The sequence below is a fragment of the Kitasatospora sp. NPDC034533 genome (assembly GCF_055575155.1).
The window spans coordinates 9508-66088 of the sequence record NZ_JBVITE010000052.1; the positions used below are offsets into that span (position 1 = coordinate 9508).

Consider the following 56581-nt stretch of genomic DNA (forward strand, 5'->3'; position numbering starts at 1 on the left):
CACACCACCCCCCCAACCACGGAGAATGAGGTGGCGGATTTGGCCCACCCCCTCCCCCCCCCCCCCCCCCCCCCTCGGCCCGCGTACGTGCGGGGAACTACGCCCGCGCGTCGGTGGCCAGGGCCTGCGCCACCGGGAGGTTGGGCTGTGGGTGGGTCAGCAGGTGGACGCCCGCCGCCAGCGCGCCGCCGACCAGCGGGGCGAGCAGGAACAGCCACAGCTGGGAGAGCGCGTCGCCGCCCGCGAACAGGGCCGGGCCGAGGCTGCGCGCCGGGTTGACCGAGGTGCCGGTGAGCGGGATGCCGACCAGGTGGATGACCGCCAGGGAGATGCCGATCGGCAGGCCGTCGAAGCCGACCGCCGCCAGCCGGTGGGTGACCGCCAGCACGACGTACACCAGCAGGAAGGTGAGGAGGACCTCGGTCAGGAACGCGCCGCCGGCGTTGATGTGCACCTGGGAGCGGTCGCCCCAGCCGTTGGTCCCGAGCTTGCCGTGGGTCTCCAGCCCCGGTATCTGCTTGGCCAGCAGCAGGACGAGCCCCGCGCCGGCGATGCCGCCGAGGAACTGGGCGATCCAGTACGACACCGCGGTGCGCCCGTCGATCCGGCGGGCCAGCAGGAAACCGAGCGTCACCGCCGGGTTCACGTGGCAGCCGGAGATCGGCCCGAGCGCGTAAGCGAGCGCGAGCAGCACGAAGCCGAACGCCAGCGCGATGCCCACCGGGCCGATCTGGTCGCCCGCGAGCACCGCGGCACCCACCGCCAGCAGGACCAGCAGCAGCGTCCCGAGGAACTCGCCGATCACCGCCCGCCTGTCCGTTCCACCCATACGCCTGGTCCTCCTGACCGTCAGGGCAGGCGGTCCGGCGCCGCCCGCGTCCGGCCAACCCTCGTCGACCGATCGGGCGATCGCATGTCGGCCGGACGGCCTAGCGCCGTGTTTACGGCGCGTCCGCCTGCCGAATTACTCCGAACGGATGAAACCGTACGAAAATGGCGAGCCCAATGCAAAACGTAGGCAAAACGGTCAGATGGGGGCAGGGTGGGCGGCGGGCGGCTATCGGACCGTCAGCACGATCTTGCCGCGCAGGTGCCCGTCCTCGCTGACCCGCTGCGCCTCGGCCGCCTCCGACAGCGGGAACACCCGGTGCAGCGGCAGCCGCAGGGTGCCCGCCTCGTGCAGGGCGAGCGCGGCCGCGTAGGCGCGCTGGTGGTGCGGCTCCACGCCCTCGACTCCGCCGTTGAACCGGACGCCGTGCTCCTGCGCGCCGACCGCGTCGGCGATGGTGAGCACCCGGTCCGCGCTGCCCGTCAGCTCGATCGACAGCGGCAGCACTCCGCCCCGGCCGGCCGCGTCCAGTGCCCGGTCCACCCCGCCCGGGGCGGCGGCCCTCACCCGCTCGGCCAGGCCCTCGCCGTACGCCACCGGGATCGCGCCGAGCTCCCGCAGGTAGGCGTGGTTGGGCTCGCTCGCGGTGCCGACCACCGTGATCCCGCGCTCCCGGGCGAACTGGAGCAGCAGGGTGCCCACCCCGCCGGCCGCGCCGTGCACCAGCAGCGTCTCGCCGGGCCGCACGCCCAGGACGTCGAGGACCCGCTCGGAGGTCTCGGCCGCCGCCGGGATCGCGGCGGCCTCCTCCCAGCCCAGCCCGGCGGGCTTGTGGGCCAGCTCGGCCGCGTTCACCAGCGCGTGTTCGGCGTAGGCGCCCCCCATCGTGTGCCCGAACACCTCGTCGCCGGGCGCGAAGCCGCTCACGCCGGCGCCCACGCTCTCGACCACGCCGGACAGCTCCACGCCCGGCACGTACGGGAAGTCGATGCGGAACATTCCGGCCAGCTCGCCGGTCCGCAGCCTGCGGTCCAGCGGGTTGACGCCCACCGCGCGGACCGCGACCCGCACCTGGCCGGGGCCGGGGGCGGGCAGGTCGATGTCGACCGGGTGCAGCACGTCCGCGCCGCCGAACTCGGAGAATGCGATCGCCTTGGTCATGGAAGGTCCTTCGGTCTCAGGGGAGTTGGTTGCCTCCGACGCCTTCCATCCTGTGACCGGGGCGGCTGGCGTCCCGCCGGTCCTTCGGACGGTTCGACCTGGCCGAACGGCCAGGCGGGGCCGGCGGCAGCCGAACTAGGCTGGTCCGCATGGACGGCGTGGACGGTATGGACCGCACAGACAGCGTGGGCGGCATGAGCGGCATGAGCGGCGCGGCGGCGGGCGGCGCGGCAGAGACGGTCGGCACGGCGGCGGGCGGCGCGGCGGCGGTCGACACGGCGGCGAGCGCCCCGGACGAGACCTGGCGGCGGCACTGGGGCCGCCCCGAGGACGCGCTCGCGCGGGCCGTCGAGGTACTGCGCGCGCCCAGGCCCGACATCATGCCGCGGCTGTCGGAAGTGCTCGCCACCCTCGTCCCGCACACCGCGCTCACGCAGCTCAGCGGCATCTGCACGTTCAGCCCCAAGCACGGCTACGGCCCGCCCGAGCTGACCTCCGCGATCAGCGCGCTGGAGCTGTCCCGGCTGGCCGAACGCACCGTCGGCACCACCTCCACCGGCCGCCCCTGGCAGGGCGAGGCCGAACTCGCCGGACGCTCCCGGCCGGTGGTGGTCGCCGCGACCACCCCGGGCACCGGAAGCGGAGCCGTCCTCGTCCTCGTCCGGTCGAGCACCGCTCCGGTGGCGCCCGGGGCACTCGCCGTCCTGCAACAGCTGTGGGACCTGATGGCCGCCCACTCCGACCACCGCGCCACCGACGCCGCCCCCGCCCAGACGGCCGCCTCCCGGGCCTCCGCCAACGCCCGCGCCCGCGCCATCGCCGAGTTCACCGGCACCCACAGCGCCGCGCTCACGGCGATCCTGGCGCCGCTGCGCTCGGCCGACCTGGACGACGCGACCGCCCGCCGGAGCGCCACCGAGCTGGCCGTCACCGCGCTGCTCGACCTGCGCAAGGGCGCCGAGCTGGACCGCACGCTCAGCGAGAAGCCCGCCGCCGACGCCTTCGCCCGGCTGGTGCGCGAACTGCGCCCGCTGCTGCGGCACACCCGGGTCCACCTCGACGCCGCGCCCCCGGCGGAGGCCGACCGGTCCGTCCCGGACGACGCCGCGCACACCGCCCGCGACGCCGTCCGGGTGGCCGTGCTGCTGATGCTGGAGCAGGAGAAGCCGGCCCGGCTGCACGTGAGCTGGCAGTTCACGCCGGACGGACTGCTGCGCGCCGTGGTGCGCGGCGACGGCCTCGGCCTGCTCACCACCGACGCCCTCACCGTCCACCGCACCGTCGACCGCATCACCACCCTCGGCGGGCGCCACCACGTCGAGGCCGTCCCGGGCTGGGGCACCACGGTGACCGTCGACCTCCCCCTGGCCCTGCCCGAGCCCGCGCTCGCCACCGATCCGTTGGACGGCCTCCAGCCGCGCGAGCTGGAGGTCCTCGACCAGCTGGCGCGGGGCCGCCGCAACCGGGACATCGCGGCGACGCTGCACATCAGCGAGTCCACGGTGAAGTTCCACGTCGCCAACATCCTCGCCAAACTCGGCGTCTCCTCACGCGGCGAGGCCGCCGCCCTCGCCCACCACGCCGGACTGCCGCGCGGCCCGGTGGGGCTGCACGCGGCGTCCTGAGCACCGAACTCCCCCTGAGAGAGGCCGACATGACCGACCCCACCACCTGGGATCCGACCGCCCCCGGCGTCCTGCGGCTGCCCTCCGGCCGCCTGCTGCGCGGCCGCGGCATCCGCCGGCCGCTGCCGCCCGGCCCCCGACCCGACTTCGGCCTCTACCTGTTGGGCCGCCGGCCGCGCGTGGACTGGCCGAGCCGCTGGGTGCGCTGGCCCGACTTCCGCCTCCCCGCCGACCGCGCGGACGCGGCCGACGCCTTCCGCGAGGGCTGGGAGCGCTCCGCCACCGAACGCGTCGAACTCGCCTGCGCCGGCGGCCACGGCCGCACCGGCACCGCCCTCGCCTGCATCGCCGTGCTGGACGGCGTCCCGGCGGCGCAGGCGGTGGCGTACGTGCGCGAGCACTACGACCGGCACGCCGTCGAGACGCCGTGGCAGCGCAAGTTCGTGGAGCGGCTGGCCTAGCGCGGCCGCCCAGGCCCCGCTCGTCCGGCGCGATGCCCACCCGCAGCCGCGCCCGGCGAAGCGCCCGGAGACTCGCCCGGAGACGGCCCCGGCCGCTCAGTCCTCCGCCGACACCAGGGCCAGGACCGTCGCCAGGGCGGCGGCGATCAGCCAGGCCAGCGCCGGCAGGCCCATGGTGAGCGCCTGCGGCCAGCGCCAGACCAGCAGCTGCGCACCGAAGCCCCAGGTGAGGAGGAAGAGCGGGACCAGGATCACCGCCTGGATCCTCCACGTCTCCAGGAACGCCCTGGCCTGGCCACCGGCCAGGCCACCGGCCAGCAGCGCCGTGCCCGCCACGACCAGCAGTCCGATCCAGAACATCAGGGCCCACGGGGTGGTCGGCGGGTCCGTTCGGTGCCCCTGGTGGATGATCTCGGCCACCCGCCCCCGCCAGAGGCGCAGTTCCACGGTGGAGCCGACGCCCACCGCGTCGTAGAACGACTTGTCGACCGTGTAGGTGCCACTCGGCGCGTTCTCCCGGAGAACGGTGAGGCGGTACGAGGTCGTGTCACTGCTGTCGGCGACCCACTTCTTCGTCACCCGGCCGCTCTCGGGCCGCAGGCAGTCCGCCCGTGCCGACCCGTCGGCCGGGGCTCCGCAGACGGGTGCGTCGAGGTAGGCCCCGCCCTCCTCGTAGGCGTCGTGGTAGCGGACGAAGCCGAACACCACGATCGCCAGCCCCAGTACGGCGATCAGGCCGCGCAGCAGCACCTCACCCGCCGCCGGTCCGCGCCGCGGGCGCCGGTCCTGCGGGCCGTCCGCCTTCCCCATGGGCCCCTCCTCCCCTGCCGGACCATGCCATTGTGCCCCGGGACCCTCCGGCCCGAAGGTGTCCCCGTCACGGTGACTCCCCGGCCTGCTCGAAACCCACGCCACCCGACGCCGCGCCGCCCTGATCCGACACGATCCACAAGATGCGCCCCGGGCCACTCGGCTGGAGCCATCTCGCCCCTCAGAGGCCCCAGGCCCGCGCCGCCGCCCACGTCTCCAGGGGCCGCCAGTCGATCCCGGGGTGCTCGGCGTGCGGCACGGCGGCGACCAGCAGACATCGACGGGAGACCGGACCGACGGGAGACCGGACCGGCGGAAGGCCGGAGGCCGCCCGGCCTACGTCTTGCGCAGGTCGGGCGCCGGGGCCCCGATGAGCAGCCGCCGGACCGCGTCCCAGGCCGCGCGCAGGGCGGCGGCGCAGGCGCGGGTGTCGGAGCCGAGCAGGCGCAGCCAGGCGCCGCTGTCCTGCGGCAGCACGCTCACCCCGTGCAGCAGGCCGGAGAACGGGCCGTCGGGGCCGGCCAGCGCCTCGTGCAGGGCGTCCGCGATCCGGGCGGCCGGGGCGAGGGGGCTGAGGACGTACAGGCTGGACATCACGTCGTGGCCGGCCAGCACCGCCGGCCCGGTGACTCCTCGGCCGCCGCCCGCCGAGGGCTCCAGCCGTACGGTGTCCAGTGCCACCAACCCACCGTCGGGGCGTCGCACTTCGAGGTCGGAGGCGAACACCCGGTAGGCGTTGCGCTCGCCCCGGGCCAGCCGGCCGGCCAGCACGGTCTCCCCGGCCAGCACCGTCGCGGCGGGGTCCACGGTGAGGACGGTCCGCTGGTAGAGCCGGGAGTCGACGAAGGGGATCACCGGCTCGGGCAGGTACTCGACGTAGGCATCCGGGCCGGCCGTCAGGTTGACCAGCTGCGTCGCGTAGTCGTGCTCCATCCGGTAGACCTTGGTGGCCGCCTGGGTGGTGAGGTGGACCGCCGCGCCGGCGCCGCAGTGCAGGTCGGTGCGGAGCCGGTCGGCCTGGAGGATGCCGCCGCCGGTGGACATCAGGAAGGTGACGGCGAGGTCCGGGCGGGCCGGGTCGAAGTACAGCGGGCGCATGATCTGGAGCGGCGACTTCTGGTAGTGGCCGGTGAGTTCGGTCCGCCCGCCGACCTGCTCGAAGGCCAGTTCCAGCAGCCCGACCTTGCCGGGGCGCCCGACCGCGAGGGTGTCGGGCGTCCCGGCGTACCGCCGGACCTGGTACGGGACGCGGGCCGGCTCGTAGTGCCGTGGGTCGAGCCGGGGCACGACCTCCTCCGCCGAGACGGTCACGCGGGGACCCTGCGGAAGGTCTCCAGGAAGGTGGCGATCTCCTCCAGCCCCTCCCCCGTGAGGCAGTTGGTGAGCACCACCGGACCGCCCTCGCGCACCCGGTGGGCGTCGGACTCCATCACCCCGAGGTCGGCGCGGACGTACTGGGCGATGTCGATCTTGTTGATGACCAGCAGGTCCGACTCGGTGATGCCCGGGCCGCGCTTGCGCGGCATCTTCTCGCCCTCGGCGGTGTCGAGGACGAAGAGGAACAGGTCCACCAGCACCGGGCTGAAGGTGAGCGTCAGGTTGTCACCGCCGGACTCGAACAGCAGGGTGTCGACGTCCGGGAAGCGCTCCAGCATCTCGGCGCCGGCCGCGAGGTTCATCGTCGGGTCGTCCCGGACGGCGGTGTGCGGGCAGGCGCCGGTCTCCACGCCGACCACCCGCTCCGGGTCCAGCACCCCCGCCAGGGTGCGGCGCACGTGCTGGGCGTCCTCCTGGGTGTAGATGTCGTTGGTGATCACCGCCGGGCGGTGGCCCCGGGCGATGAGCACCGGGACCAGCGCCTCGATCAGCGCCGTCTTGCCGGAGCCCACCGGGCCACCGATGCCCACACGGAGCACGTTCTCGGTCAACTCTCCTCCTCTGGTCCTTCGTTGGGTGAGAAAACTCTGGGGATTCAGCTCATGAACAGCCGGGCCTCGGCCCGTTCGTGGCGCCCGGACATCGCGTCCGCGACCGGAACGCAGCCGCCGAGGTCGGCCAGCTCCCGCTCCAGGGCGGCGGACACCACCTCACGGATCACCGGCGCGGCCTCCCGCAGCACCACCTGCGCCTTGCGGTGGTCGGTCAGCCGCAGCCGCAGGGCAGCGCCGACGAAGCTGGTGCAGAACGCGAACAGGTCGCTGGTGACGGCCTGTTCGGCCGGGACTCCGGCCGAGGCGTACGCCACCCCGGCCACCACCGCCTGGCAGCCGGGGGCCCGCTTCTCCGCGACCAGCCCTGCGTACCGCTCCAGCTCCTCGCCGCCCACCGACTCCCGGGCGATGTCCAGGAGTTGGCGACCGGTCCGGGTGGCGGCCAGGCGCAGCTCGCGGTTGAGCTTGGTGGCGTGGAGCCGCTGGTCGGTCTCGGCCAGGAGCTCCGAGTCACCGGCCAGGGCCGCCCGGTGGGCGAGCACCAGCGCCGTGGCGTCGGACGGTCCGACGCTGTGCCGCAGCAGGTCGGCGAGCAGTCCGGGCAGGGTCTCCGGGCTGACGGCCTTGGCCTGGGCGTAGCCCTCCAGGCCGTGCGAGAGGGTGTAGAAGCCGCTGGGGAAGGCCGAGTCGGTCAGCTGGAGGCAGACCAGCAGGGCGTCCAGCCCGCCGCCCGGCACGCCGTCCGGCACAGCCTCCGGAGCATCGCCACGGCCACAGCCACCGATACGGCCGGTGCCCCGGCCACCGCCCACGCCGCCGTCAGGACCGCCGCTCACGCGAGGTAGAACAGGTGGTTGAGCGGCAGTTCGCGGGCGGGCTCGATGGTGGCGGGCTCGCCGTCCAGGGTGACCCGGTACGTCTCCGGGTCGACCGCGATCTTCGGCAGCGCGTCGTTGCGCACCATGTGCTGCTTGCCGACCGAGCGGCACCGCCGCACCGGCAACACCCTGCTCTCCAGGCCGAGTTGGGCGGGGACGCCGAGGTCGACCGCCGCCTGGGACATGAAGGACACCCGGGTGGCCTGCCTGGCCCGGCCGTACTGGCCGAACATCGGGCGGTAGTAGACCGGCTGCGGGGTGGGCAGCGAGGCGTTCGGGTCGCCCATCAGCGCCCAGCTGATCACGCCGCCCTTGATGACCATCTTCGGCTTGGCGGCGAAGGAGTTGATCGGCCAGAGCACGATGTCGGCGAGCTTTCCGGGCTCCAGCGAGCCGATGTGGTCGGCGGTGCCGGAGGCGACGGCGGGGTTGATGGTGAGCTTGGCGAGGTAGCGCAGGACCCTGACGTTGTCGTTGCGCTCGCTGTCCCCGGCCAGCTTGCCGCGCTGGTCCTTGCAGTGGTGGGCGGTCTGGAAGGCGCGGGCGAAGGACTCGCCGATCCGGCCCATCGCCTGCGAGTCGGAGGAGAAGATCGAGATGACGCCCTCGTCGTGCAGCACGGTCTCGGCGGCGATCGTCTCGGCGCGGACCCGGGAGTCGGCGAAGGAGACGTCCTCGGGGATGTCGTGGCTGAGGTGGTGGCAGACCATCACCATGTCCAGCAGCTCGTCCACCGAGTTGACGGTGTAGGGCAGCGTGGGGTTGGTGGAGGACGGCAGCACGTTGGGCTCGCCGGCGATCCGCATGATGTCGGGGGCGTGGCCGCCGCCCGCGCCCTCGGTGTGGAAGGTGTGGATCGTGCGGCCGTCGATCGCGGACAGGGTGTCCTCGAAGTAGCCGGACTCGTTGAGGGTGTCGGTGTGGATGGCCACCTGGACGTCGTACTCGTCGGCGACGCTCAGCGCGGTGTCGATCGCGGCCGGGGTGCTGCCCCAGTCCTCGTGCACCTTGAGCCCGCACACGCCCGCCTCGACCTGCTCGCGCAGCGCGCCGGGCAGCGAGCCGTTGCCCTTGCCCAGCAGGCCGACGTTGACCGGCAGGTCCTCGACCGCCTGGTACATCCGGTGGATGTTCCACGGGCCGGGGGTGCACGTGGTGCCGTTGGTGCCGTCGGACGGGCCGGTGCCGCCGCCGATCAGGGTGGTGATGCCGTTGCTCAGCGCCTCCGGCACCTGCTGCGGGGCGATGAAGTGGATGTGGGTGTCGATGCCGCCGGCGGTGGCGATCAGGTGCTCGCCGGAGACCACCTCGGTGCCGGGGCCGATCACCAGCAACGGGTGCACGCCGCTCTGGGTGTGCGGGTTGCCGGCCTTGCCGACGGCGACGATGAAGCCGTCCTTGACGCCGATGTCGCCCTTGACCACGCCGAGCACCGCGTCCATCACCACCACGTTGGTGATGACCAGGTCGAGCGCGCCCTGGACGGAGGTCGCGGCCGGGTCCTGGGCCATGCCGTCGCGGATGCCCTTGCCGCCGCCGTAGACGGCCTCGTCGCCGTAGTGGCCCTGGTTGAAGTCCTGCTCGACCTCGACCACGAGGTTGGTGTCGGCGAGGTGGAAACGGTCGCCGACGGTGGGGCCGAAGAGGTCGGTGTACTGCTTGCGGGAGAGGATGGCCATCAGCGGTCGCCTTCCTGGTGGGTCGCCGAGCCGGTCCCCGGCTGGACCTTGTGGTCGAGGTTGGTGCCCTTGAAGCCGCGGGCGATGGCCCGGTCGATGGCGCGGGCGCGGGTGTCCGGGGCGGTGATGCCGCCGTCCACGAGGTTGGCGAAGCCGACCAGGCGGCGGTGGCCGCCGAACTCGGCGAGCGTGACGTCCTTGCTGTCGCCGGGCTCGAACCGGACGGCGGTCCCGGCCGGGATGTCCAGGTGCTTGCCGAAGGCCGCGTTGCGGTCGAAGTCGAGGGCGCGATTGGCCTCGAAGAAGTGGTAGTGCGAGCCGACCTGGATCGCGCGGTCGCCGGTGTTGCTGACCGTGACGGTGGCCTTGGCGCGGCCGGCGTTGATCTCCACCGGGTCGTCGCCGTACAGGTATGCGGCGCCACCAGACATGGCTGGCCTTCCTCTCTGCCGGATCAGTGGGGGGTGTGTGCGGGTTGGTGCGCGTGGGGTACGTGGGCGTGCGGGGCGTGCCCGTTGCCGTGGTGGTGCGGCTCACCCGGACCGTGGCCGTGGTGGTGCGGCTCATCCGGCCCGTTGCCGTGGTGGTGCGGCTCACCCGGACCGTGGCTGTGCGCGTAACCGTGCCCGTGCTCGGCGTCGAGGCCGGCCAGGATGCCGTCCTCCCCGTGCCCGAGCAGGTGCAGTGCCGCCGCCGTCCGGGCCGCGACCACCCCGGCGACGGCCGACCGCCGCAGCAGCGGACCGCCGTCCCGTACGCCGGGCAGCGCGCCGCGCAGGGCCGGCCCGAAGGAGGCCGGGACGGCCGTCACCTCCCGGGCGCCGAGCAGTCGACAGCGTTCGGCGCCCTCGGCCGGGTCGGGGTCGCCGCCGTCGAAGGCGACCTCCACCCAGCGGTGCCGGCCGTACTGGCGGGCGAGGCGGGCGATCCGGAACAGTTCGGCGTCCTCGAAGGGGCCGGCCACCGGGGCGGTGACCAGCACCGCGCCCTCGGGGGCGGTGCCGGCGGCGGCGCGCAGCCAGCCGATCAGGTGGTCGGCGGTGCCGAAGGGGGCGGTCAGGGCGAGCCGTCCACGGCCCTCCCCGGCGGCCAGCCAGCGCAGTGCGCGGGCGGTGTCGGCGACCAGTTTCGGGTCACGGCCGAGGGTCATCGGTACGACGCACACCGGTCCGTCGCCCGCCGCGGCGAGGGCCGACCGTACGGCCTCGGTGAGCGGGCGGCCGGCAGGGGCGGCGGCGTGCACGATGGGCCCGGCCCGGCCGGCGTGCCCGGCAGGACCGGCGGCACCGGCAGACACGGCGGCACCGGGCGCGACCAGCGCGGCCAGGTCCCGTCCACCGTCGCTCTCGTGCCCGCCGACCAGCACCACGGTGGCGGCCTGAGGCTGGGCCATCGCTCAGGCACCCACCGGGTCGTGGCAGGAGACCAGCTTGGTCCCGTCCACGAACGCCGCCTCCACCTGGAGCAGCGGGAGCATCTCGCGAACGCCCGGCATGACGTCCTCGCCGCTGACGACCTGCTTGCCGATCTCCATGCACTCGGCGACGGTGCGGCCGTCCCGGGCCCCCTCCATGATCGCCTCGCTGATCAGTGCGCAGGCTTCGCTGTAGTTCAGCTTGACGCCGCGGTCGCGGCGTTTGCGGGCCAGGTCGGCCACGACGTAGATGTACAGCTTGTCCATCTCACGCGGCGAGAGATTCACGGGAATCACTCTTCCTTTCCGGGAATCCGGTGTTCCGAGAAATGCAGAAAACGTCCACAAGGCGCTGGACTGACAAGGAAGTTGGATGGCATTCAGATCCGGCGCAGGCGCGGCACGGCCGGCACCGCCGCCAGGAACAGCATCGTGGTCAGCACGAACGGCCAGGTGAAGGCGTGGCCGCCGAAGGGCGCGCAGACCGCGCCGAGCGCCGGGGTCAGCACGGTCGCACCGGCCGCCCCGACCAGGGCGTACGCCGCGCTCCAGCCGTCGGGTGCCAGGAACACCCCGCACAGCGCGAGCGCCACCAGCACCCCGCTGTAGCCGAGCAGCCCCTGCCCGACCGACTCGCCGGGTGCGCCGAACGCCCAGGCCGCGGCCAGCGCGGCGGCGCTGCCCGCGCAGGCCATCAGGCCGGCCAGGCGGCTCGCCGCGAACAGCCCGGCCAGGAACAGCAGGCCGACGTACCACTGCGACATGAAGAAGATCTGACCGATGTTCGCGAAGAACCCGTGCCAGAGCTGGTCCCAGCTCAGACCGGTCGGGCCGGGCGCCGGAACGGGCAGGGCGGCGGGCGCGTCCGCGCCGTGCCACAGCCGTCGCAGGCCCGGGGCGGCCGCTGTCACGGCCGTCGCGACCAGGCAGAACGGCGCGGTCAGCGCGGGCAGTCCGCGGCCGGCCAGCAGGGCGCCGAGCCCCGCCGTGACCACCACGGCGACCGCGGCCCCGAGGACCGCCATGGCGACCGTCGCCGGGTGCCCGGCGCCCAGGAAGACGGCACAACTCAGCGCCACCAGGCACCCGTTGTACCCGTGCAGCCCGGCCCCGACGGCCTCCCGGTCGAGCCCGAGCCCGTACGCGACGGCGGTGGAGACGGCACTGCCGAACAGTCCGTAGAGGCCGTACTGCCAGCCGGCGGCGAACAGTGCGACCACGAAGAAGAGTCCGCAGACGACGGACGGCATGAAATCCACCTGCGCGACGCCCCGGAGGACTTCCGCGACCACCCTGCCGGATATCGGACGAGCCGCCACCGAGGCGCTCTCCCCACCGATTTGCTGACCCATGCTGCGCACCAATTTTCCGGTACGGCCGGCCTGCCGAAAGTCGGCCCCCGGCGATTCCTCCGGAACCGTACTCCTCCGAAATGCGAAGTCCAGGGGGCGCGGAGGGTTACGCCAAATCCACGAAGGGTGACCGACAGGGCGCTGAGCTGCAACAATCTGTTGAACCGACTGCCGGTCAAGTTCGTTGCAGGGAGAAATCCTTTGCGAAGTTTTACTGAGCGTTGGCACGGGCCGCGCCGGGGCCCGTGCTCACCGCACAGGAGTCACTCAGCCGGCACTCAGGTGCCGGGTCAGGAACCGCTCGGACGACTCCAGTTCGGCCTCCGGCACCTCCAGATGGCCGCCGGGGTTGGCGTGCAGGGTCTTCTGCCGCGAACCCAGCGCGCCGAACAGCGCGAGCGCGCCCTCGCGCGGCACCAGCTGGTCGTCCCACTGCACCAGGAACTCCACCGGCACGCCGACCCGCTCCGCCGCCTCCGTCTGCGGCCCGTGCCCCGTCAGGCCGAACACCGCGACGACGATGCGCGGTTCGGCCGCCACCAGCGGGATGCCGATCACGCTGCCCAGCGACAGCCCCCAGTACCCGACCGGTCCGAGGCCCTCCCCTCCCCCGGCCCGGGCCTCCTCGCCCAGCGCGTCCAGCACCGCCACCCACTCCGGCACCGCCCGCTCCGCGAGCGCCGCCGTGTGCCGCGCCACCCACGCGCTGACCGGCCGGCCCGCCGCGATCAACTCCCCGATCTCGGTGGCGAACCGCTCGTCCTGCGCGCTGCGCCTCCGATCCCCGTGCCCCGGCGCGTCCAGCGCCACGGCCGCGAAGCCGTGCTCCCGGACGCACCGCCCGGCCCGTTCCACCACCCCGGGCCCCAGCTTGTGCCCGCCGCCCCCGTGCCCCAACAGCACCAACGGCCGCCCGCCGAGCGGCAGCCCCTCCGGCTGCCAGAGCACACCGGGCACGCCGTCGAGGGTGAAGCGGCGCTGCGCCACGCCGTCCGCGCTGGATTCCGAGGTGAAGTGCACTCCGCCATCATGGCTCCCAACACGCGTTCGAGTCCCGGCTTTTCCGCCTTGCGGCGGAATCGGCCGCCCGGCACTGTTCGGCCCGCCCCGGCCGCCGGTCAGCGCTCTCGGCCGCCGCCGGGCTCCGGACGGGGGGCGGAGGTGCTCACGAAGGAAGCGAAGAGCGGTCGGGACGAGAGGTCTCCGCCGCCGGCGCCCCGCCTCAGCCCAGCAGCAGCTCCGCCGCCACCGCCGCGCCGTCCGTGCGGACCCCGGCCGCGAAGGCGGCGGCGCGCTCGCGGGTGCCGGGGGCGAGGGCGCGGCTCAGGGCGGCGGTGAGGGTCTCGGTGGTCGGGGTCGGGCCGTCGTGGGCGGCGCCGATGCCCGAGTCCGCGACCCGCGAGGCCCAGTAGGGCTGGTCGACCATCTGCGGGACCAGCACCTGGGGCGTGCCGGCCCGGGCGGCCGTGGTGGTGGTGCCCGCGCCGCCGTGGTGGACGACGGCGGCGACCTTCGGGAACAGCGCCTGCTGGTTGACCTCGTCGACGGTGAAGCAGTCCCCGGCCCCGTCCACCCCGGCCAGCCGGGCCCAGCCGCGCCCGAGCAGCACTCGGCGGCCCTGGGCCCGGACGGCCTCCACGGCCACCCGGGCGGCGCCCGCCGCGTCGTGCAGCGGCATGCTGCCGAAGCCGACGTACACCGGCGCCTCGCCGGCCGCCAGGAAGGCCGACAGCCGGGCGGGCAGCGGGCGTTCGTCGGGGAGGATCCAGGCGCCGGTCTGCACCACCTCGGGCCACCCCGGCTCGGCCGGGCTCGGCCACGGCCCGAGCATCGGGTCGGTGGCCAGCCACGGCCGGCCGGTGAGGACGTGGTCCCGGACGTTGTCGACCTCCGGCAGCCCGACCGCCGCCCGGTGACGGTTGACCGCCTCGCCGAACAGGGCGTTCATCGTGCCGACGTCGAGCGCCCACAGCTCCCGGGGATCGGTCACCTCCGGCGGGCGCGGCAGCATCGGGTACTCGAACGGCCGGTGGTGCGGGGCGGGCAGCACGGTCGGCTGGAGCGCGGCGTACACGAAGCGGGCGCCCACGCGCTCCGCCGCCGCCTGCGCGCCGGCCGCCGCCGGGAACAGGCCGGTGGCGACCACCGCGCCGCCCGGTTCGGCCGCCTCCAGCACCGCCGCGTGGAACTGCCCGACCAGCGCGGCGGCGCGCCGGGGCAGGTCGGAGGGCTCCGGGCGCGGCCCGGTGACCAGTTCGCGAACCGACCGCCCGACCGGCACCGGTTCCACCCCGGCCTCGCGCAGCCGCGCCGAGAACTCCTCGTCCGGCGGCGCGCACACCCGAACCTCGGCGCCCAGCGCCTCCAGCCGCAGCGCCAGCGCGGCCATCGGCTCGACGTCCCCGCGCGACCCGTACGTCGCCAGCACCACTCGCACGTCGTGACTCCCCGTCCCGTTGCGTTCCTGAGCCCGGTGATTCTGCGGCATCGCCGGGGCCTTGCGGCAAGGCCCCCCGTGCGCTATAGGTTGAGAGTGGCGAGGAGTGGGCGCACCTCCGTGAACGCCATTGCCGCGCAGCGGACTTCCCGGCCGCGTCCGGCACCGAAGGTCGACTGACGATCTGTCAGACTCGCCGCATGCACGCGATCATCGAGTCCATGGCCGAGCAACTCACCCGGGTCCCGGGCGTGGTGGGGGTGATGCTCGGCGGGAGCCGGGCCCGGGGCGAGGAGCGGCCCGGCTCGGACTGGGACCTCGGGGTGTACTACCGGGGAGCCCTCGACCTCGACGCGCTGGGCGCGCTCGCCGGGCCGGAGGTGGCGGTGGCCGGCCCGGGCGGCTGGGGTCCGTGGGTGAACGGCGGGGCGTGGCTGCGGATCGACGGGGTCGCGGTGGACTGGATCCTGCGGGACCTCGACCGGGTCGAGCAGGTGTGGGCGGACTGCCGCGAGGGCCGCTACGAGGTGGGGACGCAGGCCGGGCACCCGCTCGGCTTCTGGTCGCCCTGCTACCCGGGCGAGGTCGCGCTCGGGCGGCCACTGGCCGACCCCACCGGCGAGTTGACGACGCTCAAGCGGCGGACGGCCGACTACCCGGAGCCGCTGCGCGAGGCCCTCACCGCCGCCACCTGGGAGGCCGCCTTCCTGCTGGAGACCGCCGCGAAGAGCGCCGCCCGCGCGGACTCCCTGCACGTCTCGCTCTGCCTGTCCCGGGCCGTCGGCATCCTGATCCAGGCCCTGTACGCCCACCACCGCCGGTGGTGCCTCAACGAGAAGGGCGCCCTCGCCGTCGCCGAGCGACTTCCCGACACCCCGGCGGAGTTCGGACCGACGGCCCGCTCACTCCTGGCCGCCCCGGGCGGCACCGCCGCGGAACTCGAAGCCACCCTCGCCCGCGCCCGGGAGCTGACCCGGCGGACCGTGGCGGCGCTGGGCCGCTGAGCCTGCGGACCGCCCCCGGACGGAGCGGAACGCACGACCGTCCGTCAGCCCCGGTACCAGGCGACGGTGTGCGCGTGGCCGGGAGCCGACACCACGTCGAGGGCCGCCGCCCTCAACTCCTGCTCCCACTCCCGCCGCACCGCGGACGGCCACACGTCGAAGCAGCCCGGGCAGCAGGCCTGGTCGGCCGCCGCCAGGAGCCGCCGTTCCTGCTCGGTCACGTCATGGAGGAAGGAGCGGTGGAGGATGTCGAACGCCTCCCCGGGGGTGATCTCCCCCGACGTCAGCCCGGCCGCCGCGTGGTGCAGCACGGCGCGTTCGACGAAGGCCTCGTCCGGCACCGGCAGGCCCAGGTCGGCCAGCGCCTGCCGGAGCAGTTCCGCCAGCTCGGCCGAGCTCTCGCCGCGACCCGACCGCCCCGCGAGGTCGCACAGGGCCGGCGAATCCCCGCCGATGCCCGCTGCCAGCAGGTTCGCGGCGGCCATCGGCAGGTCCTCGGGCATGACCAGACCGGCGGCGTACTGCCAGCCCAGGGTGAAGGCGTCGTCCATCGCACCATCCTCACCCGGCCGCCGGAGCCGGGGCCAGCGAATATGCCGGCCGGAGCCGGGCGGGACCGGCACCGCCGCCCCCGCCCGCACCGCCGCCCCGCCCGCGCCGATCCCGTGAGCTCGGACCCCGTAAGCTCGGACCCCATGCAGGGGGACGCAGCAGACCGGATGCCGAGGCCGCGCCGCGCCGTGGGGTTCCTGCTCGGCGTCCCGAGCGCCGCCCTCGCCGCCCTGTACCTGCTCCTCACGACCGCCGCCCTCGGCCCGTTCCTCCTCCGGCCGCGCCACCGCCCCTACGCCACACGGCGGTTGATGCCCGGGGCGCACCGGCTGGCCGCCCTCGAACGGGCCCGGCGCCGGTTGTTCTTCGGCGACCACTTCCCCCGCCACTACCGGGCCGAGGACGCCAGGCTGCTGCGCTACCTGGTGGCACGCGCCGGCGGCGGGCTGGTCGCCGGGGCGGTGCTGGCGCTGCTGGTCTTCGGCGCGGGGCTGGCCGTGCTGCTGGCCGGCGGGGTGCTGCGCGGCTCGCTCGGCTGGGCGCAGCTGGCGACCCAGGTGCCGCTCGGCGGGGTGCTGCTCTTCCTGGCCGTGCAGGGCCTGTTCTCGCTGGCCGCCCTGGACGCCCGGCTCGCCCGCGAGTGCTTCGGCCCCTCCGAGGCCGAGCTGCTGCGCCGCCGGATCACCGAACTCGCCGACAGCCGGGCCGCGGTGGTGCGGGCGGTGGACAGTGAGCGGCGCCGGATCGAGCGGGACCTGCACGACGGCGTCCAGCAGCGGGTGGTGGCGCTGGCGATGCTGCTCGGCCGGTCGCGGCGCGGACTGGAGCGCCACGGGGACCCGGAGCGTACGGCGGAACTGCTGCGCCAGGCGCACCGGGAGGCGCAGGGGCTGCTGACCGAACTGCGCGAGGTGGCCTGGCGGGCGTACCCGTCGGCGCTGGACGCCCTGGGGCTGGAGGAGGCCCTGGGCGGGGTGGCGGAGCGCTGCGCGATCCCGCTGCGGCTCCACTACGACGTGGCCGGCCCGCTGCCCGGCCCGGTCCGGACCGCGGCCTACTTCGTGGTGTCGGAGTGCGTCACCAACGCCGCCAAGCACTCCGGCGCCTCGGCGGTCTCGGCCCGGGTGGTCCGGACCGCGGCGCTGCTCACCGTCCGGGTGGCGGACGACGGCCGCGGCGGCGCGGACCCGGCGGGCAGCGGCCTGACCGGTCTGCGCGGGCGGGTCGCCGCGCTGGACGGCACCCTCCACGTCCACAGCCCCGCCGGGGGCCCGACCGTCATCACCGCGGAGCTGCCGTGCGCGTGACCCTCGCCGAGGACTCGACCCTGCTGCGGGAGGGGCTGGTCCGCCTGCTCACCGAGGAGGGCCACCAGGTGCCGGCCGCGGTCGGTGACGCGGCGGCACTGCTCACGGAGGTCGCGCGGCAGCCGCCGGACGTCGTGGTGGTGGACATCCGGATGCCGCCGACCCACACCGACGAGGGGCTCAGGGCTGCGGTGGAGATCCGCGAGCGGTGGCCGGACACCGGGGTCCTGGTGCTCTCCCAGCACGTCGAGCGCGGTTACGCCGCCCGGCTGCTGGAGACGGGTGCGGAGCGGGTGGGCTATCTGCTGAAGGACCGGGTGGCCGAGGTCGACGACTTCCTGGACGCACTGGTGCGGATCGCGGCGGGCGGCGCGGTGATCGACCCGGAGGTGGTCCGGCAGCTGGTGGTCCGCACCACCCGCGCCGATCCGCTGGCCCGGCTGACCCCGCGCGAGCGCAGCGTCCTAAAGGCGCTCGCCGAGGGCTGGACCAACACCGCCGTCGCGCAGCGGCTGCACATCTCGCTGAGCGCGGTGGAGAAGAACCTCAACGCCGTCTTCGACAAGCTGGACCTGCCCCGCACCGCCGACCACAACCGCCGCGTCCTGGCCGTCCTGCGCTACCTCGGCGGGTAGCCGGCCGCCGGACGGCGGCGCGCGTTCAGGGCTTCCCCGGCTCCCGGGCCCGGAGCGCCGTGACCGGGCGGACGGCCGAGGCCGCCCCCGGGCCCCCGCCCGGAGCCGCCGCCGAGCCCGCGCCCCGCGCGCCGTCCGGGCCCGGGTCCGGTCCGGCGGCGTCCGGCGGGTGCAGCGTGAGGACCTGCCCGGCCAGCGGCAGCAGGGCCCGGTCGTGGGTGATCAGCACCGTGGTGCGCCCCGCCATCAGGCGGCGCAGCGCGGGGACGAGCTGTTCGACGGTGTGCGGGTCCAGGCCGCTGGTGGGTTCGTCCAGGACGAGGACGGGGGTGTCCCGCAGGAAGGCGCGGGCGATGGCGACGCGCCGGCTCTGGCCGCCGGAGAGCTGGAAGCCGTCGGCGCCGATCTCCGTGCGGTAGCCGTCCGGGAGCGCGGTGACGAAGTCGTGGGCTCCGGCGCTGCGGGCGGCGCGTTCGATGTCGGCGGGCGGCGCGTCCGGGCGGCCGTAGGCGATGTTGTCGGCGATGGAGCCGTGGAACAGCGGGGCCTCCTGGGGCAGCAGCGTGACCGCCCGGCGCAGCGAGACCAGGGTCAGGTCGCGCAGGTCCTGCCCGTCGAGGCGGACGCTGCCGGCCTGCGGGTCGAGGAAGCGGACCAGGAGCTTGGCGAGGGTGGACTTGCCGCTGCCGCTGGGCCCGACGACGGCCAGGCTCTCGCCGGGGCCCAGGTCGAAGTCCAGGCCCGTCAGGACGGGCGGGCCGGGCAGTCCGGTGGCGCCGGGGTAGCCGGCCCGGACGTCCCGGAGGGTGACCCGGCCCCGGACCGGGCCGGTGTCCCGGGCGGTGGGGCGCTCGCGCACCGGGCTGGTGAGGTCGTGGAGCTCCAGGACGCGCTCGCCCGAGGCGCAGGCCGTACCGGCGAGCGGGACGAGGGCGGCGAGCTGCTCGACGGGCTCGAACAGCTGGGCCATGAAGGCGGCGAAGGCGAGCAGGCCGCCGAGGCTGAGGTGCCCGTGGACGACCTCCAGCGCGCCGACGCCCACCACGGCGAGCCCGGCCAGCAGCTGGAGCACGCCGACGAACGGCTGGTAGAGGTCGGCGACCCGGGCGGCGGCGAGTTCGGCGGCGAGCAGGGCCCGGCCCTCCCGGTGGACCCGTTCGACCTCGCGCTCCTCCTGGCCGCAGGTCCGGGTGACCGCCGCGTTGCGCAGGCTCTCCTCCAGCAGTGCGGTCACCCCTCCGGCCCGGCGCTGGACCTGCCGTTCCCGGCGCCGGATGCGGCGCCCGAACAGGCTGGTGGACAGGACGAACAGCGGGGCGGCCAGCAGGGCGGCCACGGTGAGCGGCCAGCTCAGGTAGAACGCCGCGCCGGTGAACAGCAGCAGGCTGACGGAGGCCACCGCGCCCTCGACCAGCCCGGTGGCGACCATCTGCTCGATCGCGGCGATGTCGGTGGTCAGTCGTGCGACCAAGTCGCCCCGCCAGCGGGTCTCCAGGGTGTCGGGCGGCAGGGTGTGCAGATGGGCGAGGGTGTCGGTGCGCAGCCGCAGCATGACGCGCTCGGCCGTCCTGGTGCTGGTGTAGGTGCCGGCGTAGGTGAACAGCGCGGCGGTGGCGGAGGCGCCGAGCATCAGGCCGGCCAGCGGCCAGAAGTCGGCGAAGCGCCGGGGCACCAGGACGTCGTCGATCAGGTCCTTGAACAGCCAGACGGAGACGACCTCGCCGAAGGCGCCGAGGACGAGCAGCAGCCCGCTCACCGGCAGCCAGCGCGCGTCGGGGCGCACCCACGGCCAGAACCGGTGGTACAGCTCCCGCAGCGGGATGAGGGGTGAGTCCGTCACCGGACCCTGGTCGTCGGTCTCGTCCGCCCCCCGGTCGGCCTTGGGCGCCACATCGCGCATGGACACGGTCCGTTGCTCTAGGAAGCAGCGTGGCTTCGTGGTGGGGCGCGCCGTCGTCGCGACGGCGGCGGCTTCGTTCCCAGGGTGAGGGGCCGGCGGTGGCGCCGCCGGCCCCTTGTGATGGTGCTAATCAGAACTGCCGTGCAGCAGCCCCGCCGAACTCACCGTCACCACATACCGAAGCGACGACGGTGGTGCCCACGGCGGTTGCGACGACGACGGCGGCGATCTCTGTCTTCACGACGACCGAAGTAACTCATCACGGCTTCTCTCTCTCGTCTCGGCGGCACTCCTGTGCGCCCGAGACCGGCGCTGACGGCGCGGTCACGGGGACCTGGAGGCCGTTGCCCGTGGTCCGACCGTTCCGGCCACCGGGTCGGCGACGCGGGGAACGGTTCGTTCCACTCCTCCAGTATCCGCCCGCCGTCGATGTCCGCAGCCCGAGAGCGATCGGCCTTGCGGTTACGGCGCCACGACGGTAGACGGCGTACCGCCCGTGACGGTGAGCAACTCCCGGTACGTCATCGGTACGACGGTGTGCGGGTGACCGGCCGCGGCCCAGAGCACCTCGTAGGCCTCCAGGGCGGTGTCGACGACGGTGCGCAGCCGGCTCGGGTGGCCGGTCGGGGCGACGCCGCCGATGGCCTGGCCGGTGGCCTCGCGGACCTGGGCGGCGCTCGCGCGCTCGATCGGGCCGGTGCCCAACTGCCGTGCCAGGTAAGCGGTGTCGACCCGGTGGGCACCGCTGGTCATGACCAGCAGCGGGGCGCCGTCGCAGTGGAACACGAGGCTGTTCGCGATGGCGCCGACCTCGCAGCCGAGCGCGGCGGCGGCCTCGGCCGCGGTGCGGGCGGAGTCGGGCAGGACGCGGATCTCGCCGGGTACGCCGGCCGCCGCCAGGGCTTCGGCGACGGCCTGGCTGCGGGCGGGGAGGGAGGATGTCATCGGCCCATCATGCCTTCCGCGCCGGGGAGACCGGGGAGCCGGGGGAGGCGGGGGAACCGGGGGACGCCGTGGAGGCGGGGGACGCCGGGGAGGCCTGCGGTGCCCCGGCGGCGCGCGCGACGGCGCTCAGCACCGCCCGGACGCCCGCGGTGAGCACCGAGGCGTCCCGGCCGACTCCCCACACCACCCGGTCAGGCGATCCGCCGGGCCCGCCCGAGCCGTCCGGACCGTCGGATTCACCCGAACCGCCCACCCGGGCCTCCACGTAGGCGACCGCGTCCCGCCCGGGGCCGACCGCGTGCTCGCTGAAGGAGAGGATCTGCGCCCCCACCGCGTCGGCCACCGCGTCCAGCGGCCCGGCGCCGGTGCCCCGGCGGCCGTCGACCTCGGCCCAGTCCTCGCCGACCCGCCACTTCCGGTCGGCCCCCGCGTCCAGGTACTCGGCCCGGAACAGCCCGTACAGCTCCTGCGCGCTCACCTCCCGCCCGCTGTCGTCGGTGGCCTCCTGCACCACCCGGGCGAACTCGATCTGGAGGCGCCGGGGCAGTTCCAGCCCCTCCCCGGTGTGCAGCAGATGGGCGATCCCGCCCTTGCCCGACTGGCTGTTGACCCGGATCACCGCCTCGTAGTCCCGCCCCAGGTCGGCGGGGTCGATCGGCAGGTAGGGCACCGACCAGGGTGCCTGCCGCTGCGGGACGCCCAGGGCGGCGGCCGTCTCGGCGTGGTGGGCGAGGCCCTTGCGGATGGCGTCCTGGTGGGTGCCGGAGAAGGCGGTGTGCACCAGGTCGCCCGCGTACGGGTGCCGCTCGTGGACGGGCAGCCGGTTGCAGTGCTCGACGGTGCGCCGGATCTCGTCGATGTCGGAGAGGTCGAGCATCGGGTCGACACCCTGGGTGTGCAGGTTGAGCGCCAGGGTCACCAGGTCGACGTTGCCGGTCCGTTCGCCGTTGCCGAACAGGCAGCCCTCGACGCGCTGGGCGCCGGCCAGGACGGCCAGTTCGGCGCAGGCGACGCCGGTGCCCCGGTCGTTGTGGGGGTGGACGGAGAGGATCACCGCGTCGCGCCGCTCCAGGTGGCGGTCCGTGTACTCGATCTGGTCGGCGTACACGTTGGGGGTGGCGATCTCGACGGTGGCCGGCAGGTTGTGGACGACGGGCCGCTCCGGCGCGGCGTCCCAGAGCCGGGTCAGGCCGTTGCAGACCTCCAGGACGTAGTCCGGCTCGGTCAGGTTGAACACCTCGGGCGAGAACTGGAAGCGCAGGCCCTCCCGGTCCTCCCCCAGCCTGGCCATCAGCGTCGCGGCCTCGGTGATCAGCGCCCGCAGCTGGGCGCGCTCCTTGCCGAGGACGACCTGCCGCCACTGCGGCGCGGTCGCGGTGTACAGGTGGACGACCACCCGGGGCAGGCCGGCGACGGATTCGAAGGTGCGCCGGATCAGGTCCTCCCGGGCCGCCGTGAAGACGACCACGGTGACGTCCTCGGGCACCGCGCCGGGGGTGGTGGCCAGGCGGCGGACGAAGTCGAAGTCGGTCCGGCTGGCGGAGGGGTAGCCGACCTCGATCTCCTTGAAGCCCATGGCCAGGAACAGGTCGAACATCCGCTGCTTGCGCACCGGGTCCATCGGTTCGGCCAGCGCCTGGTTGCCGTCGCGCAGGTCGACGGGCACCCACAGCGGGGCCCGCTCGATCCGCCGGCCGGGCCAGCGGCGCAGCAGGGCGGGCACGTGGACCCGCTCGTGGGCGGGGCGGTAGCGGTGGGAGGGCATGGTGCCGCCGCGCTGGGGGTTCCAGGCGGGGGCGGCGGCCGGGACGGGTCCGGCGGGGGCGTGCAGGGTCGGGAAGCGCATGGCGGGTTTCCTCGGGCAGGTACCGGAGACCGGCAGGACGGCGCCCCGCAGCGGGGTGCCGGTCAGGTCACGCCCCGCTGCGGCCACCAAGAAGAAGGCCCCCCGGGGTGGGCGTCCACGGCTGCATGCCGGGTAGACTAGCCACGACCCGAGTCCTCAGACAACCTGACAGGTGAAACCGATGGCCGCGCTCCGCCCCTCCCCCCTCGCCGAACAGGCCGCCGCGCGACTGGAGGAGCAGATCCGGGCCGGCCAGTGGCCGGTGGGCGGGAAACTGCCGGGCGAGGTGGCGCTGGCCAAGGAGCTGGGCGTCGGCCGCTCGACCGTCCGGGAGGCGCTGCGCACCCTCGCGGCGGCCGGGATGGTGCAGAGCCGCCAGGGCTCCGGGGTGCTCGTCACCGCCGACCGGCCCACCGGGGACTGGGCCGCCCGGCTGCGCCGCGCCGAGCTGGCGCACGTCTACGAGGTGCGCACGGTGGTCGAGGTGCAGGCGGCCCGGCTGGCGGCCACCCGCCGCACGGAGGCGGACCTCGCCGCGCTCGACGCCGCGCTGGCGGCGCGCCGGGCGGCGGGCGGGGCCGACGACGCCGCCTTCGTGGAGGCCGACCTCGCCTTGCACACCGCCGTGGTGGCCGCGGCCCACAATCCCGTCCTGGATGACCTCTTCGCCCAGTTCGCCCCGGTTCTGCGGGAGCAACTGGCTACCCTGGTCGGGCTGTTCGGCCTGCGCGCGGAGGATCCGGACCACGGCTACGACTCCCACGCCGACCTCGTCCGGGCCCTGCGCGCCGGTGATCCGGAGGAGGCCGGGCGGGTGCTGGCGGCGGAACTGGAGGCCACCCGGTCCCGGCTGCTGGCGCACTGACGGCCGGTCGGCGGCCCGCGCGCGGCTCCCGGTGGGGGCGTCACACACTTTTCACACCCTGGTCATCCTTCGGCCGCGCGCCTCATTGACACTGTGTCACGCGAGCCCCGGAGCACCTGCTCCGCATACGTACGGTCAACAATTGAATGACATTGTGCCCACCGCGTGTACAAGCACGGCCCAGGTGGTGAACGGGTTTTCACTCCCATCAAACGATATGACTAGTATCGCTTCGTCAAAAAGCCCGTGACCCCGGACGGCCCGCCCCTCACCGGCCGGCCGCCAGCCCCAAGGAGTCAGCTCTGCGCGCGCGTGCGAATCGGCGGCCCCCGACGCCGAAGGGCCCCCGCAGGCGTCCACGCCTGTCCCTGCGGACGGCGCTGCTCGTCCTGGCCGTCGTCCCCAGCATCGCCCTGGTCGCCCTCTGGGCCGTGACCAGCGGTGAGACCATCGCCGACTTCCAGCGGCAGGCCGACCAGGCCACCGTCGCCCAGAAGGCCGGCCAGCCCTCCAACATCGTCTACTACAACCTCCAGGAGGAACGCCGGCTCAGCGCCGAGGCGCTCGCCCGGCCCGGCTCCGACACCGACCGGCTGCGCCACCAGCGGCAGCTGACCGACGACGCCGTCCGGCAGTTCCAGACCCTCTCCGGCGCGACCGCCGACAACGCCCCCGCCGAGGTCCGCGCCGCCGTCGCCGAAGCCCGCCAGGCCATGGGCAAGCTCGCCGAGCAGCGCGCCGCCGTCGACCGCGCCACCACCGACCAGCAGAGCGTCTACGCCTACTACACCGACCTGATCAGCGTCGACCTGCGGCTGTTCACCGCGCTCAGCCACGTCGACACCGGCGAGGTCACCTGGCTGTCCAAGACCCTGGTCAACTCCTTCTGGGCCAAGGAGATGCTCTCCCGCGAGGACGCCATCCTGGCCCGCGGCTGGCCCAGCGGCCGGCTGTCCATCGCCGACTACCAGCAGGTCCAGCAGCTGATCGGCGCCCAGGACCACCTGCTCGACGTCCAGGTCATCCCGTACATCCCGGACTCCGAGGCCCAGGCCTGGCGCGACCTGGTCAACAGCCCGTCCTGGCAGGGCAAGACCGCCGTCGAGCAGGCCCTGCTCAAGCCCACCGCCGCCGACGCCAACGGCACCGTCAAGATCCCCGCGACCCAGGACCAGTGGCGCCAGGCCCTCGACGGGCTCAACCCGCCGCTGGTCAAGGCGATCGAGGAGCGCACCAACGGCACCATCGAGGTCGGCAAGGGCGCCATCCTCGGCATGCTCACCCGCGTGGTGCTGACCACCGTCATCGGCCTGATCACCGTCGTGGCGGTCGCCATCGCCTCCTGGCGCCTGAGCCGCTCGCTGCGCCGCCGCATCAAGGACCTGCACACCCAGGCCGAGGAGATGCGCCGCACCCTGCCCGAGGTGGTCGACCGCCTCGGCCGCGGCGAGCAGGTGGACGTCGAGGCGGAGGCCCAGTCCATCGAGTCCGGCCCGGCCGACCACCGCACCGACGAGCTGGCCCGCCTCGGCCAGGCGCTCAACCTGGCCCGCTCCGCCGCCCTGGAGGCCGCCGTCGGCCAGGCCGAGCAGCACCGCGGCTTCGAGCGGCTGCTCCAGCGCATCGCCCGCCGCACCCAGCTGCTGATCGGCCGCCAGCTGCGCAAGCTGGACGAGCTGGAGCGCAAGCACGACGACCCGGAGGTCCTGGAGGGCCTCTTCGACCTCGACCACCTCACCGCCCGGCTGCGCCGCTACGAGGAGAACCTCGTCATCATGGCCGGCGGCCAGCCCCAGCGGCGCTGGCGCAAGCCCGTCCCGCTGCTGGACGTGCTGCGCGCGGCCCAGGGCGAGGTGCAGGACTACCGCCGGATCTCGATCGACATCGAGGGCCACCCGTGGCTCTCCGAGCGGGCCGTCGGCCCGGTCGCGCACGTGCTCGCCGAGCTGATGGAGAACGCCACCACCTTCTCCAAGCCGCCCGCACCGGTCGAGGTGCGCGCCGCCATGGTCGGCCGCGGGCTCGCGATCGAGATCGAGGACCGGGGCCTGGGCATGGACCCGGAGCAGTACGACCAGGCCAACGAACTGATGAGCCGCCCGCCGCGCACCGACGTGCTGGCCCGGGCCGACGACATCCGCCTCGGCTTCCACGTGGTCGCCCGGCTGGCCTCGCTGCACGGGCTGAAGATCGAGTTCCGCCCGTCCGCCTTCGGCGGCACCCGGGTGGTCGTGCTCGTCCCCGACGAGCTGGTCATCGAGGGCGACACCGGGCTGCCGGACGGCGCCGGCGGCATCGCCGCCGAGCCGATCCCGCTGGTGCGCCGCTCGCGCCGGGCGGTGCGCTCGGCCTCCGACGAGGCTCCCGCCCAGGTGCCGGCCGGGCCGCCGGTCGCACCGGTGGAGTCCTTCCCGCACGGCGGCTTCGCCCCCCGGACGGCTCCGGTGCCGCTGCCGGCGCCCGCCGCCGGGGCGGAGGCACAGGCCGGCCTCCACGGGACGGCGCTGCCGGAGCAGCCGTTCCGGCCGGCGGTCGACCAGCCGTCGGCACCGGCCGCTCCGCTCGCACCGGCCGCGCCGCCCGGGCCGTTCACGCCGTTCGCGGCGGAGCGCTCCGAGCAGTCGTACCGGCCGGAGCAGCCCCTCCCGGCGGAGCAGCCGGACCAGCACGACCAGCCGCACCGCTCCGGACAGCCCGGACAGCCCGGACAGCCCGCCTCGCAGGTGCCGCCCTTCCGGCCGGAGCAGCCGATCGAGCACACCTCCCCGGCCGACCCGACGCCCGCGCACGACGCCCCCGCCTACCCGGACATCGCCTACGCGCGGGTCACCGAGGCCGAGGCCCCGTACGCCGACGAGCAGTACCGCCCGGCCGACCACTACCGGCTGGCCCAGCGGCGCCGCGAGTACCCGACCTCGGTGCCGTACAGCCCGGCCGAGAACGGCCAGCCCCCGCTGCCGCAGCGCGTCCGGCAGGCGAGCCTGGCGGCCGAGCTGCGGGTGCCGCCGGCCCAGCCGCAGTGGGTCGGGCGCCCCGCCGGGGACGCCGGGCCCGCGGGCCCGTTCCAGCGCACCGAGCGCACGGGCCGGCGCTCCGGCGCGGCGATCGGCGCCTTCCAGCGCCAGTCCCGCGCCGCCCGGGCCCAGGACAGCGGCGAACACCCGCTGCCCGCACCCACCACCCCGGCGGCCCCCTCCGCCGTACCCGCCGGTCCCCCGGCCACCGCCCCGTCCCCCTGGGCCCTCCCGGCCGCGGACTCCCGAACCACACGAACGGATGAGCAGTCATGAACCGCACGATCGCCACCCACCAGGACCTGGACTGGCTGCTGGACGGACTCGTCGACTCGGTGCCCGGGACCAGGAACGCCGTCCTGCTCTCCGACGACGGCCTCGTGGTCAGCCACTCCCGCACCATCGAGCGGGCCGACGCCGAGCGCCTGGCGGCCGTCGCCACCGGCCAGCAGAGCCTGGCCCGAGGCGTCGGACAGCTCTTCGACGGCGGCCCGGTGCACCAGGTGATCGTCGAACTCGCCGAGTGCTGGCTGTTCGTCATCGCCGCCGCCCAGGGCACCCACCTGGCCGTGGTCGCCTCCCAGGAGGCGGACGCCGAGGTGATGTCCGTCGCGATGCACACCCTGGTGCAGCAGGTCGGCCAGAAGCTCAGCACCCCGGTCCGGAGCGACGGCACCGCCGCCCCCGCCGCCCCGGCGTCCTTCGACGCCTTCGCCGCCCGGAACCGGGGCTGACGCAGGTGGACCCGTACGGGAACGACGCCTGGGGGGACGGCTCCGAGGAGGACCGGCCGGCCGGTCCGCGGCCCGTCCCCGCCGCCGGCCCGCAGTCCGGCTGGGACGACGGCTGGCGGCGCGGCGCGGTGCCGCACTGGAGCGACCTGGCCGAGGACGAGGCGGAGGACGAGACGGGCACCATGGTGCGCCCGTACACCATCACCCGCGGCCGGACCGCGCCCGAACGCGACGACCTGACCCTCATCACCGTGCTCACCACGGACGAGGAGAAGGCCGACGCGGCCCTGGCGCGGGGCAGCCGCGCCGGTGTGCGCGGCCTCCAGCCCGAGCACCGGCTGATCCTCGAACACTGCCGCCGCCCGGCAGCCGTCGCCGAGGTTTCGGCGGGCCTGGACCTCCCGGTCTCGGTCACCAAGATCCTGCTGGGCGACCTGGTCGCCCAGGGCCTGCTGAAGGCCCGGGCACCGCTGTCGGTGGCCCGGGCCGCCGGGGGCATGGACCTCGGCCTGCTCACGGCCGTACGCGAAGGACTCCGGAGACTCTGAACATGGCAACACCCCACTCCGCCACCGACGACCCCGCCGCCGCTCCGGCCGCCGTCAAGATCCTGATCGCGGGCGGCTTCGGCGTCGGCAAGACCACCCTGGTCGGCTCGGTCAGCGAGGTCACCCCGCTGCGCACCGAGGAGTACCTGACCCGGGCCAGTGTCGGCGTCGACGACCTGGCCGGCGTCGACCAGAAGACCACGACCACCGTCGCGCTCGACTTCGGCCGGATCACGATCAGCCCCGAGCTGGTCGTCTACCTGTTCGGCACGCCCGGCCAGGAGCGCTTCTGGTTCATGTGGAACGACCTGGTCAACGGCGCCCTCGGCGGCATCGTCATCGCCGACACCCGGCGGCTGGACACCAGCTTCGCCTCCATCGACTTCTTCGAGAGCCGGGGCATCCCGTTCGTGGTCGCGATCAACTGCTTCCACAACACCAACACCCGTACCCCCGAGGAGATCCGGGCCGCGCTCGACCTCGACCCGCAGGTGCCGATGCTGCTCGGGGACGTGCGCGAGCGCGCCTTCGGGCGGGACCTGCTGCTGGCCCTGGTCGACCACCTGATGGACCTCGCCGCTGCCCCCGTCGGCTGAACCCGCCCCGGCCCACCGCGAACCGCCCCGAACCGCCCGAACTTCCTTCCGGAGCACCCCACATGACCACTCCCCTGCGCGTCCTCGTCCACGGCGGCGGCATCGGCGGCCTCACCCTCGCCACCGCCCTCGCCGGGCGCGGCCACCAGGTCGACGTCGCCGAGCTGCGCGAGCAGCTGGAGGCCCTCGGCGTCGGCATCATCCAGCCGTCCAACGCCCTGCACGTGATGCGCGAGATCGGCGTCCTGGACGACTGCCTGTCCGTCGGCTTCGAGTGGGAGGTGCTGACCATCTGCGACCCGGCCGGCGCCACCCTCGCCAGCATCCCCCAGCCCCGGATGGGCGACGCCCCCTCCAACAACGGCATCCCGCGCCCGGCGCTCGCCCGGGTGCTGGCCGACGCCGCCGTCAAGGCCGGCGCCACCCTCCGGTTCGGCACCACCATCGCCACCCTGACCGAGGACGCCGACGGCGTCGAGGCCGCCCTGACCGACGGGCACACCGGCCGCTACGACCTGGTCGTCGGCTTCGACGGCATCGGCTCGCCGCTGCGCCGCCGGCTGTACGGCGAGAAGTACGCCCCCGAGTACACCGGCTTCGCCAACTGGCGCGTCACGCTGCCGCGTTCGCCCGAGGTGCGGGGCGTGGTGATGTCCACCGGCAACCTCAGGGCGAAGGCGCTGCTCACCCCGATCAGCGCGGAACTGATGTACCTGGGCGCGGTCTTCGCCGAGGCCGAGGACTTCCGCCCGGACCCGGAGCGCGCCCACGAGCAGCTGCGCGAGCGGCTGGCCGGCTTCGGCGGCCCGATCGCCGAGGCGCTGGCGCAGGTCACCGACCCGGCCGCGGTGGTCTACTCGCGGATCTCCCAGGTCACCGTCGAGGAGCCCTGGCACGTCGGCCGGATCGTCCTCGCGGGCGACGCCGCCCACGCCTCCACCCCGCACCTGGCGCAGGGCGCCGCGATGGCCGTCGAGGACGCCCTGGTGCTCGCCCAGAGCCTCGACGCGGCCGACACCGTCCCGGCGGCCCTGGCCGCCTGGGAGGAGCGCCGCCGCCCGCGCGCGATGTGGGTCCAGGCGCTGTCCCGGGCGATCCTCAAGCAGGAGACGGGCACGGCGACCACGCCGGAGGAGGACGAGCTGCTGAAGGTCGGCGTCCCCGGCGCCGCGCACGTCCTGGTGCGGCCGTACTGACGGCTCGGAGCTGACGGTCCATCGATCCCTGACGGGCACTCCGATCGTGGAACACGGGCTCGGCGAGGCGGTGTTGTGACGCCCCGCCGGGCCCGTCGCGCGTCCGGGGCTCAGCCCGCCGGTCGCAGCGGGGCCGCCGGGGCCGCCGGCGCCCACGGGGTGATCTGGTCGCGCCGGTCCCACACCACCCGGGAGATCCGGGCGAGCAGCCGGGCCGCCGGGTCGGTGCGGTCCGTGCCGTCGGCCAGCGGGCCGGTGTAACAGACGGCGATCAGGTAGGGCGGGCAGTCCGCCGCCTGGACCAGACCGACGCTGTGCCGGGCGCCGGGGATCCAGCCGTTCTTGAAGGCGATCCGGGTGTCGGGCGGGAGGCCGGCGGCCAAGTCCACCCGGAAGTCGTTCAGTTCGAGCAGGGCGAGCAGCTCCGGTTCGCCCGCCAGCGAGCGCAGCAGCCGGACCAGGTCGTGGGCGCTCACCCGGTTGTGCACGCCCCGGGCGCGCGCCGCGTGGTCCTCGATCCCCCGCGGGGTGGAGCTACGGGTGGCTCCCGCGCGGCGCCACACGTCGGCGACGGCCTGCCGGGTGGTGCGGGCCAGGCAGAGGTTGGTGGCGAGGTTGGACGAGTGGGTGATCATCCGCTCGGCGAGCAGGCGCAGCGGCACGTGGGTGCCGAGCAGTTCCCAGGGCAGCGGATCGCTGTCCCAGTCCGGATCGTTGCCGAACTCACCCCCCACGACGGACTCGAAGCGGTTCACCACCGGCACCTCGGCGTCGAGGTCGGCGCCGCTTCGGCAGAGCGCGGCGAGCACCGCGACCTTCATCGTGCTCGCGGCATCGTGCAGGACGTCGGGATTGCGGGCGAACACCGGCTTCGAGTCGCCCGCCCAGGGGGCCACCACCACGGAGAGCATGGAGGAAGGGTAACCCCCCGCGCACGAACGTCGCCTTCGTCTCTTAATCGTGCAAATGCGACGTCAATTGATGAATCGTCCACCGATCGCCCCCCGGAAAAACGAGGTCCCACGGACCGCGAACGACCTGTACTCTCTGAACGCACGTTCGAACTGTGTTGATTCCGTTCGACTAATCACACAATTGTGGGGGATTCGGTGCACAATCGCCGACTTGTGGTTCTCGCCGCCTTCGTGGCGGCCGGTGTTGGTCTCGCCACCTCCGGGACGGCCCAGGCCGCCGGACCGGCCTCGAAGCCGGCCTCGCCCTCCGCCGCCAACGCGGCCGGACTGGAGGCGATCAAGAAGCTGCCCGCCAAGACCTACAGCAGCGCCGCCGACCGTACCGTCGTCACGGCGAAGCCCGGCCAGCGGGCCAACGCGGCGGCGCCCGCCCAGGGCGCTCCGGCCGCGCCCCTCGCGGCGACCATCGGGGTCGGCCTGAACGCCTCGCTCTCCAGCGCGCACGGCATCGACCTCGAAACCCTGGTCACCCCCAGCGACACCTCCACCGTCGCCGTCACGATCGCCTGGGGCGACGGGACGTCGGACACCTTCAACGCCTACGTCGCGGGCGGCGGGACCGACAAGCGCACCACCAAGCACAAGTACACCAACGTCGGCCGGTACAACGTCACGGTCACCGCGACGGACTCCGCGCACTCCGTCCAGGCCACCAACACCGTCGCGCTGGAGACCCTCGGCTCCGAGTTCACCCCGCACACCCCCACCCGCCTGCTGGACACCCGGTCGGGCATCGGCGCCCCGCTGGCCAAGGTCCCCGCCCGCGGCACGGTGGCCCTGAAGGTCGACGGCGCCGCCCAGATCCCCGTCGGGGTCGACGCGGTGGTGCTCAACGTCACCGTCACCAACGCCACGGCGGACGGCCACATCTCGGTGCAGCCCACGAAGTCCCAGGCCGAGACGGCCGCGACGTCGAACCTGAACTTCGTCGCCGGCCAGACCGTCCCGAACCTGGTGGTGGCCAGCGTCGGCGGCGACGGGTACGTCTACCTGTTCAACTCCAGCTTCCAGTCGGTCGACCTGCTCGCCGACGTCACCGGCTACTTCGCCGCCAAGACCGCCAGCGGCTACAAGTCGGTGACGCAGACCCGCGTCGTCGACACCCGCTCGGCCATCGGGGCGCCGCTGGGCCAGGTCCCCGGGCTGAGCAGCTTCGACGTCCAGCTGGCCGGCCGCAACGGCGTGCCGGCCGGGGTCACCGCCGTGGCGGTCAACCTGACGGCCACCGGTCCGCAGGACGCCGGCCACCTGATCGCCTACCCGACCGGGCAGGCGGTGCCGACCACCTCCAACCTGAACTTCACCGGCGGCCAGACCGTCGCCAACGCGGCGATCGTCCCGGTCAGCGCCGACGGCAAGATCACCATCCGCAACGGCAGCTGGAAGCCGACCGACGTGGTGCTCGACATCGTCGGCTACTACACCCCCGCCAGCCGCTCCGCCCTGGTGCCGATCGGTCAGCCGGTCCGGCTCCTCGACACCCGGCTGCCCGACGGGAGCGGCAAGCCCGAGCCGCTCACGGCCCGCAACTACATCGCGCTCGGCCTGGAGGGCGACACCACCACCCCGCAGGTCGACGGCTGGGTGCTGAACACCACCGTCACCAACACCGCGGGGCCGGGCTTCCTGTCGGTCAACCCCGACCCGAACTTCTGGTCCAACTACCAGAACGGGACGGCCGTCACCCCGGACCGTCCGATCTCCTCGACGCTGAACTGGACGGCCGGCCAGACCGTCCCGAACCTCGCGCAGACCTCGGGCGGCAAGGGCGGCATCGTCGACTTCTGGAACCAGGGCTGGCAGAACGTCGACCTCCTCGTCGACCTCCAGGGCTTCTACCAGTCGAACTGACCCGACGGACGGTCCGGGCCTGACGGGCCGAGCCTGACGGGCCCGGGCCGGGGCGGTGTTCCGTACTCCCGTACGGAGCGCCGCCCCGGCCGCTGCGCTCCCGGCCGCGCTCAGCCGCCGGCCAGTTCCAGCGCCCGCCGCAGGTTGTGCTCGGCGATGCCCGCCATCGCAGCCCGCGCCGGGAAGTCCCCGTCGAGCAGCCGCAGCGGCCCGGCGGTCAACGACAGCCGCTGCGCCAGGGTGTAGAGGGCGAGCCGGTCCTCGTCCAGTCCGTCCACCGCCAGCGGACGGTAGTCGGCCTCGCTCAGGCGGATCCGCAGGAAGACGTGCTCCCACTCGACGTCGAAGTACATCGCGCCCTCCAGGTCGATCAGCACCGGGCGGCCGGCCGCGTCCACCAGCACGTGGTCGGGCCCCAGTTCGCCGTGCACCACCACGTGCTCCGCGCGCGGGCGCACCGCCGCCGCCAGGTCCAGCAGCCGCCGCGCCAGCCGCTCCCGGGCGTCCGCGATCCGGGCGTCGCGCGCCGCCGCCTGCGCGAGGTCGCGCAGCGCGCGGTCCAGGACGACGCCCTCGCAGGAGACCCCGTGCGAGGCCCCGCCGCCGTCGATGACCGCCACTTTTCCGTACCCGGGCGCCCGGTGGCCGCGCATCGCCGCGAGCGCCTCCCCCAGCCGGGCCAGCACCGGGGCGCCGGCGCGCGGATCGCGGGCGAGCAGTTCTTCCAGGTTCTCGCCGGGCACGTCCTCGACGACCACCAGGTCCGCCAGGCCCGCGTGCCCGTCCTCGTCCTCCCGTCCGTCCTCGTGCCCGAGGTACCGGATCGCCGGGACGCGGACGCCGAGCGCGGACAGCCGGGCGTGCGCGGCCTCGAACAGGCCGGCCCCGAGCCCGGGGGAGAACGGGTCGGCGAGGTCGTCGTCCCCTTCGGCCGTGGGCCAGTGGTTCTCGGCGGCGGCCCACCGGTAGGCGATCGCCGACGCCCCGTCGTCCATCACCAGGCGGTACACGCCCTTCTTGCTGCCGCCCGCCAGCCGTTCGACGCCCGCCAGCCGCCGTCCGCCGCCGAACGCGGCCCGTGCCGCACCCGCCAACCGTTCCCGCACCGCCGTCCCCACCTCTCCTCGCCCCGCTTCTCCTCGCCACCGCCAGGCGCTACCGCCGCAGGTGGCGGCTCACGTCACCGACCAGGGTGATCCGCACCCGCCGCTCCACGAACCGCCACCGGCCGTCCGCCCCGCGTGCGAAGCGGTCGTGGTACCGGCCGGCCGCGACGGCCTGCAACGGCAGCTCGGGCAGCGCCTGGAACACGGTGACGTACGAGCGGGCCGCCGCCGTCCCCGCCCGCTCGTCGACCTCGACCGCCACGTTGCCGGTGAGGTGCTGGGTCCGCGGCGTGCCGTCGGCGTACACGACCAGCGTCTCCCGGAACATCGCCTCGATCGCCTCGGCACCGCTCACCGGCCCGCCGCTGCCGACGAAGGTGGCGTCGGCGAGCAGCGCGCCCAGCCCCGCGAAGTCGCCGTCGTCCACGAGTTCGGCGTAGCGCGCGATCAGGTTCTCGATCTCGCGGTGGCTCGGCATCCGGCCGGTCGGTGCGGACACGTTCTCCCCCAGGGACGGACGGGCAGTCACCCCTCGACCCTCCCACGCTCCGGCCGGCGGCCGGGAGGAGGGGGTCAGGCCGCCTCGGCCAGCCGGGATATCTCCGCGGCGACGGCCTCCGGTTCGGCGGCGACGGTGACGCGGGCGACGCCGTCCAGCCCCGGGTGGGCGCCGACCCGGACCGAGTGCCGGGCGTTGCGCAGCAGGTCGAGGTCGTTGATGTCGTTGCCGAAGGCGTCGTAGGTGTCGATCCCAAGCGAGCTCAGCGCCTCCCACTTGTTGGTGGTGCCCGGCGCGAAGTCGATGATCGCCTCGTCGAGGTGGTGGTTGACGGCCATCCCGAGCGCCCGGCAGGACTCGGCCAGGCCCGTCAGGTCGGTGGCGTCGACCACCAGGAACTTGACCACGGCGGGGAGTTCGGCGAGCGCCACCCGGCGGGCCAGGCCGCCCTGGTCGACCCGGCCGCGGATCGGGTGGTCGGCCGGCCCGGTGTACGCGTAGTCCCACGGCCCGTCGGCGAGGTAGCCGGCCCGGAACCGCTCGACCTCGGTCAGCAGCCTGCCGAGTTCGCCGGCCTCGAACGCGGCCCGGGCCCGCACCTGGCCGTCGACCGAGACCAGGCTGCCGTTGCCGCCGATCAGCGTGGCGGCGGGGAAGGCCCCGTCGAGGACCGGCAGCAGGTCGCGGACCGGCCGGGCGGAGGCGAAGACCAGCCGGTGTCCCGCCCGCTCGCAGGCCTCCAGGGCGGCGAGGATCCGTTCGTCGATCGTCCGCCCGTCGAAGCAGAGCGTGCCGTCGATGTCGAAGACCGTGGTGGGATCGCTGGAAGTCGTCATCGTGTGATCGTATCCGGCGGCTTTCCGGCGCGGTGGCGGCGGGCGACGCCCTGGTCGGCGCGGCGCCGGGTACGACGGCGGCCGGCCCGCGGTCACGGCCCGCGGCCGTCGCGGCATCCCACCGGGCGCCACGGGGGCGGCGTCAGCCCAGCCGCGCCGCCGGCAGCATCGCCCCGTCCAGCGGGCCGGTTCCTCCTCCGCCGGACAGCACGGCGAGGTAGCGCGAGCGCGCCATCGGCACCGCCCCCAGGCTGCGCACGTGCGGGCCGTCCCACTGCGCGTCGAGCAGCCGCCCGCCCGCCGCGCCGAACCTCGCCCCGAGGTCGGCGACGGCGACCCGGGCGGCGTCCGGTCGGCGGTGGAACATCGAGTCCAGGCTCAGCACCGGACCGACGGCGACCCCGAACACCCCGCCGATCAGCTCCTCCCCCTCCCACACCTCCCCGCTGTGCGCCGCCCCCCGTTCGTGCAGCCGCACCAGCGCCTCCGCCAACTCCTCCGTCAGCCAGACCGGTTGGCGTTCCTCGGCGCAGGCCGTGACCACCCGCTCGAAGGCCTGGTCGGCGCTCGTCCGCCAGCCGGCCCGGTTGCGCAGCCGCCGCGCCAGCCGGCTCCCGATCCGCACGGCGTCGGGCGCGATCACCGGCCGGGGGTCGGGCGACCACCAGGCCAGCGCGTACGGGTCCGGCCCGCCGGGCAGCAGGGCCACGCGGCCCTGCTCGACGTCACCCCCGTACACGGCCTCGTTGTACGCGCTCGCGTAGACGTCCGCCGCCGGAAGCGGGAACAGCCCGCGCCGGTACGCGGTGAGCAGTTCGTCCGCCCCGAGGCTCCCGCCGAAGGCCACCGGGCCGTCCCCGGGCGCGCGCCGGAGGTCGAGCGCGTCCAGGGCGGCGGCGAGGGCCGTCACGGCGACACCGCCCGCAGGAACCCCTCCCGCTCCAGACCGTCCAGGTAGTGGTCGATCAACTCGGCGCTCACCGGCGGGAGTTCGATGCCGCTCCCGGCGAGCGCCGCGTCCGCGTCCGTCCGGTCGAAGAGCGGGAACGTCGGCCGGAAGTACATCTCGCTGATCGACAGCTCCGACCCCGGCGCCCGGTCCACGAACAGCGGGACGAAGGGCGCCACGGGGTGCGTCGGGTGCCCGGCGGCGAACCGGACCAGCCCCCGCACCCAGTCCCGGTACGGCAGTTCGGCGATCCGGTGGCCGCGCGCCCGCAGCCGCCCCGCCAGGTCGGTGAGCACCGCCGGCCGCGGGGAGGTGAGGTGGTAGGCCTCACCGGCGGCGGGCGCGTGGGCGGCGATGTGGGCGACGGCGCGGGCGAACCGGTCGGCGGGGACGAAGTCGAGCAGCAGCTCGACGTCCGGGCTGGTCCCGCTGTCGGCCAGGTAGGCGATCAGCGCGCACAGTTCGGTGCCGGTGTTCATCACTCCGCTCTCCAGGTCCCCGGTGACGTCGTTGGTGCGCAGCACGGTGACCGGCAGCCCGGCGGCGGCCGCGTTGTGCAGCAGCTGCTCGGCGACCCACTTGCTCTCGACGTAGCCGACGCCGAGCCGTTCCGGGTGGGCGAGCGGGGTCCGCTCGGTGACCTTCGGGACGCCCGCCGCGCCGAAGCCGGCCAGCACGGCGAGGGTGGAGAGGTAGTGCACCGGGATGCCCCGGCTGTGCCCGGCGAGCCGGACGACCTCCCGGGTGCCGCCGACGTTGGCCTCCCGCAGCTGGTGGTACGGGTAGAGGAAGTTGACCTGCCCGCCGAGGTGGAAGACGGCGTCCAGTCGTCCGGCCAGCCAGTCGAACCGGGGGTCCGGCAGGCCGAGTCGGGACCGGGTGAGGTCGCCGACCAGCGGCACCACCCGCGGGTCGGCGAGGTCGTGCCGCAGGAAGCGCTGCTGCGCGGCCCGCAGCCGTTCCAGCGCGTGTTCCTCGTCCGGCGCGCGGACCAGGCAGTGGATCCGCGCCCGGGTGGTGGCGAGCAGCGCGTGCAGCAGGTGGGCGCCGCAGAAGCCGGTGGCGCCGGTCAGCAGGATCTCGGCGGGGTCGGCCCGGGAGGGCGCCGGGTTCCAGGACTGCCGGAGGTCCTCGGTGAGCCGGGCCTGCGCGAACCAGTCGACGGCGCCGTCCCCGCCGTCCGGCGCCCCGCCGTCCGGCGCCTCACCGCCGGTGGCCGCCGTACCGGCCTGCGGGCGCGCGGTGCGCAGTGCCCGGGCGAAGGCCCGCAGCGCGGGTTCGCGCAGCAGCGCGCGGGTGAGGGCGCGCACCTGCCCGACGTCGACGCCGAACATGATCCGGGCCCGCGCCAGCATCTCCATCGCGAGCAGCGAGGTGCCGCCGAGGGCGAAGAAGTCGTCGTCGGGGCCGACCCGTTCGACTTCCAGCAGCTCGGCCCACAGGTGTCCGACGGCCTCCTCGACCGCCTCCGGCCCCGTCCCCTCCTCACTCTTCCGCACCGCTTCCGCTTCCGCCGGCCGCACCGGGGCGTGCGGCAGCCGCCGCCGGTCGATCTTCCCCGCCGCGGTGAGCGGCATGGCCTCCAACGGCACCAACTCGGCCGGCACCAGGTACTCGGGCAGCCGCTCGGCCAGGAACGCCCGGAACCCCGCGGCCCCGCCGGCCGCCCCGGCGGCGAGGGTGTAGTACGCGGTGAGGGTCCGGCTGCCGTCCGCCGCCCGCCCGTCGGCCGCCACCCGTGCCTGCCGGACGTCCGGGTGCGCGGCCAGGACGGCTTCGACCTCGGCCGGGTCCACCCGGTGTCCGCGCACCTGCACCTGGTCGTCGAAGCGGCCGAGGATCTCCAGCTGTCCGTCCGCCCGCCAGCGCCCGGCGTCGCCGGTGCGGTACATCCGTTCGCCGGGCAGCGTCGCGTACGGGTCGGGCAGGAAGGACTCGGCGGTGAGGCCCGCCTGGCGCCAGTAGCCGCGGGCGAGGCCGGGCCCGCCGAGGTGGATCTGCCCCTTCTCGCCGGGCCGGACGGGGCGCAGCCGCGCGTCCAGCACGTGCACCCGTACTCCGGGCAGCGGCCGCCCGATCGGCACCGGCGCGGCGGGGGCGCCGGGTGTGGCGGGGGCGCCGAGTGTGGCGGAGGCGCCCGGCGCGGCGGAGGCGCCCGGCGCGGCGCCGAGCAGTTCGGCGGTGACCTCGCAGAGCGTGGAGGTGACGGTCGCCTCGGTGACCCCGTACGCGTTGAGCAGCCGGGCACCGGGCAGCCGGTCCAGGCAGCGGCGGCAGTCGTCGGCGTGCACGGCGTCCCCGCCGACCACCACCAGCCGCGGCCCCCGCGGGCCGGGCCCACCGGGCGGGAGCAGGTCGAACAGGTGGTGCGCGTAGGCGGGGGTGAGATCGGCGACGGCCAGGTCCAGCGCGGACAGGCGGCCGGCCAGTTCGGTGGGCGCCCAGGTGCCGCCCGCGCTCCGGCCGCCGCCGAACACCACGGTCGCGCCGGCGAGCAGCGCCCCGAAGACCTGTTCCAGCGCGGTGTCGGAGCCCAACGCGGCCAGTTGCAGCACGCGTTCGCCCGGGCGCAGCCGGTAGGCGTGGACGATCCGGTCGAGGGTGAACAGCAGCGCACGGTGGGTGACCGCGACGCCCTTGGGGCGGCCGGTCGTACCGGAGGTGTAGATGAGGTACGCGAGGTCGTCGGGGGCGGCGCCGTCGTCGAGCCGGAAGCCGCCGGGCCGGGTGTCCGGTGCCGGCGCGTGCGCACCGTCCGGCCGCAACACCTCCACCCCCACGGCCCCGTGGAAGGCGTCCCCGTCCGCGAGCACCACCCGGGCCCCGCTGTCCTCGACCAGCCGGGCCAGCCGTCGCGGCGGGTGGCCCGGGTCCAGCGGCAGGAAGGCGCCGCCCGCCTTGAGCACGGCCAGCCAGGCGGTCACCAGTGCCGGACCCCGCTCCAGGCAGACCGGCACCACGTGCTCCGGCCCGGTCCCACGGGCCCGCAGTCCGGCGGCCAACCGGTCGCTGCGCAGGTCGAGTTCGCGGAAGTCCAGGGTGGCGTCGGCCGCGACGACGGCGACCGCGTCCGGGTCGTGCGCCGCCCGCGCGCGGAACAGGCCGTGCACCGTGTCGGCGAACCCGGCCGCCTCCCGCGGCACGGGGGTGCCTCCGGCGATGCCCAGCCCGGCCGGGCGCCACTCGCGCTCCACCCAGGCCCGGCAGTCGGCCCGCGCGGCCGGCCCGTACACCTGCCGCCAGCCGGCCGGAACGGTCAAGTCCCCCGGCCAGATCGCGTACTGACCGTGGCCGTTGCGGACCACGGCGTGACGGCCGGAGCCCGCATCCGTGCGTGCGCCCTGTGCGCTGTCTGCTGCGTCGTCCACCGGCTTGACCTCGTGCTGTGGCGGCAGAATGCTTGGGAGTGCGACATTTCCGACTATACGCACTCATGCCCCAGGGAGGACGTCCGGTCACCCGACGACCGGACGCCTAACCGTTGCGCGAAAGCACTCACCCGCCCCACCCGGGCCGGCCCACCGGCCCTGCCCGTCCCGCCCTCACCCGAACTCCCCTGCCCGACCGGCGGGGTGGTGTCGTGGAGGAGGTAGCCTCGTTGACTCGCCGGCGACAACGCCTGATGGCCTGTTACCTGCTCTGGATGGTGCTGTTCACCGGCATCTACTACGCGAACCCGAGCCAGCGGATCATCTGGTGGACGGGCGTCGGCCTCGGCGGCGTCGCCGCCGTCGTGGCCGGCGTCCACCTCAACCGCCCCGCGCACGCGCGGTTCTGGTACGTGCTGGCGCTCGCCAACCTCAGCTTCACGGCGGGCGAGGTGGTGCAGGCCGTCCAGTTGGACATCCTGCGCCTGCCCAATCCGTTCCCCTCCGTCGCGGACGGCTTCTACCTGGCCGAGTACGTGCTGTACGCGGTCGGCCTGCTGGGCTTCATCCGCTGGCGCACGGCCCGTCAGGACCGCGCCGGACTGCTCGACGCGCTCATCCCCACCATCGGGGTCGGCCTGCTCGCCTGGATCTACCTGATCCTCCCGTACGCCCGCAACCCGGACCTCGGCTGGTTCCAGAAGGCCGTCTCGATCTCCTACCCGCTCGGCGACGTCGTCGTCCTGGCCCTGCTGCTGCGGCTGCTGACCCCGCGCGGCGGCAGCTCCCGCTCGCTGCGGCTGCTCGCCGTCGGCGCCCTCGGCCTGCTGGTCTCCGACGTGCTGTACGGGCTGATCCAGCTGCACGGCACCTGGCACATCGGCACGCCCGTCGAACTCGGCTGGGCCGCGTTCTACACCGCCTGGGGCGCGGCGGCCCTGCACCCGTCGATGGTCGAGCTGACCCGGCCGGTGCCCACCCAGCAGCCGGACCTGAGCACCTCCCGGCTGGCGCTGCTCACCCTCGCCTCGCTGATCGCCCCGGCGATCCTGATCATCGAGGCGCTGGCCGGCAACACCAGCAACGCGGGTGTGATCGGCGCCTTCTCCGCCCTGCTGTACCTGCTGGTGCTGGCCCGGCTGGCGGTGGTCGTCTCCGCCCGCCGGCAGGCCGTCGCCCGGGAGCGGACGCTGCGCGAGGCGGGCGCCCGGCTGACCGCGGCCGTCACGGTGGAGCAGGTCGCGGACGCCGTCCAGTCCGCCGCCTCCACCCTGATGCCGACCGAGGCCGGGCACACCGCCCTGCTCGCCGTCGCCGAGGCCGGGACGCCGCACGTCCGGCACCCCGAGCGCGGCGCCGACCGGTCCGCCCCCGGGGAGGCCGCCGGGTCCGACTCCGACCGGGTGCTCGCTCTCGCGGCCGCCCGCGGGACCCTGCTGCTGCCCGTGGACTCCCTCGGACTGCGCGGCCCCGACCCGTCCGACGACGGCTTCCCCGCCCGGCTCCGCCGCATGCCGTTCGCCCTGGTCTGCCCGCTGACCCTCGCCGAGCGCCCCTCCGGCGACCCGCTGGTCGGCGCGCTGGTCGTCACCGGCACCGAACAGGAGCTGACCAGTCTCTGGAGCTCGCTGGAGATCCTCGCCGCACAGGCGGCCCTGGCGGTCGAGCGGGTGGTGCTGAGCCGGGAGGTCGCCCGCCGCAACAGCGAGCTGTACTTCCGGACCCTGGTGCAGAACGCCAGCGACGTCATCCTGATCCTCGACCCGGACGACGGGGTGCGCTACGCCTCGCCCTCCGCCGAGACGGTGCTCGGCCACCCGGACCTGGCGGGCACCCCGCTGACCGACCTCGTCCCGCCCGAGGACAGCGGGGAGGTCGCCGGGGCGCTGGCCCGGATGCGCGGGGCCGGCGGTCCGCCGCGCGGCGAGCAGCCCCGCGAGCACTGGCGGCTGCTGCGCCGGGACGGCACCGTGATCGAGGCCGAGGTCCGCTCCGACGACCTGCGCGACGACCCGACCGTCGGCGCCCTGGTGCTCACCCTGCGCGACGTGACCGAGCAGCGGCGGATGGAGCGCGAGCTGACCCACCGGGCCTTCCACGACGCGCTGACCGGCCTGGCCAACCGGGTGCTGTTCCTGGACCGGGTCGGGCACGCCCTGTCCCGCGGCCAGCGCAGCGGGGCCGTGACCGGGGTGCTCTTCATCGACCTGGACGACTTCAAGGTGGTCAACGACACCCAGGGCCACGCGGTCGGCGACGAGCTGCTGGTCGCCGTCTCGCTGCGGATCTCCACCGCGCTGCGCGCCTCGGACACCGCCGCCCGGCTCGGCGGCGACGAGTTCGCCGTGCTGGTGGAGGACGCGCGGCGGCCCGCCGACGTGGACACCATCGCGGCCGGGGTGCTCGCGGTGTTCGCCGAGCCGTTCAAGCTCGCCTCGGGCGCGGTCCGGGTGACGGCCAGCATCGGCGTGGCCACCACCGAGGACAGCGTGGACGCCACCGAGCTGCTCGCCCACGCCGACCTCGCGCTCTACTCCGCCAAGGCGGCCGGCCGCCGCCAGTGGCGCCACTACCGGCCGGCCCTCCAGACCGGGATGGTGGAGCGGCACGAGCTCAACGAGCACCTGGACTCGGCGATCGCCGAATCGGCCTTCCAGCTGTACTACCAGCCGATCGTCGATCTGCGCTCGGGCGATCTGGTCTCCTTCGAGGCGCTGGTCCGCTGGCCGCACGACCGGCGCGGCATGGTGCCGCCGGACGAGTTCATCGCCCTCGCCGAGGAGAGCGGCCAGATCGTCCCGCTCGGCGCCTGGGTGCTGGAGCGGGCCGCCCGGGAGGTCGCCGCCTGGCAGGCCGCGAGCTCGCAGGCCCGGGCGGCGGCCGGCCGGCCCCCGCTGCGGGTCAACGTCAACGTCTCGGCCCGGCAGTTCCGCGACGCCGGCTTCGTGGACGTGGTCCGCCACGCCCTGGCCGGCTCCGGCATCGACCCGCACACCCTCGTCCTGGAGCTCACGGAGTCCGTGCTGATGCGCCGGGACGACCGCGTCCACGCCGACATGGCCACCCTCTCCGGCCTCGGCGTCGGGATCGCCATCGACGACTTCGGCACCGGTTACTCCTCGCTGTCCTACCTGCGCGAGTTCCCGATCTCACTGCTGAAGATCGACAAGTCCTTCATCGACGGCCTCGGCCACTCGCGCCAGCAGTACGCCCTGGTCGAGGGCATCACCCGGATCGCCGACACCCTCGGCGTCCAGGTCATCGCCGAGGGCATCGAGCACGCCGACCAGCGCGACCTGCTCGCCGCCATGGGCTGCCCACTCGGCCAGGGGTACCTCTTCGCCCGCCCGATGGACTCCCCCCAGGCCCGCGCCCTGGTCCGCGGCACGACGCACGAGGCCGCGTGAAGCGGCCCGCCGCCTCGCGGCGACGGGCCGTTCCAGGGCCCTCCGGAGCCCTCCGGAGCCGTTCGGGTCAGCCGAGCGGGAGCTCCAGCCGGGACTCCTCGCCACTCGGCGAACCGATCGTGACGGTGCCCTTCTTGGCGGCGTAGGAGTACAGCTGGTCGCGGCTGTTGACGACCAGCGCCAGCCGGTGGCCCTCCGCCACGTCGTACGCGGCGGGCTGGAGCCGCCAGCCGACGGTGGTGTCCTCGCCGGGGGTCAGGCCGAGCAGGGTGTACGGCTCGTGGGTGATGATCCGCGCGTCGCCGTCCGGCGCGACGTCGAACAGGTACGCCACCAGGGTCACCGCCTCCTCGGTGCTGCGCACCGTCAGCCGGACCTCCGCGGCGCCCCGGACGCGGCGGGCCACCCCGTCGCTCCCGGTCAGCCGGTCGGTCGACCAGACCAGCAGGTTCTCCCGCTCGAACTCGCCCAGGACGTACTTCCTGGGGTTGCCCGTCCACTCCTTCTGGCCGGTGTCCATCACGGCGTCCACCGCGGTGGCCTTGGTCTCGACTCCCGCGGTGAAGCTCCGCGACCAGCCCTCGTTCGGCTTGTCGGCCAGCGCGCCGTCGCCGTCGCCGTTGGTGCCGGTGAGGTACCAGTGCTCGACGCCGGTGGTGACGTCCTCCCAGGAGCCGTGCTCCTCCCTGCGGGCGGCCTCGGTGATCCGGCGGACGTCGCCCAGCAGCGGCTTGGTCTTGTAGGTGAACATGACCTGGTTCTTCACCGGCTTCCAGCCCGGCACGTCGTTCGCGGCGCCGAGCAGGTGGTGGTCCAGGAACTCGTAGGCCTCCTGGACCGGGTCCCGCAGGCCGGGGTAGGGCAGGCTGGCCGGCAGGCCGGACAGGCCGGCGCCCTCCGGTGCGCCGTGGTCGCCGATCCACAGGTTCAGGCGCTTCGGCACGGAGAGCCGCTCGAAGACGTCCACCACCGGGGCGACCGGGAAGAGGGTCTCGTGCCAGGTGTTGGAGACGAAGATCGGGATGCCGCGCTCGTTGGTCCGCTCCAGGTAGGTCTCCGGCGAGCGCACGGTGCCCCAGGCGACCACGTCGTCGAGGTCGCGGTCCTCCGCGAACTTGTCGAGGATGTCCAGGGCCTCCGCGTCGAACTTGTCGTCCCGCTCCCCGCCGGTGAAGCCGACCAGCAGCTCCACGGCCTTCAGGTGCCGGGTGTCGTTGGCGTAGAGGCTGGTGGCCAGGTTGCCCCAGGTGCTGACGGCGACCACCGCGTCCACCCGGTCGTCGGGGTCGTGCGCGGCGACCAGCTGGCTGATCCCGGAGCCGTAGGAGAGCCCGAGGAAGCCGACCTTGCTCGGGCCGAAGTGCTCCTGGGCGTAGGTGATCACCTTCGAGCCGTCGGCCCAGTCCTTGGGCCCGGCGACGTCGACGCGCCCCTCGGAGGTGGAGAGCCAGTTCGGGTAGCCGAGGCCGCGCGGGGTGTAGGTCAGCACGTGGTAGCCGCGCAGCGCCAGCTTGAAGTACGCGTAGACGAAGGGCAGCCAGCCGAGCGGGTTCCAGCCCGCGGGCAGGATCACGACCGGGCGCGGCTCGCCGCCCTTCAGCTTGATGGTGAAGGCCGACAGGCCGATCTCCTCCCCGTCCTCCCCCACGGGGATCCTGGTGACGTCGATGTCGGAGGTCTGCCGCACCTTGGCCACCAACTCGGCCAGCTCCGGCGGGAGCTGGACCGACTCGTCGCCCTGGGCGGCCGCCACCAGGGCGTTGCCGAGGTCGACGACGGCCTGGTTGACGGTGTTGCCGGGGCCCCGGAGACCGGTGTCGGCGATCTCCACGAGAGTCGCCTCGGTGATCACCGGGATCGGTTGCCCACTGATGCTGGCCATGCGAACCGCCCTTTCCTCAACGGATACTGACCGCATCATGGTCCGGAGCGACCGGGCACTAACTGACGGAACGTCAGATTCGCTCGGATAGGTGGTTCACGGGCCTCCCCACTCGCCGATCACCCGGTGCGTGGTATCCACCGCGTCAGTCGAGCGCTGCGCGGGCCGAGGCGATCAGCGCCCGGGCGCGGTCGCCGTACACGGCCGTGGCGGACAACTTCTCGAAGGCGTCCAGGTAGTGGGCGATCTCGCGGGGCCTGGTCACGGTCAGGCTCGCCGTGAGGGTCTCCACCTCGACCCGCTCGTCGTCGTACGCGCTGAAGGTCTCCAGCGGCCACACCTCCCGCGCCGCGCCGGCCGGGATGATCCCCAGGGCGACGGCGGGCAGCGCGGTCGCGGCCGGCAGCTCGTCCAGCTGCCCGCGCATCGTGTCGGCGTCGCCGATCCGGTGGCGCAGGACCGGTTCCTCCATCAGCAGCGCGAACCGCCGCCCGCCCTCCCGGACGATGCGCGAGCGGGCCAGCCGGGCCTCGACGGCCTGCGCGACGTCGTCGGGCGTGCCGTGGAAGCGGGTGATCGCGGACAGCAGCGCCGTGGCGTAGCCCCGGCTCTGCAGGAAGCCGGGGACGAGGGAGGAGCTGTAGACCCGGAACGCCTTGGTGCGTTCGAACAGCGGCAGGTAGGAGTTCTGCAACCGCGTGAGCCCGCTGCGCTGGAGGCGCCGCCACTCCACGTACATGGAGTCGGCGGACCGGGTGGCGGCGATGAGGTCGGCCGTCTGCTCCTCCGCCCCGCACAGCCGGCACCAGGTGCGGATGTCCTCGTCGGAGGGGGCGGTCAGGGCGTTGATGATCCTGGACGACTTCGAGGGGTGCCAGCCGGCCCGGAGCGCCAGTTCGCGCCCGTTGAACCCGGCGTCGCGGCAGATCTCCCGGAGACGGACGGCGACTTCCTTCCGGACCGCCTGCGCGCTGCTGAACGACGTGGTCGAGGGCATGGTCCGCCTTCCGGGGGGTCGAGTGGCCTGCGCGCCGCCGTGCGGCTTCCGCCCCGGCAGCGTAGCCGCGAGGCGGCCCCGCCACCGAGCCGATTGCGCGCAGTTGCAGCCGAGTTGGGCGCTCGCGCATCCGGCCCGGCGCGGGCCGCGCACCCGCTCTCGCCCCGTCCTCGCGCCCGGATGCGGGCCGCCGTGCGGGTGCCTAGGGTGGAAGTAGCCCAGAGCATCCGGGAGGTCACACCATGACTTCCGACAAGAAGCCCGTCCATCTCACGGCACGCACGGTGAGCGGCCACGCGGTCCTCAACGCACCGATCAGCGGCGACTTCGAGGCCACGCTGACCGATGCGAACGGCAAGCCGATCGTGGGGCGGCAGATCACCTTCTACAGCACCGCCAGCGGCCAGCGGGTCGGCTCGGCGACCACCGACCAGAGCGGGATCGCCAAGCTGAACTCCGGCTCCAAACTGCTCGATCCGGTCATCGTCGCCAGCACCCTGGCCACCGGCTGTGAGGCCCGGTTCGAGGGTGACGACGAGTACCAGGCGGCCTCCGCCCACGCCGGCACCGCCGTCGGCGTCTGATTCGCCGGTGGCTGATCCGCCGGTGCCCGGCCGGAAGTCCTCAACCAACCGAAGGACACGAACAGTTACGAACGCGGCGCAGGCGTTCCGCTCCCCGGGCCCAGGAGCGTCGGGGAGCACGCCTGCGCCGTCCGGCCGTCACCGGGGGTGGGCGCCATGACCGCATCGCGCCCCACCTCGGCTTTTCACGCCGCCAACGTCGACCCGGCGGTCACCGACCGGCTGGTCACCGCGCTGGACGTCCAGGCCGCGAACCCGGGGGTGCGACGGCTGCGAGCGTGGGCGCACGCGCGGCTCGACGCGCGCCCCGGACAGCGGGCGCTGGACGTCGGCGCCGGCACCGGTTCGGAGACCCAGGTGCTCGCGACCGCGGTCGCCCCCGAGGGCGGACCCGCCGGCAGCGCCATCGGCGTCGAGCCCCACCCCGGTTTGCGGGCCGTCGCCGAGCGGCGTGCCGCCGAGGCCGGCAGTCCGGCCCGCTTCGTGGAGGGCGACGCGCTCGCGCTGCCGCTGCCCGACGCCGACGCCGACGTGGTCTGGTGCGAGCGCGTCCTCCAGCACCTCACCGAGCCGGCGAAGGCCGTCGCCGAGATCGCCCGGGTGCTGCGCCCCGGCGGCCGGGTCGCCCTGCTGGACACCGACTGGTCCACCTTCCTGCTCCACCCGGCCGCCCCGGAGATCCGCCCCGCCCTGGCCACCGTCGCCCGGAGCACCGCCGCCACCCCGGACGCCGGGCGCGGCCTCACCGGCTGGCTGAGCGGGGCGGGGCTCACCGTCGACCACCTCGGCGCCGACGTGCTGCTGGCCGACCCGCACACCGTCGTCCGGCCGATCGTCCACGGGCTCGGCACGGCGGCCGTCGAACGGGGCCTGATCACCGAGGGGCAGCGCGACCGGCTCTACGCCGACCTGGACGCGGCCGCCGCGCGCGGGGCGTTCCACCTGTCGGTGACGATGTTCGCCGTCATCGCGCACCGGCCCGGCTGAGTCATAACCACCGTACGTCCGGGGGCGGTTGGCCTCGACGGAGCGGTTGGCCCCGGCGCACGGTTGGCCTCGACGGAGCGGTTGGCCCCGGCGCACGGTTGGCCCCGGCGCACGGTCGACAGCGCGTGGCCGACCGCCGAACGCGGGCCTCAGAGCCGGTGCAGCGCCACCTCGCACAGCCGGCACCGCTGCTGCTCCAGCTCCGGCGGGTACCACGGCTCGCCCGGCCGGGTGGGGCGGTAGTGGGCGTGCTCCATCGGAGCGGTGTCCAGCCCGCAGAGGGTGCGCGCCTGCGGGTCCTCCGGGACGTCGGGGTCCTGGCCGGCGGCGTGCACCGCGACCACGCCGGGGCCGACGCCCTCGGCGCCGAGGGCCTGGTCCGGGGCCAGTTCGAAGAGGACGACGATCGAAGCCACGCTCCCACCGTGGCGGGCGGCGGCCGTCCGCGCATTTCGATCTTCACCCCCGCCGGCCGGGCCCGGCCCACCCGGGCGCCACCCGAGGTCCCCGGCCCCGGCCTACCGGGGCAGCCGCGCCCGCCGGTCGGCCCGCCCCGAGGCGAGCACGCGCGCCCGGGCCCAGACGCCCGCCAGCGCCGAAACGAACAGCGCCACCATGCCGAGCCAGGTGGCGCCCTCGAAGGCCCACCAGATGACGGCCACGTCCGCGCCGATCACCACCACCCCCACGAGCAGCGCGAACACCGCGGACAGGAAGCCGCCCAGCAGCCGCCCGCCCCGGGCCGCCGGACCCGACCTCCGCAGCGCCTCGTCCGCGCTGTACCCCTGTCCCTCGCTCATCGCGCCCTCCTCCCGGACCGCTCCGGGCCCGGCCCCAAGCCCCGGTCCGCCGGCCTCGCGAGTGGACCCCCTCGGGGCCGCCCGCGCATCAGCCCCGGGATGTACATCCGTGGGTCAATACCCCTTGACGGTAGATCAATCCACGGTCCGACGACGGAGACGCGTGCCGCGTGACAGCGTTCCGCGCATGGACACCACGCCGATGGACACCACGCCGACGGGCACCGCCCCGCCGACGGACACCGTACCTCTCGCGGGACGCGCCGGGCTGAGCCGCCGCCACCTGCTGGGCGCCGCCCTCACGGTGGGTGCCGCCGCGCCGCTGGGCCTCGCCCGCGCCGCCTCGGCCGCTCCCGTTCCCGCCGCCACCCCTCCGGGCAGCGCCACGGACACCCCCGCCCGGCTCACCCTGCCCGCGCCCACCGGCCCGTTCCCGGTGGGCATGGTCCCGCTGCACCTGCGCGACGAGTCCCGGCCGGACCCGAACGCCAGGCCCGGTCGGTTCCGCGAGCTGATGGCCACCGTCTGGTACCCGGCCCGGGCGGCGGACGCCGCCTCGTACCCGCTCGCCCCCTGGATGACCGAGGGCGCGATGCGCGCCTTCCTCGACGACGTCGGCTTCCCGCTGCCCCTCTCGCTCACCCCGCTCACCGCGGGCCACCAGGGCGCGCCCGTCCACCGGAGCGGCCGGCCGCTGCCCGTCGTCCTCTACTCGCACGGCGCGGGCAGTCACCGCGGCGACCACACCATCGTGTGCCAGGAGTTGGCCGGCCACGGCTTCGCCGTCGTCACCGTCGACCACACCCACGACGGGTTCACCGAGTTCCCGGACGGCACCGTCGTCACCCGGGACGGCGTCGGCCCCGGCCTGTACCCGAGGGACTACGCCGCGGACCTGCTCTTCCTGCTCGACCGCGTCGTCGACCTCGCCGACGGCCGCAATCCCGACGTCGACGGCCGCCCGCTGCCGGCCGGCCTGCTCGGCGGCCTGGACGCGCGCAACATCGGCGCCGCCGGCTGGTCCAAGGGCGGCACCGCCGTCGCCCTCGCGATGGGCGCCGACCACCGCATCCGCGCCGGACTCACCTTCGACGGGCGGATGGAGTCGAACCCCGCCCCCAGCGCCGACATCGACCGCCCGTTCATGCTGATGACCGCGACCTACACCCGCGCCGCCAGCCCCTTCGTCGAGACCTTCTGGAACCACCTGCGCGGCTGGCGCCTCGACGTCCAGGCCACCGGCGCCGTCCACTCCTCCTACGGCGACAACATGACGCTGATCCCCCAGGCGGCCCGACTGCTCGGCCTGACGGAGCAGCAGGTCCGGTCCCAGGTCGGCACCCTCGACCCCGACCGCGGCGTCCTCATCCAACAGGCCTACCCCCTCGCCTTCTTCGACCTCCACCTCCGGGGCCGCCACCACGGCAACCTGCTCGACGGCCCGTCCAGGGCCTTCCCCGAGGTCGTCCACCACCCGTAGGCCTCCGGGGCCCGGCGTCGAACGGGCAACGCCTCAGCCGCGGCTCAGATCCATGAAGAACGACACGAGCGCGCCAATGGCCGATACGGACGAGAGGACGATGAACCCCCACCCAGCGACCAGGAAGACGCCCACCTGCACGCCCTCGGAAGACCTCGCGGAGGGCTGTACGAACCAGTCCCTGAAACCCCGGTAGTTCGTGACCACGGCTATCCCGAGGAACAGGGGGATCATGAACATCAGGGCAATGACGGCCTTCATGAGAGCTCCCGAGTGACGTCCGGGCGAAGCGGATACCGTTCGCGGGGCCGGATTCGGCCCCGCGAACGGTACCAAGGAGCTGCTGGGTGGTCCCGGGCGCTCAGGTGTGGCGGCCGGGGGGCGGGGTGGCGGGCAGGGGCGTGGTGCTGCCGGCCTTGGCGCCGAGGGTGTGTTCGGCCTTGGCGACGGCGGTGCGGTACCGCATCGAGGCGGTCTCCTGGTCGGCGCCCTGGCGCTGGAAGTAGCCGAAGGCCATCAGCGCGTTGCCGAAGCGCTCGACGCCGATGTAGCCGTTGAGTTGGACCCCGGCCAGGGTGCCGGTGACGCGCACGGCGGGGGCGTCCTTGCGGTCGCCGAGGGTGACCGGGGTGACGGTGAAGGTCACCTTGTCGTTGGCACCGCCGTTGAAGGTGACGGAGCGGCAGCTCCGCAGGGCGTCGGCCGCCGTGTCGAAGTCGGCGGTGAGCCGGTCGGGCGCCTCGGCCGCGATGGCCTGGGTGACCATCGGGTTGCCGTTCGGGCCGTCGATCGCGACCGCGGCGCGCGAGACCTGTGAACCGGTCTGGGGGGCCCGCATGTTGATCAGGGCGCTGAGTCCGGCGCAGCCGGTCACCGACGACTGGTTCCCGCCGGGGCTGGGGCTCTGGGTCACCGGGGTCGCGGTGTAGCCGGGGCCGATGTCGGCCGCGGCCAGCAGAGCCGACGTCAGCTGGTCGGCGGAGGGCAGTGGTGGCGCGGACGCGGCCGGTGCCGCCTGCGCCGACGGGCCCAGGGCGAGTGCCACGACGGCGGCCGCGGCGGTGAGGGCGTGGACGGGCCTGGAGGAGTGGACGGGCCTGGGACAGGACATACGGGCCCCCGGTCGAGAGCTCGGGCAGGGACAGCCACCAGTGTCCCACCGAGGGCCCGGCGGGGCGCGCGGGCGGGTGTCCGCGCAGGTCAGGAGCCATCCGCCGGTGCGGCGGAGGGGAGGCGTACCGGGGTGGCCCCGCTCGGCCCCGGACGGGTGCGCACAGGCCGGCCGCCGGACGGGCGGAGCGCGAGCGGATCTCCGCCCGGCGTCCCGCGGTTCGTGCTGCGGGACGCCGGGCCGGGGGCTCGGTGGCTCAGAGGGCGGCGGCCAGTTCGGTGCCCTGCTTGATGGCCCGCTTGGCGTCCAGTTCGGCGGCCACGTCGGCGCCGCCGATCAGGTGCGCCGACAGGCCGCGCTCGCGCAGCGCCTCGTACAGGTCGCGGCGCGGCTCCTGGCCGGTGCAGAGCACCACGGTGTCGACGGGCAGCAACCGGCGCTCGCCGTCCACGGTGATGTGCAGGCCGGCGTCATCGATCAGGTCGTAGCTGACGCCGGGGACCATCACCACGCCGCGGTGCTTGAGTTCGGTGCGGTGGATCCAGCCGGTGGTCTTGCCGAGGCCGGCGCCGACCTTGCCGGTCCTGCGCTGGAGCAGGTGGACGCTGCGCGGGGGCTTCGGCCGCTCGGGGGCGCGCAGACCGCCGCGCTCGCGGTACTCCGGGTCGATGCCCCACTTCGCCTGGAACACCGGCGGGTTGAGGCTCGCGGAATCGCCCTGGTCGGTGAGGAACCCGGCCACGTCGAAGCCGATGCCGCCCGCGCCGAGGATGGCGACCCGCTCGCCGACGGGCGCGCCGTCGCGCAGCACGTCGAGGTAGCCGAGCACGCTGGGGTGGTCGATTCCCGGAATGTCGGCGGGAGTTCGCGGGGTGACGCCGGTGGCGAGGACGATCTCGTCGTGGCCCTCCTCGGCGAGCTGCTCGGCGGTGACGGTCGCGCCGAGCCGCAGCGTGACGGCCAGTTCGGCCAGCCGGGTGCGGAAGTAGCGCAGCGTCTCGCCGAACTCCTCCTTGCCGGGGATGCGCCGGGCGATGTCCAGTTGCCCGCCGATGGTCCCGGCGGCGTCGTACAGGGTGACGTCGTGGCCGCGTTCGGCGGCGGTGACGGCGAAGGCGAGGCCGGCCGGGCCGGCGCCGACGACACCGATCCGCCGGCGCGAGCGGGTGGGGCCGAGGACGAGTTCGGTCTCGTGGCAGGCGCGCGGGTTGACCAGGCAGGAGGTGATCCGGAGGTTGAAGGTGTGGTCCAGGCAGGCCTGGTTGCAGCCGATGCAGGTGTTGATGGCCTCGGCGCGGTCCTCCCGGGCCTTGGCGACGAAGTCCGCGTCCGCGAGCAGCGGGCGGGCCATCGAGACCAGGTCGGCGCTGCCCTCGGCGAGCAGCTTCTCGGCGATCTCGGGGGTGTTGATGCGGTTGGTGGTGACCAGCGGGATGCCGACCTTCCCCATCACCTTCTTCGTCACCCAGGCGAAGGCGCCGCGCGGCACCGAGGTGGCGATGGTGGGGATGCGGGCCTCGTGCCAGCCGATGCCGCTGTTGATGATGGTCGCCCCGGCGGCCTCGACGGCCTGGGCGAGCCGCACCACCTCGTCCAGGGTGGAGCCGCCGGGCACCAGGTCGAGCATGGAGAGGCGGTAGACGATGACGAAGTCCTCGCCGACCCGCTCGCGGACCCGGCGGACGATCTCCACCGGGAAGCGCATCCGGCGCTCGTACGGGCCGCCCCACTCGTCCTGGCGGTGGTTGGTCGCGGCGACGACGAACTCGTTGACCAGGTAGCCCTCGGAGCCCATGATCTCGACGCCGTCGTACCCGGCGCGGCGGGCGAGGGCGGCACAGCGGGCGAAGTCCTCGATGGTCTGCTCGACCTGCTCGGCGGTGAGCTCGTTGGGCACGAAGGGGCTGATCGGGGCCTGGACCGCGCTGGGGGCGACCAGGTCGCGGTGGTAGGCGTAGCGGCCGAAGTGCAGGATCTGGAGGGCGATCTTCCCGCCCGCGGCGTGCACCGCGTCGGTGACCACCCGGTGCTTGTCGGCCTCCTCCTCGGTGGTCAGCATCGCGCCGCCCTCCCAGGGGCGCCCGGCCTCGTTGGGGGCGATGCCGCCGGTGACGATCAGGCCGACGCCGCCGCGGGCCCGCTCGGCGTAGAAGGCTGCCATCCGCTCGTAGCCGCCGGGGGCCTCCTCCAGGCCGACGTGCATGGAACCCATGATCACGCGGTTGGGGAGGGTGGTGAAGCCGAGGTCGAGCGGGCTGAGCAGGTGCGGGTAGCGGCTGCTGCCGGGGTGGGCGCTCATCGACGTCTCCTGGGGCGCGGGCTGGGGAAGGTCTTTGTTACCGCACAGTAGGGGACGGGCGGCGCGGTATGCAACAAGTTGCATAAGGGTCGCTCCCAGGGCTCCTGCCCCCCTTTGGCGGCGAACCCGGGACCGGAGCCGGGCGGGCCGCGTATCGTCGTGTCCCGGACACGGCGGGGGCGTCACGGGCTCGGGAGAGGGGCGATCGTGCGGGGTGGATCGGTGGCCGTGGTCGGCAGCAGCATCGCCGGGAGCGCCTTCGCCGGCGCCGCCGCGCGGCTCGGCGCGGACCGGGTGGTGGTGCTGGAGCGCAGCCCCGGCCGACTGGAGGACCGGGGCGTGGGGCTGTGCACCCACGACGACCGCTTCGACGAACTGGTCCGGGCCGGGCACCTCGACGCGGACACCCGCCGCCACCGCCTCACCGTCCGCCGCTGGGTCACCCGGGGCACCGGCGGCCGGGGCGACGGACCGGACGGCTGCGGCCGGCCGCTCTGGGACCAGCCCTTCCCGTTCCACTCCCACCACTGGGGCGTCCTGTGGCAGGCGCTGCGCGAATGGGCGCCCGAGCAGGTCGAGTTCCGGCTGGGCACCACGGTGACGGCGGTCGGAAACGAGCGGGACGGCGCCTGGGTCGAGACGGGCGGCGGCCGCGAGGTCCACGACCTGGTGGTCGGCGCGGACGGCTACCGCTCGGTGGTCCGCGCCGCCGTCTGCCCGCACACCGAGCCCGAGTACGCCGGGTACGTGTGCTGGCGCGGCAGCTACGACAGCGCCCTGCTGGCCGAACTGCCCGGCGGTGCGGCGCCCTGGCCGCAGGAGCAGTGCGTCACCGTCTGCTACCCCGGCGGCCAGGCGGTGATCTACCGCATCCCCGGACTGGAGCCCGGCAGCACCCAGGTGAACTGGGTGCTCTACGCCCCCACCCCCGCCTGGCTGCGACTGGACGGCCCGACCAGCATCCCGGCGGGCAGCCTCACCGACCCGCGGCTGGACGAACTGCGACAGCTCGCCGAACGGCACCTGCCGCCGTACTGGGCCGGCCTGGTCGCGCTGACCCCGCGCGAACGGACCTTCCTCCAGCCGATCTACGACCTGGCGACCCCGCACCGCACGGCCGGCCGGCTGCTGCTCGGCGGGGACGCGGCCACCGTGGTGCGCCCGCACAACACCAGCGGCGTGGTGAAGGCCGTGCAGGACGCGCACGCCTTCGAGCGGGTCGGCCGGGAGGCCGGCTCCTGGGCCGCCCTGCTGGCCGCCTACGACCGCGAACGGACGGCCGCCGGGCGGGAGTTGGTGCACCTCGGCCGCACCCTCGGCCGGGCCCAGGTGACCGGGGCGCCGGACTGGTCACGGATGGACGAGCCGGCCATGACCGCGTGGTGGCAGCGGCAACTCACCGGCGACGAAAAGGGGTTCGGCGGCCACGCGCTCGGCCCCACGGGCTGAGCACGCGTCCGCCGAGCCCCTGCCGGCCCGCCGCGGACCGTCAGACGTTGACGCCGTAGTCGGTGGCGATGCCGCGCAGGCCGGAGGCGTAACCCTGGCCGATGGCGCGGAACTTCCACTCGGCGCCGTTGCGGTACAGCTCGCCGAAGACCATCGCGGTCTCGGTCGAGGCGTCCTCGGTCAGGTCGTAGCGCGCGATCTCCTGGCCGTTGGCCTGGTTGACGATCCGGATGAACGCGTTGCGCACCTGGCCGAAGTTCTGGAGCCGGGCGTCGGCGTCGTAGATCGACACCGGGAAGACCACCTTGGCCACGTCGGCCGGGACGCGGTCGAGGTCGACCTTGATCTGCTCGTCGTCCCCGTCGCCGCCGCCGGTCAGGTTGTCGCCGCTGTGCTCGACCGAACCCTCGGGGCTGCGAAGGTTGTTGAAGAACACGAAGTGCTGGTCGGAGACCACCTTGCCCAGCGCGTTGCACAGCAGCGCGCTGGCGTCCAGGTCGTAGTCGGCCCCGGTGGTGGTCCGCACGTCCCAGCCGAGTCCGACGATCACGGCGCTCAGACCGGGCGCCTCCTTGCTGAGCGAGACGTTGCCGCCCTTGGCCAGCGAAACTCCCACAATGCCCTCCTCGGATTCTCCCTGTGGACGAATCTACAACACTGTAGAGATCACGAGAATCCACCCGGAGGCGGGCCCCGCCCCGGGGATTCCTCGGGGTTCCCGGTTCCCCGTCACCGCCCGGCGTCGATCCCGATCCGCAGCGCGCCGTTCTCGGCCAGCGCCCGGCGGCCCCAGTCCAGCAGCAGCTCCAGCACCGCGCGCTCGGCGGCCGGGAGCCGGGCCCGGTCCGTCCGCTCGATCTCCCGGACCAGCGCCACCATCGACGGCTGCCCGATCCGGCTGCCGAAGTCGAGGTCCGGCTCGTGGCGGGCCAGGGTGGGCAGGGTCCGCGCGCCCAGACGGCGCAGCACGGACCGCAGCGCGCCGCCGTCCGCGTAGGCCGCCAGCCGCCCGGGCGGCGGTGGCGGGCCGGCCTTGCGCCCCGTCCGCGCCTTCACGGGCACCCGGTACAGCGCGAGGACGCACTCGTCCTCCGCCACCTCGTCGTCCGGCCCGTACGGCCGCGGGCCACCGCCCGTCGCGCTCCCCATGCCGAGCACCCTAGCGGGCGGTCGACCTAGGCTATGAGACGCGGGCTCCCCTCGCGGGGGAGCGCCTTCGCCGGATTCCCCCACGTCACAGGCCCTGTCGCCGGAGGTCCCGATGCGCCAGCGGTACAGCTTCCACCTCGACCAGGGCGGGCACTCGGTGACCGTCAACGTCCGCTCCGGCTGGATCACCGAGACCGAGCTGCTGGTCGACGGCAAGGAGTGCGCCTTCCACCGCGTCCACGGGCACGGCGTCTACCCGCTGACCCTCGCCGCCCAGATCGCCGAGGAGCCGCCGAAGCCGCTCGCGGTGCGGCTGGAGCGCACCGGCCGGGCCGAGCACCCGCTCTCCTGCGCCCTGGAGCTGGACAGCGCCGAACACCCGATGCCCGAGCGCACGGCGCGTTGATCCGATCCGGCTCCGCCGCACGGCGTTTCCTTCCCGCGCGTCCCTCGTGGCTACCTTGCTAGCAAGCTATGGTGCTAGCATCGTGGGCGTGGGAGACGAGGATGTGAAGCAGTTCAACGTGTACCTGCCGATCGGGCTGATCAAGCAGGTCAAGTTCCGCGCCGTCGAGCAGGAGCAGTCACTGTCGGCGCTGGTCGCCGAGGCGCTGCGCGCCTACCTCGGCGACGCCCCCGCCGCCCAGCACGAGCAACCGTCCGCGACATCCGTCGAGAAGTCCGTCGAGGAGGACTGAGATGACCACCGAGGGCATCGAAGCCGTGTTCCTGGAGACCCACAACTGGGGCAAGTCCGTGAAGTTCTTCCAGGGACTGGGCTACGAACTGGAGTTCGCCACCGACCACAACTCCGGCCAACTGCGCGGCAGCGCCGGCCCCACCCTGTTCATCGCCGAGATCCCGGCGGACCGGCAGCCGCAGGTCCAGCTGGTGCTGAAGGTGGCGGACTCCGACGCCTTCCGGCCCGGCGACGGGGTGGAGCTGGAAGCCCCGTTCGAGGACACCCACTTCGGCACCCGGATGGCGACCGTCCGCGACCCCGACGGCCGGGCCTGGGGCCTCCAGGCGCCGGCCAGGACCTAGGGCCTGTTTCAGAAGTGGATCAAGGTCGTGAGATGATCACGTTCCATGGCTCGGGGAGATCTGACGGACGCCCAATGGGCGGTGCTGGAA

Annotated in this window: 52 protein-coding genes; 20 read left to right on the forward strand and 32 right to left on the reverse strand. The window is 74.4% G+C overall.

Annotated elements, in window-relative coordinates; genetic code table 11:
* Positions 1-97 precede the first annotated feature (97 nt).
* Both ACZ55U_RS28855 and ACZ55U_RS28860 read right to left on the reverse strand, forming a co-directional pair.
* Positions 98-829: an MIP family channel protein gene (locus ACZ55U_RS28855; protein ID WP_465530566.1), complete on the reverse strand. Its 732-nt coding sequence runs from the start codon at positions 827-829 to the stop codon at positions 98-100.
* 228 nt (positions 830-1057) lie between these two features.
* On the reverse strand, positions 1058-1990 hold the full coding sequence (locus tag ACZ55U_RS28860; protein ID WP_465530568.1) for an NADP-dependent oxidoreductase: 933 nt from the start codon (positions 1988-1990) through the stop codon (positions 1058-1060).
* Between the two features lie 149 nt (positions 1991-2139).
* On the opposite strand from ACZ55U_RS28860, the gene ACZ55U_RS28865 reads away from it, so the two are divergent.
* Positions 2140-3615, forward strand: coding sequence for a helix-turn-helix transcriptional regulator (locus ACZ55U_RS28865; protein WP_465530570.1), 1476 nt, complete (start codon positions 2140-2142; stop codon positions 3613-3615).
* Positions 3616-3644: 29 nt separating this feature from the next.
* Positions 3645-4076, forward strand: a complete 432-nt coding sequence (locus ACZ55U_RS28870; protein WP_465530572.1) for a protein-tyrosine phosphatase family protein — start codon at positions 3645-3647, stop codon at positions 4074-4076.
* A gap of 96 nt (positions 4077-4172) precedes the next feature.
* Here the strand turns inward: ACZ55U_RS28870 and ACZ55U_RS28875 are convergent, their stop codons facing one another.
* The 11 genes from ACZ55U_RS28875 to ACZ55U_RS28925 form a co-directional block, all read right to left on the reverse strand.
* A complete protein-coding gene (locus ACZ55U_RS28875) occupies positions 4173-4886 on the reverse strand; it encodes a hypothetical protein (RefSeq protein ID WP_465530574.1) in 714 nt (237 codons plus the stop codon).
* Between the two features lie 336 nt (positions 4887-5222).
* Positions 5223-6197 carry an urease accessory protein UreD gene (locus ACZ55U_RS28880; RefSeq protein WP_465530576.1) on the reverse strand — a complete coding sequence of 325 codons (975 nt, stop codon included), beginning with the start codon at positions 6195-6197 and terminating at the stop codon, positions 5223-5225.
* Positions 6194-6862: an urease accessory protein UreG gene (gene ureG / locus ACZ55U_RS28885; RefSeq protein ID WP_465530664.1), complete on the reverse strand. Its 669-nt coding sequence runs from the start codon at positions 6860-6862 to the stop codon at positions 6194-6196. Before ureG ends, ACZ55U_RS28880 begins: the two co-directional genes overlap by 4 nt.
* Positions 6859-7566 (reverse strand): urease accessory protein UreF, encoded by a 708-nt coding sequence (locus ACZ55U_RS28890; protein WP_465530578.1) that lies wholly within the window; start codon positions 7564-7566, stop codon positions 6859-6861. Before ACZ55U_RS28890 ends, ureG begins: the two co-directional genes overlap by 4 nt.
* A gap of 83 nt (positions 7567-7649) precedes the next feature.
* On the reverse strand, positions 7650-9374 hold the full coding sequence (gene ureC, locus ACZ55U_RS28895) for an urease subunit alpha (protein ID WP_465530580.1): 1725 nt from the start codon (positions 9372-9374) through the stop codon (positions 7650-7652).
* The gene (locus ACZ55U_RS28900) at positions 9374-9805 is read right to left on the reverse strand and encodes an urease subunit beta (RefSeq protein ID WP_465530582.1); all 432 of its coding nucleotides are present in this window, start codon (positions 9803-9805) and stop codon (positions 9374-9376) included. Before ACZ55U_RS28900 ends, ureC begins: the two co-directional genes overlap by 1 nt.
* A gap of 23 nt (positions 9806-9828) precedes the next feature.
* Complete coding sequence (locus ACZ55U_RS28905; RefSeq protein ID WP_465530584.1) at positions 9829-10767, reverse strand: sirohydrochlorin chelatase; 939 nt, start codon at positions 10765-10767, stop codon at positions 9829-9831.
* 3 nt (positions 10768-10770) lie between these two features.
* Positions 10771-11076, reverse strand: coding sequence for an urease subunit gamma (locus tag ACZ55U_RS28910; RefSeq protein WP_380700332.1), 306 nt, complete (start codon positions 11074-11076; stop codon positions 10771-10773).
* A gap of 92 nt (positions 11077-11168) precedes the next feature.
* Entirely contained in the window at positions 11169-12140 is a 972-nt protein-coding gene (locus ACZ55U_RS28915) for an urea transporter (protein ID WP_465530586.1), read from the reverse strand.
* A 267-nt stretch (positions 12141-12407) separates the two neighbouring features.
* The gene (locus tag ACZ55U_RS28920) at positions 12408-13160 is read right to left on the reverse strand and encodes an alpha/beta hydrolase (RefSeq protein ID WP_465530588.1); all 753 of its coding nucleotides are present in this window, start codon (positions 13158-13160) and stop codon (positions 12408-12410) included.
* A 202-nt stretch (positions 13161-13362) separates the two neighbouring features.
* On the reverse strand, positions 13363-14577 hold the full coding sequence (locus ACZ55U_RS28925) for a glycosyltransferase (protein WP_465530590.1): 1215 nt from the start codon (positions 14575-14577) through the stop codon (positions 13363-13365).
* 200 nt (positions 14578-14777) lie between these two features.
* Here ACZ55U_RS28925 and ACZ55U_RS28930 point away from each other — a divergent pair, with 200 nt between their 5' ends.
* A complete protein-coding gene (locus tag ACZ55U_RS28930; protein ID WP_465530592.1) occupies positions 14778-15581 on the forward strand; it encodes a nucleotidyltransferase family protein in 804 nt (267 codons plus the stop codon).
* A gap of 44 nt (positions 15582-15625) precedes the next feature.
* Here the strand turns inward: ACZ55U_RS28930 and ACZ55U_RS28935 are convergent, their stop codons facing one another.
* Positions 15626-16132 carry a hypothetical protein gene (locus ACZ55U_RS28935; protein WP_465530594.1) on the reverse strand — a complete coding sequence of 169 codons (507 nt, stop codon included), beginning with the start codon at positions 16130-16132 and terminating at the stop codon, positions 15626-15628.
* A 144-nt stretch (positions 16133-16276) separates the two neighbouring features.
* Here ACZ55U_RS28935 and ACZ55U_RS28940 point away from each other — a divergent pair, with 144 nt between their 5' ends.
* Positions 16277-17440, forward strand: a complete 1164-nt coding sequence (locus tag ACZ55U_RS28940; RefSeq protein WP_465530596.1) for a sensor histidine kinase — start codon at positions 16277-16279, stop codon at positions 17438-17440.
* Positions 17431-18075 (forward strand): response regulator, encoded by a 645-nt coding sequence (locus ACZ55U_RS28945; protein WP_465530598.1) that lies wholly within the window; start codon positions 17431-17433, stop codon positions 18073-18075. The genes ACZ55U_RS28940 and ACZ55U_RS28945 overlap by 10 nt, the downstream gene beginning before the upstream one ends.
* Before the next feature lie 25 nt (positions 18076-18100).
* On the opposite strand, the gene ACZ55U_RS28950 is transcribed toward ACZ55U_RS28945, so the two are convergent.
* The 3 genes from ACZ55U_RS28950 to ACZ55U_RS28960 all read right to left on the reverse strand — a co-directional run bounded on the left by ACZ55U_RS28950 (position 18101) and on the right by ACZ55U_RS28960 (position 22766).
* Positions 18101-19975, reverse strand: coding sequence for an ABC transporter ATP-binding protein (locus ACZ55U_RS28950; RefSeq protein WP_465530600.1), 1875 nt, complete (start codon positions 19973-19975; stop codon positions 18101-18103).
* A gap of 462 nt (positions 19976-20437) precedes the next feature.
* Positions 20438-20920 (reverse strand): YbaK/EbsC family protein, encoded by a 483-nt coding sequence (locus ACZ55U_RS28955; RefSeq protein WP_465530602.1) that lies wholly within the window; start codon positions 20918-20920, stop codon positions 20438-20440.
* 7 nt (positions 20921-20927) lie between these two features.
* Complete coding sequence (locus tag ACZ55U_RS28960) at positions 20928-22766, reverse strand: 2-isopropylmalate synthase (protein ID WP_465530604.1); 1839 nt, start codon at positions 22764-22766, stop codon at positions 20928-20930.
* Between the two features lie 181 nt (positions 22767-22947).
* Between ACZ55U_RS28960 and ACZ55U_RS28965 the strand changes: the two genes are divergently transcribed.
* The 6 genes from ACZ55U_RS28965 (at position 22948) to ACZ55U_RS28990 (ending at position 29719) form a co-directional block, all read left to right on the forward strand.
* Positions 22948-23631: a FadR/GntR family transcriptional regulator gene (locus tag ACZ55U_RS28965; protein WP_465530606.1), complete on the forward strand. Its 684-nt coding sequence runs from the start codon at positions 22948-22950 to the stop codon at positions 23629-23631.
* Positions 23632-24062: 431 nt separating this feature from the next.
* On the forward strand, positions 24063-26921 hold the full coding sequence (locus ACZ55U_RS28970; RefSeq protein WP_465530608.1) for a sensor histidine kinase: 2859 nt from the start codon (positions 24063-24065) through the stop codon (positions 26919-26921).
* Positions 26918-27379, forward strand: coding sequence for a roadblock/LC7 domain-containing protein (locus ACZ55U_RS28975; protein WP_465530610.1), 462 nt, complete (start codon positions 26918-26920; stop codon positions 27377-27379). Before ACZ55U_RS28970 ends, ACZ55U_RS28975 begins: the two co-directional genes overlap by 4 nt.
* A gap of 5 nt (positions 27380-27384) precedes the next feature.
* On the forward strand, positions 27385-27927 hold the full coding sequence (locus ACZ55U_RS28980) for a DUF742 domain-containing protein (protein WP_465530612.1): 543 nt from the start codon (positions 27385-27387) through the stop codon (positions 27925-27927).
* Between the two features lie 2 nt (positions 27928-27929).
* Entirely contained in the window at positions 27930-28523 is a 594-nt protein-coding gene (locus ACZ55U_RS28985) for a GTP-binding protein (protein WP_465530614.1), read from the forward strand.
* A 62-nt stretch (positions 28524-28585) separates the two neighbouring features.
* Positions 28586-29719 carry an FAD-dependent monooxygenase gene (locus ACZ55U_RS28990; RefSeq protein ID WP_465530616.1) on the forward strand — a complete coding sequence of 378 codons (1134 nt, stop codon included), beginning with the start codon at positions 28586-28588 and terminating at the stop codon, positions 29717-29719.
* Positions 29720-29829: 110 nt separating this feature from the next.
* On the opposite strand, the gene ACZ55U_RS28995 is transcribed toward ACZ55U_RS28990, so the two are convergent.
* Positions 29830-30630 (reverse strand): serine hydrolase, encoded by an 801-nt coding sequence (locus ACZ55U_RS28995; protein WP_465530618.1) that lies wholly within the window; start codon positions 30628-30630, stop codon positions 29830-29832.
* A 216-nt stretch (positions 30631-30846) separates the two neighbouring features.
* Here ACZ55U_RS28995 and ACZ55U_RS29000 point away from each other — a divergent pair, with 216 nt between their 5' ends.
* Complete coding sequence (locus ACZ55U_RS29000) at positions 30847-32544, forward strand: PKD domain-containing protein (protein WP_465530620.1); 1698 nt, start codon at positions 30847-30849, stop codon at positions 32542-32544.
* 110 nt (positions 32545-32654) lie between these two features.
* On the opposite strand, the gene ACZ55U_RS29005 is transcribed toward ACZ55U_RS29000, so the two are convergent.
* From ACZ55U_RS29005 to ACZ55U_RS29025, 5 genes are all read right to left on the reverse strand, one after another.
* Entirely contained in the window at positions 32655-33650 is a 996-nt protein-coding gene (locus tag ACZ55U_RS29005) for a phosphotransferase (protein ID WP_465530622.1), read from the reverse strand.
* 49 nt (positions 33651-33699) lie between these two features.
* Entirely contained in the window at positions 33700-34128 is a 429-nt protein-coding gene (locus ACZ55U_RS29010) for a nuclear transport factor 2 family protein (protein ID WP_465530666.1), read from the reverse strand.
* Positions 34129-34223: 95 nt separating this feature from the next.
* Positions 34224-34985 (reverse strand): HAD hydrolase family protein, encoded by a 762-nt coding sequence (locus ACZ55U_RS29015; protein ID WP_465530624.1) that lies wholly within the window; start codon positions 34983-34985, stop codon positions 34224-34226.
* Between the two features lie 142 nt (positions 34986-35127).
* On the reverse strand, positions 35128-35895 hold the full coding sequence (locus ACZ55U_RS29020; protein ID WP_465530626.1) for a leucyl/phenylalanyl-tRNA--protein transferase: 768 nt from the start codon (positions 35893-35895) through the stop codon (positions 35128-35130).
* On the reverse strand, positions 35892-39302 hold the full coding sequence (locus ACZ55U_RS29025) for an amino acid adenylation domain-containing protein (protein WP_465530628.1): 3411 nt from the start codon (positions 39300-39302) through the stop codon (positions 35892-35894). The genes ACZ55U_RS29020 and ACZ55U_RS29025 overlap by 4 nt, the downstream gene beginning before the upstream one ends.
* Before the next feature lie 230 nt (positions 39303-39532).
* Between ACZ55U_RS29025 and ACZ55U_RS29030 the strand changes: the two genes are divergently transcribed.
* The gene (locus tag ACZ55U_RS29030) at positions 39533-42709 is read left to right on the forward strand and encodes a putative bifunctional diguanylate cyclase/phosphodiesterase (RefSeq protein WP_465530630.1); all 3177 of its coding nucleotides are present in this window, start codon (positions 39533-39535) and stop codon (positions 42707-42709) included.
* Between the two features lie 67 nt (positions 42710-42776).
* Here ACZ55U_RS29030 and ACZ55U_RS29035 read toward each other — a convergent pair whose 3' ends face one another.
* Positions 42777-44591 carry an alpha/beta fold hydrolase gene (locus ACZ55U_RS29035; RefSeq protein WP_465530632.1) on the reverse strand — a complete coding sequence of 605 codons (1815 nt, stop codon included), beginning with the start codon at positions 44589-44591 and terminating at the stop codon, positions 42777-42779.
* A gap of 145 nt (positions 44592-44736) precedes the next feature.
* On the reverse strand, positions 44737-45588 hold the full coding sequence (locus tag ACZ55U_RS29040; RefSeq protein ID WP_465530634.1) for a helix-turn-helix domain-containing protein: 852 nt from the start codon (positions 45586-45588) through the stop codon (positions 44737-44739).
* 242 nt (positions 45589-45830) lie between these two features.
* Here ACZ55U_RS29040 and ACZ55U_RS29045 point away from each other — a divergent pair, with 242 nt between their 5' ends.
* Complete coding sequence (locus tag ACZ55U_RS29045) at positions 45831-46172, forward strand: Ig-like domain-containing protein (protein WP_465530636.1); 342 nt, start codon at positions 45831-45833, stop codon at positions 46170-46172.
* Between the two features lie 156 nt (positions 46173-46328).
* Entirely contained in the window at positions 46329-47159 is an 831-nt protein-coding gene (locus tag ACZ55U_RS29050; protein WP_465530638.1) for a methyltransferase domain-containing protein, read from the forward strand.
* 149 nt (positions 47160-47308) lie between these two features.
* Here the strand turns inward: ACZ55U_RS29050 and ACZ55U_RS29055 are convergent, their stop codons facing one another.
* Both ACZ55U_RS29055 and ACZ55U_RS29060 read right to left on the reverse strand, forming a co-directional pair.
* Positions 47309-47575 carry a hypothetical protein gene (locus tag ACZ55U_RS29055; protein ID WP_465530640.1) on the reverse strand — a complete coding sequence of 89 codons (267 nt, stop codon included), beginning with the start codon at positions 47573-47575 and terminating at the stop codon, positions 47309-47311.
* A gap of 102 nt (positions 47576-47677) precedes the next feature.
* Positions 47678-47959, reverse strand: coding sequence for a hypothetical protein (locus tag ACZ55U_RS29060; protein ID WP_465530642.1), 282 nt, complete (start codon positions 47957-47959; stop codon positions 47678-47680).
* Between the two features lie 187 nt (positions 47960-48146).
* Here ACZ55U_RS29060 and ACZ55U_RS29065 point away from each other — a divergent pair, with 187 nt between their 5' ends.
* Positions 48147-49439: an alpha/beta hydrolase family protein gene (locus ACZ55U_RS29065; RefSeq protein WP_465530644.1), complete on the forward strand. Its 1293-nt coding sequence runs from the start codon at positions 48147-48149 to the stop codon at positions 49437-49439.
* A 33-nt stretch (positions 49440-49472) separates the two neighbouring features.
* On the opposite strand, the gene ACZ55U_RS29070 is transcribed toward ACZ55U_RS29065, so the two are convergent.
* The 3 genes from ACZ55U_RS29070 to ACZ55U_RS29080 form a co-directional block, all read right to left on the reverse strand.
* Positions 49473-49700 (reverse strand): hypothetical protein, encoded by a 228-nt coding sequence (locus ACZ55U_RS29070; protein ID WP_465530646.1) that lies wholly within the window; start codon positions 49698-49700, stop codon positions 49473-49475.
* Between the two features lie 100 nt (positions 49701-49800).
* Entirely contained in the window at positions 49801-50550 is a 750-nt protein-coding gene (locus tag ACZ55U_RS29075; protein ID WP_465530648.1) for a hypothetical protein, read from the reverse strand.
* A 256-nt stretch (positions 50551-50806) separates the two neighbouring features.
* Positions 50807-52849, reverse strand: a complete 2043-nt coding sequence (locus ACZ55U_RS29080) for an oxidoreductase (RefSeq protein ID WP_465530650.1) — start codon at positions 52847-52849, stop codon at positions 50807-50809.
* A 207-nt stretch (positions 52850-53056) separates the two neighbouring features.
* On the opposite strand from ACZ55U_RS29080, the gene ACZ55U_RS29085 reads away from it, so the two are divergent.
* Positions 53057-54298, forward strand: coding sequence for an FAD-dependent monooxygenase (locus tag ACZ55U_RS29085; RefSeq protein ID WP_465530652.1), 1242 nt, complete (start codon positions 53057-53059; stop codon positions 54296-54298).
* A gap of 40 nt (positions 54299-54338) precedes the next feature.
* On the opposite strand, the gene ACZ55U_RS29090 is transcribed toward ACZ55U_RS29085, so the two are convergent.
* Together ACZ55U_RS29090 and ACZ55U_RS29095 are read right to left on the reverse strand one after the other, a co-directional pair.
* Entirely contained in the window at positions 54339-54914 is a 576-nt protein-coding gene (locus tag ACZ55U_RS29090) for a TerD family protein (protein WP_465530654.1), read from the reverse strand.
* A 113-nt stretch (positions 54915-55027) separates the two neighbouring features.
* Positions 55028-55447, reverse strand: coding sequence for a hypothetical protein (locus ACZ55U_RS29095; protein ID WP_465530656.1), 420 nt, complete (start codon positions 55445-55447; stop codon positions 55028-55030).
* A 112-nt stretch (positions 55448-55559) separates the two neighbouring features.
* Here ACZ55U_RS29095 and ACZ55U_RS29100 point away from each other — a divergent pair, with 112 nt between their 5' ends.
* The 3 genes from ACZ55U_RS29100 (at position 55560) to ACZ55U_RS29110 (ending at position 56491) form a co-directional block, all read left to right on the forward strand.
* Positions 55560-55853, forward strand: a complete 294-nt coding sequence (locus tag ACZ55U_RS29100) for a hypothetical protein (protein ID WP_465530658.1) — start codon at positions 55560-55562, stop codon at positions 55851-55853.
* Between the two features lie 88 nt (positions 55854-55941).
* The gene (locus ACZ55U_RS29105) at positions 55942-56145 is read left to right on the forward strand and encodes a CopG family transcriptional regulator (RefSeq protein ID WP_465530660.1); all 204 of its coding nucleotides are present in this window, start codon (positions 55942-55944) and stop codon (positions 56143-56145) included.
* 1 nt (position 56146) lies between these two features.
* Complete coding sequence (locus ACZ55U_RS29110) at positions 56147-56491, forward strand: VOC family protein (protein WP_465530662.1); 345 nt, start codon at positions 56147-56149, stop codon at positions 56489-56491.
* The last annotated feature ends 90 nt before the right edge of the window (positions 56492-56581 follow it).

What these genes read in the sequence shown, in the direction of transcription:
- ACZ55U_RS28915 (WP_465530586.1), bottom strand. Translation starts at nt 12,140, where the DNA reads ATGGGTCAGCAAATCGGTGGGGAGAGCGCCTCGGTGGCGGCTCGTCCG.
- ACZ55U_RS29070 (WP_465530646.1), bottom strand. Translation starts at nt 49,700, where the DNA reads ATGAAGGCCGTCATTGCCCTGATGTTCATGATCCCCCTGTTCCTCGGG.
- ACZ55U_RS28900 (WP_465530582.1), bottom strand. Translation starts at nt 9,805, where the DNA reads ATGTCTGGTGGCGCCGCATACCTGTACGGCGACGACCCGGTGGAGATC.
- ACZ55U_RS28965 (WP_465530606.1), top strand. Translation starts at nt 22,948, where the DNA reads ATGGCCGCGCTCCGCCCCTCCCCCCTCGCCGAACAGGCCGCCGCGCGA.
- ACZ55U_RS29010 (WP_465530666.1), bottom strand. Translation starts at nt 34,128, where the DNA reads ATGCCGAGCCACCGCGAGATCGAGAACCTGATCGCGCGCTACGCCGAA.
- ACZ55U_RS29095 (WP_465530656.1), bottom strand. Translation starts at nt 55,447, where the DNA reads ATGGGGAGCGCGACGGGCGGTGGCCCGCGGCCGTACGGGCCGGACGAC.
- ACZ55U_RS28865 (WP_465530570.1), top strand. Translation starts at nt 2,140, where the DNA reads ATGGACGGCGTGGACGGTATGGACCGCACAGACAGCGTGGGCGGCATG.
- ACZ55U_RS29015 (WP_465530624.1), bottom strand. Translation starts at nt 34,985, where the DNA reads ATGACGACTTCCAGCGATCCCACCACGGTCTTCGACATCGACGGCACG.
- ACZ55U_RS29035 (WP_465530632.1), bottom strand. Translation starts at nt 44,591, where the DNA reads ATGGCCAGCATCAGTGGGCAACCGATCCCGGTGATCACCGAGGCGACT.
- ACZ55U_RS28905 (WP_465530584.1), bottom strand. Translation starts at nt 10,767, where the DNA reads ATGGCCCAGCCTCAGGCCGCCACCGTGGTGCTGGTCGGCGGGCACGAG.
- ACZ55U_RS29060 (WP_465530642.1), bottom strand. Translation starts at nt 47,959, where the DNA reads ATGAGCGAGGGACAGGGGTACAGCGCGGACGAGGCGCTGCGGAGGTCG.
- ACZ55U_RS28870 (WP_465530572.1), top strand. Translation starts at nt 3,645, where the DNA reads ATGACCGACCCCACCACCTGGGATCCGACCGCCCCCGGCGTCCTGCGG.
- ACZ55U_RS28995 (WP_465530618.1), bottom strand. Translation starts at nt 30,630, where the DNA reads ATGCTCTCCGTGGTGGTGGCCCCCTGGGCGGGCGACTCGAAGCCGGTG.
- ACZ55U_RS29075 (WP_465530648.1), bottom strand. Translation starts at nt 50,550, where the DNA reads ATGTCCTGTCCCAGGCCCGTCCACTCCTCCAGGCCCGTCCACGCCCTC.
- ureC (WP_465530580.1), bottom strand. Translation starts at nt 9,374, where the DNA reads ATGGCCATCCTCTCCCGCAAGCAGTACACCGACCTCTTCGGCCCCACC.
- ACZ55U_RS28955 (WP_465530602.1), bottom strand. Translation starts at nt 20,920, where the DNA reads ATGACATCCTCCCTCCCCGCCCGCAGCCAGGCCGTCGCCGAAGCCCTG.
- ACZ55U_RS28985 (WP_465530614.1), top strand. Translation starts at nt 27,930, where the DNA reads ATGGCAACACCCCACTCCGCCACCGACGACCCCGCCGCCGCTCCGGCC.
- ACZ55U_RS29080 (WP_465530650.1), bottom strand. Translation starts at nt 52,849, where the DNA reads ATGAGCGCCCACCCCGGCAGCAGCCGCTACCCGCACCTGCTCAGCCCG.
- ACZ55U_RS28940 (WP_465530596.1), top strand. Translation starts at nt 16,277, where the DNA reads ATGCAGGGGGACGCAGCAGACCGGATGCCGAGGCCGCGCCGCGCCGTG.
- ACZ55U_RS29050 (WP_465530638.1), top strand. Translation starts at nt 46,329, where the DNA reads ATGACCGCATCGCGCCCCACCTCGGCTTTTCACGCCGCCAACGTCGAC.
- ACZ55U_RS28950 (WP_465530600.1), bottom strand. Translation starts at nt 19,975, where the DNA reads ATGCGCGATGTGGCGCCCAAGGCCGACCGGGGGGCGGACGAGACCGAC.
- ACZ55U_RS28990 (WP_465530616.1), top strand. Translation starts at nt 28,586, where the DNA reads ATGACCACTCCCCTGCGCGTCCTCGTCCACGGCGGCGGCATCGGCGGC.
- ACZ55U_RS28875 (WP_465530574.1), bottom strand. Translation starts at nt 4,886, where the DNA reads ATGGGGAAGGCGGACGGCCCGCAGGACCGGCGCCCGCGGCGCGGACCG.
- ACZ55U_RS29065 (WP_465530644.1), top strand. Translation starts at nt 48,147, where the DNA reads ATGGACACCACGCCGATGGACACCACGCCGACGGGCACCGCCCCGCCG.
- ACZ55U_RS28975 (WP_465530610.1), top strand. Translation starts at nt 26,918, where the DNA reads ATGAACCGCACGATCGCCACCCACCAGGACCTGGACTGGCTGCTGGAC.
- ACZ55U_RS29045 (WP_465530636.1), top strand. Translation starts at nt 45,831, where the DNA reads ATGACTTCCGACAAGAAGCCCGTCCATCTCACGGCACGCACGGTGAGC.
- ACZ55U_RS28935 (WP_465530594.1), bottom strand. Translation starts at nt 16,132, where the DNA reads ATGGACGACGCCTTCACCCTGGGCTGGCAGTACGCCGCCGGTCTGGTC.
- ACZ55U_RS28860 (WP_465530568.1), bottom strand. Translation starts at nt 1,990, where the DNA reads ATGACCAAGGCGATCGCATTCTCCGAGTTCGGCGGCGCGGACGTGCTG.
- ACZ55U_RS28930 (WP_465530592.1), top strand. Translation starts at nt 14,778, where the DNA reads ATGCACGCGATCATCGAGTCCATGGCCGAGCAACTCACCCGGGTCCCG.
- ACZ55U_RS28855 (WP_465530566.1), bottom strand. Translation starts at nt 829, where the DNA reads ATGGGTGGAACGGACAGGCGGGCGGTGATCGGCGAGTTCCTCGGGACG.
- ACZ55U_RS29100 (WP_465530658.1), top strand. Translation starts at nt 55,560, where the DNA reads ATGCGCCAGCGGTACAGCTTCCACCTCGACCAGGGCGGGCACTCGGTG.
- ACZ55U_RS29040 (WP_465530634.1), bottom strand. Translation starts at nt 45,588, where the DNA reads ATGCCCTCGACCACGTCGTTCAGCAGCGCGCAGGCGGTCCGGAAGGAA.
- ACZ55U_RS29110 (WP_465530662.1), top strand. Translation starts at nt 56,147, where the DNA reads ATGACCACCGAGGGCATCGAAGCCGTGTTCCTGGAGACCCACAACTGG.
- ACZ55U_RS28960 (WP_465530604.1), bottom strand. Translation starts at nt 22,766, where the DNA reads ATGCGCTTCCCGACCCTGCACGCCCCCGCCGGACCCGTCCCGGCCGCC.